Raw genomic sequence first — 57671 nt, forward strand, 5'->3', positions numbered from 1 at the left:
TTCGGCGGCGTCACTCACCTGCGTTTCGACGACACCAACCCGGCCAAGGAAGACCAGGAATACATCGACGCGATCGAAAGCGACGTCAAATGGCTGGGCTTCGAATGGTCCGGCGAAGTGCGCTACGCCTCGCAATACTTCGACCAGTTGCACGACTGGGCCGTCGAGCTGATCAAGGCCGGCAAGGCCTACGTCGACGACCTGACGCCCGAGCAAGCCAAGGAATACCGCGGCAGCCTGACCGAGCCTGGCAAGAACAGCCCGTTCCGCGACCGTTCGGTGGAAGAGAACCTGGACTGGTTCGCCCGCATGCGCGCCGGTGAGTTCCCGGACGGTGCCCGTGTGCTGCGCGCCAAGATCGACATGGCCTCGCCGAACATGAACCTGCGCGACCCGATCATGTACCGCATCCGCCACGCCCATCACCATCAGACCGGTGACAAGTGGTGCATCTACCCGAACTACGACTTCACCCACGGTCAGTCGGACGCCATCGAAGGCATCACCCACTCGATCTGCACCCTGGAGTTCGAAAGCCATCGTCCGCTGTACGAGTGGTTTCTCGACGCACTGCCAGTGCCGGCGCACCCGCGTCAGTACGAGTTCAGCCGTCTGAACCTCAACTACACCATCACCAGCAAGCGCAAGCTCAAGCAACTGGTTGACGAGAAACACGTCAACGGCTGGGACGATCCGCGCATGTCCACGCTGTCGGGCTTCCGCCGTCGTGGCTACACCCCGGCCTCGATCCGCAATTTCTGCGAGATGATCGGCACCAACCGTTCCGACGGCGTGGTCGATTTCGGCATGCTCGAGTTCAGCATCCGTCAGGACCTGGACGCGAACGCTCCGCGCGCCATGTGCGTGCTGCGTCCGTTGAAAGTCGTGATCACCAACTACCCGGAAGATCAGGTCGAGAACCTCGAACTGCCGCGTCATCCGCAGAAAGAAGAACTCGGCGTGCGCCAGCTGCCGTTCGCCCGTCAAATCTACATCGACCGCGATGACTTCATGGAAGAGCCGCCAAAAGGCTACAAGCGCCTGGAGCCGAACGGCGAAGTGCGTCTGCGCGGCAGCTACGTGATCCGTGCCGACGAAGCGATCAAGGACGCCGACGGCAACATCGTCGAGCTGCGTTGCTCGTACGATCCGGACACCCTGGGCAAGAACCCTGAAGGCCGCAAGGTCAAGGGCGTGATCCACTGGGTGCCGGCCGCTGCCAGCATCGAGTGCGAAGTGCGTCTGTACGATCGCCTGTTCCGTTCTCCGAACCCGGAGAAGGCCGAAGACAGCGCGAGTTTCCTGGACAACATCAACCCTGACTCACTGCAAGTGCTGACCGGTTGTCGTGCCGAGCCTTCGCTGGGCAATGCACAGCCGGAAGACCGTTTCCAGTTCGAGCGCGAAGGCTACTTCGTCGCGGATATCAAGGACTCGAAACCAGGTCAGCCGGTATTCAACCGTACCGTGACCCTGCGCGATTCGTGGGGCCAGTGATCAAGTCTTAAGGAAACACCGTGCTTACGATCTACAACACGCTCACCAAGAGCAAAGAAGTCTTCAAGCCGCTGGATGGCAACAAGGTGCGCATGTATGTCTGCGGGATGACCGTGTACGACTACTGCCACCTGGGCCACGGCCGCAGCATGGTCGCGTTCGACCTGGTGACCCGCTGGTTGCGGTTCAGCGGTTATGACCTGACCTACGTGCGCAACATCACCGACATCGACGACAAGATCATCAACCGGGCCAACGAGAACGGCGAGTCGTTCGAAGCGTTGACCGAGCGCATGATCGCCGCGATGCACGAAGACGAAGCGCGCCTGAACATCAAGAAGCCGGACATGGAGCCGCGCGCCACGGATCACATCCCTGGCATGCACGCGATGATCCAGACCCTGATCGACAAGGGTTACGCCTACGCCCCGGGCAATGGCGACGTGTACTACCGCGTCGGCAAGTTCATGGGCTACGGCAAGCTCTCGCGCAAGAAGATCGAAGACCTGCGCATCGGTGCGCGGATCGAGGTCGACGAAGCGAAGGAAGATCCGCTGGACTTCGTGCTGTGGAAAGGCGTCAAACCGGGCGAGCCGAGCTGGGAATCGCCGTGGGGCGCAGGGCGTCCGGGCTGGCACATCGAGTGCTCGGTGATGTCCACCTGCTGCCTGGGTGAGACGTTCGACATTCATGGCGGCGGCAGCGATCTCGAGTTCCCGCACCACGAAAACGAAATCGCCCAGAGCGAAGCGGCCACCGGCAAGACCTACGCCAACGCGTGGATGCATTGCGGCATGATCCGGATCAATGGCGAGAAGATGTCCAAGTCCTTGAACAACTTCTTCACCATTCGCGACGTGCTCGACAAGTACCACCCGGAAGTCGTGCGTTACCTGCTGGTGTCGAGCCACTACCGCAGCGCGATCAACTATTCGGAAGACAACCTCAAGGACGCCAAGGGCGCACTGGAGCGTTTCTACCACGCGTTGAAAGGCTTGCCGAACGTGGCGCCGGCGGGTGGCGAAGCGTTCGTCGAGCGTTTCACCCAGGTGATGAACGACGACTTCGGCACGCCGGAAGCCTGTGCGGTGCTGTTCGAGATGGTGCGTGAGATCAACCGTCTGCGCGAGAGCGATCTCGATGCAGCGGCCGGTCTGGCGGCGCGCCTGAAAGAACTGGCCAGCGTGCTGGGTGTGTTGCAGCTCGAAGCCGATGACTTCCTGCAGGCCGGCGCCGAAGGGCGTGTCGATGCAGCCGAAGTCGAGGCGCTGATCGCTGCGCGTCTGGCGGCACGTGCCGGCAAGGACTGGACCGAATCCGACCGCATCCGCGACCAGCTCACCGCCATGGGCGTGGTGCTGGAAGACGGCAAGGGCGGCACGACCTGGCGTCTGGCTGACTGATTGCTGCGCCTGCTACAAACAAAACCCGCCTTGTGCGGGTTTTTGTTTTTCTGCTGCTTACTCTGGGTTGATCGTTCCCACGCTCCGCGTGGGAATGCAGCCCGGGACGCTCCGCGTCCCATGCCGAAGCGGACGCGGAGCGTCCATTGAGGCATTCCCACGCGGACGGTTCGACGCCTCGACGTGGGAACGATCCAGACAATGTGCGATTGCTTTTGGTATTCGCATAGGTCTTGATAGCGCACGCGGCAGGATGCTCATCAGCGGCGAATCCGGAAGGGAGGAATCATGGCTAATCACTATCGCGAGTTGGTATCGACACCCGGCGCCACCGGGCTGATCCTCGCGAGCTCCATTGCCCGACTGCCCCAGGCAATGATCGGCATCGGCATCATCACCATGCTGGTGCAGCAGACCGGCGTTTACTGGCTGGCCGGCGCAGTCGCCGGTACGTTTACCCTGGCCAATGCGCTGCTCGGCCCGCGCATCTCGAAACAGGTTGATCAGTATGGCCAGAGTCGCGTGCTGCCCGTCGTCACGGTGTTCAGCATCGTCATGTTGCTGGCGCTGATTGTGGCCGTGCACCTGAGGGCGCCCGCTGCGTTGTTTTTTGTACTGGCGGCACTGGCGGGGACAATGCCGAGCATGCCGTCGATGATCCGCGCACGCTGGACGCAGCTGTTTCGTGGCAAGCCGCAGCTGCACACCGCTTTCTCGCTGGACACAGTCCTCACCGAACTGGCCTACATCATCGGCCCACCCCTGGCGATCGGTTTGAGCGTGAGTTTCTTCGCGGAAGCCGGGCCGCTGGTGGCGGTAGGGCTGCTGGCCGTCGGCGTGACGGCGTTTCTCATGCAGCGTCAGACCGAACCGAAAGTGGTGGCCAGCAACCGGAAAAACAGTGGTTCAACCCTGCTGATTCCCGGCGTTCGCACCATTGTCCTGGCGCTGCTGGCGATGGGGGCCATTGGCGGGTCGATCGATGTCGCCGTTGTGGCCTTCGCCAACGCCCAGGGCTGGCCATCGGCTGCCACCTTCATTCTCGCCGCCTATGCGTTCGGCTCGCTGGTGGCGGGCCTGACCTTCGGCGCGTTGCGGGTTTCGCTGGCGATTGAAAAACAGTTCTTTATCGGGATATTGGTCACGGCAGTCACTGGCGTATTGCCGGTGTTCTCACCGGACGTTTATGTCCTGTCCGCGATGTTGTTTATCGCCGGCATCTCGTTTGCGCCGACCATGGTTGTAGTCATGAAGCTGGGGACGATCATCATCCCGGCAGCGAGGATGACCGAAGGCCTGACATGGATGACCACCGGAATCAGCATCGGCGTGGCGCTCGGCGGCATGCTGGCGGGGCTGGTGATTGATGCCTGGGGCGCACGGGCAGGGTTCGGCGTTGCGATAGCCGCAGGTCTGATGATGATGGTTGTGGTGTTGATGGGCCTGCGGACGTTGGCGGCCGCATCGGCTGCACCTGTTGAGCCAGCCTTTTCACCCTCACCCTAGCCCTCTCCCCCAGGAGAGGGGACTGATTGGGGGATGTTCGAGAGGTACACCGACTTGAACGATTGGCGTCGAATCCATAATCGACTGGTTGTTTCAGGTCGATGTAAAACGCAAGACACCTCGGTCGGCTCCCTCTCCTGGGGGGAGAGGGCTGGGGTGAGGGGGAAGGGGGTTACTCAACCTTCGATCTGCCGCAATCGCTTGTACAGCGTATTGCGGCTCACCCCCAACCGCCGCGCCAGATGGGAAATATTGCCCCCGGCCAGCTGCAACTCCCGGTTCAACGCCTCGGCATCGTTCAGGTCGATGCCCAACGGTTCGGCCACTTCCACCGGCTCCATCTCCAGATCGACAAAAAAATCGTCCGGCAAATGCTCGGGCCGAATCGGTTGCTCCTCGGCCATCGCCAGCGCCACCTGCATCACGCTGCTGACCTGACGCAGATTGCCCGGCCACGGGTGTCGTTCAAACAAGTCCAGCACCTCGCGACTCAATCCCGCCCACTGCGATGGCTCGCGATGCTGTTCCCACAACCGCTTGAACAGCGCCTGCTTGTCACTGCGCTCGCGTAACGGAGGCAATTCCAGAGTCAAACCGCCAATGCGGTAGTACAGATCCTCGCGAAAACGACCCAGTTGCACCTGTTCCCTGAGCGAACGGTTGGTGGCGGAGATGATCCGCAGATCCACCGGAAACAGCTCGCTGCTGCCCACCGGTTGCACGCAGCGCTCCTGCAACACGCGCAACAGGCGAGCCTGAGTCGGTAGCGGCATGTCGCCGATTTCGTCGAGGAACAGCGTGCCCTTGTCGGCCTTGCGGATCAGTCCGATGCTGCCTTTCTGGTTGGCGCCGGTAAACGCGCCTTTCTCGTAGCCGAACAGCTCGGACTCCACCAGTTCGGCGGGGATCGCCGCGCAGTTGACGGCAATGAACGCCTGTTTGCTGCGGGAGCTGGCCTGGTGCAGGGCCTTGACGAAGACTTCCTTGCCGACCCCGGTTTCCCCGTGAATCAGCAGCGGGATGTCCTTTTCCAGCAGGCGTTCGGCCTGGCGCACGGCTTTTTCCACGCGGCTGTCGCCGAAGTGCAATGTGCTCAGGCTGATGGCCGTCGGTACGGCGACTTTCGGTTCAGCGGTTCTGGTTTCAGCAAAGACCCGGGCTTGAATCGGCGCCTGTTTAGGCCGTTTCAACAAACACTGAAAACGATTGCGCCCGGAGGTCTGCAAGGCAAACGGCAAACCGTCCGGCTGATTGATCAACTCCAGCAACGACACCTTGAACAGGCTTTCAACGCTGACCCGCGACAAGCGCACACCCAGCAGATTGTCGGCCCGACGGTTGGCCGATAGCACCTGACCGCTCTCATCAAAGATCAGCAGCCCGGCCCACTGGCTGTCGAGGTTGTTCAACCCGGTGTTGAAGGTCAGTTGAAAGTGCTGGCCATGGAACAGGTTGAGGATCAGCCGGTTCTCCACGGTCTGGCTCATCATCTTGACCATGCCGAGGGTGTGCGACGGTGGCAGATAGCTGTCGCTGGACACATCGAGCACGGCGATGACCTTGCGCTCTGCATCGAAAATCGGCGCGGCGGAACCGGTCATGAAGCGATTGGCCTTGAGAAAGTGTTCATCGTGTTCAATGTGCACCGCCTGCTCGCAGGCCAGCGCCGTGCCGATGGCGTTGGTGCCGCTGGCGCGCTCGACCCAACTGGCGCCGGCCTGAAAACCGCGCGCCAGATTCGGCTCGATAAAGCGCTGGGTGCCCCAGGACGTCAGCACCTGGCCCTGATTGTCGGCCAGCATGATCAGGCAGTTGGAGTTGCTCAGGATGTTCTCGTAATACGGCAGCACTTCCTGGTGAGTGGTCTGCACCAGTGAATGATGGCGGTCGAGCAACTGCGCAATGCTGGCAGCGGGCAACTGATCGAAGGCCGGTGCGCTTTGATGATTGAGACCGAAGGCGCGGCAACGGGACCAGGAGTCCTGGACAATGGCGTCATGGGAAAGCGGCGGGGCAGGTGCGGCCATGATTGGCAGTCTCTGAAGGGTGCTTTGTTGTTTTTGTTATGGCTCGTTCGACGAGCAAAAAGCATCCATAGAGTGTTGTTCACTATTGTTCATTGTCAATCGCCTGACTGTTCAATTGTTCAGTCGCAACTGTTCACTTGTGTTCAGCTACGAACCACGGTTTGCGTGGTCTCCAGCGAATTTTGCGGTAAATCAACAGCTTGCCGTTTCTGGCACGAATGTCGCTCTACAGGACAGGTCGCTTGACTCCAATAATAAAAAGGCCGAGCCATGTCACTCACCCTGGAGCACGTCAGCCGCACCGTCGAGGGCCAGACCTGGATCGACGATGCGAGCCTGAAATTCGAACCTGGATCCTTCAACGTTTTGCTCGGGCGCACGCTGTCCGGTAAAACCAGTCTGATGCGCCTGATGGCCGGTCTGGACAAGCCCGACAGCGGCCGCATCCTGATGAACGGCGTCGACGTCACCCAGCGCCCGGTACGTCTGCGCAACGTGTCGATGGTCTATCAGCAGTTCATCAATTACCCGACCATGACGGTGTTCGAGAACATCGCGTCGCCGCTGCGCCAGGCCGGGATCTCCAACGAGCAGATTCAGAGCAAGGTGCAGGAAACCGCGAAGATGCTGCGCATCGAGAAGTTTCTGAAGCGCTATCCGCTGGAGCTGTCCGGCGGTCAGCAACAGCGCACGGCCATGGCCCGGGCACTGGTCAAGGATGCCGAACTGATTCTGTTCGACGAGCCGCTGGTCAACCTCGACTACAAACTGCGCGAAGAGCTGCGCCAGGAAATGCGCGAGCTGTTCAAGGCGCGCCACACCATCGCCATCTACGCCACCACCGAGCCCAACGAAGCGCTGGCGCTGGGCGGCACCACCACCATTCTTCATGAAGGCCGGGTGATCCAGAGCGGCCCCTCGACCGAGGTCTATCACCAGCCACAAACGGTGCTGGCCGCTGAATTGTTCTCCGAACCGCCGATCAACCTGATGCCGGGGCGCATCGCCGGCAACGAAGTGAGTTTCGCCAACTTCGTGCACTTTCCGTTGAACGTCGACCTGCGGCCGGTGGGCGAGGGCGAGTTCCGCTTTGGCGTGCGCCCGAGCCACATCTCGCTGGTGCCGAGCAACGACGACGACCTGGAACTGGCGGTGACCGTCGAGGTGGCGGAAATCAGCGGTTCGGAAACCTTCCTCCACGTGCGCAACGAGCATTTTCTGCTGGTGCTGCATTTGCCGGGGGTTCACGAATACGACGTCGATGCGCCGATCCGCATCTATATCCCGACTCATAAACTGTTTGTGTTCGATGCGCAGGGCCGTCTGGTGCAGGCACCGGGCCGGCGCGTCGCGAGGGTTGCCTGATGGCCGAAATCCGTTTGCAGCACCTCGCCCACAGCTACAGCAAAACCCCGAGCGGGCCCGAGGATTACGCGATCCGCGAGATGGACCACATCTGGGAGCAGGGCGGCGCCTATGCCTTGCTCGGTCCGTCGGGTTGCGGCAAGTCGACCTTGCTCAACATCATTTCCGGTCTGCTCAGCCCGTCCCAGGGTCATGTGCTGTTCGACGGCAAAGCGGTCAACGACCTGACCCCGGAAAAGCGCAACATCGCGCAGGTTTTCCAGTTCCCGGTGGTCTACGACACCATGACCGTGTTCGACAACCTGGCCTTTCCCTTGCGCAATCAGGGCCTGGCCGAAGCGAAAGTACACAGCAAGGTGCAGGAAATCGCCGAAGTCCTCGACCTGCAGAACCTGTTGAGCAAAAAGGCGCGCAACCTTACTGCCGACGAAAAACAGAAAGTTTCCATGGGCCGTGGCCTGGTGCGCGATGACGTGTCGGCGATCCTGTTCGATGAACCGCTGACGGTGATCGACCCGCACCTGAAATGGAAACTGCGGCGCAAGCTCAAGCAGATCCACGAGCAATTCAACATCACCATGGTCTACGTCACCCACGATCAACTGGAGGCGTCGACCTTCGCCGACAAGATCGCGGTGATGTATGGCGGTCAGATTGTCCAGTTCGGCACGCCACGGGAATTGTTCGAGCGGCCGAGCCACACCTTTGTCGGCTACTTCATCGGCAGCCCGGGGATGAACCTGATCGAAGTGCAGCCGCAACCGGGCGGGGTCGGTTTCAATTCGACTCATCTGCCGCTCTCCGACGGCTTACAGCGCCATATCGAACACGGTCAGTGGAAAAATCTGAAGGTCGGCATCCGTCCCGAGTTCGTTCACGTGTGGGACGAGCCGTTCGATGACGCGATGCAGGCGCGGGTCGTACACGTCGAAGACCTCGGCACCTACAAGATCATGACTCTGGATCTGGACGGCGCGCCGCTGAAAGTGCGTCTGGCCGAGGACAAACCGGTGCCGCAGGGCACGGCCTACATCAGTTTTCCGGCGCAGTGGCTGATGGTGTATGCCGACGAGTTTCTGCTGGATGCCACCGACAGCGAGGTACAGCCATGAACAAGGTGCAGAACAACAAGGCCTGGTGGCTGGTGTTGCCGGTGTTCCTGCTGGTGGCGTTCAGTGCGGTGATCCCGATGATGACCGTGGTCAACTATTCGGTGCAGGACATCTTCGACCAGTCCAGCCGCTACTTCGTCGGTGCCGACTGGTACAAGCAGGTGCTGCTCGATCCGCGTCTGCACGACTCGTTGCTGCGCCAGTTCATCTACTCGGCGTGTGTGTTGCTGATCGAAATCCCCCTCGGCATCGCCATTGCGCTGACCATGCCGACCAAGGGCCGTTGGTCGTCGGTGGTGCTGATCGTGCTGGCGATTCCGCTGCTGATTCCATGGAACGTGGTCGGCACCATCTGGCAGATTTTCGGCCGCGCCGACATCGGCCTGCTCGGTTCAAGCCTCAACGCCATGGGCATCAGCTACAACTACGCGGCCAACACCATGGACGCCTGGGTCACCGTGCTGGTGATGGACGTCTGGCACTGGACTTCGCTGGTGGCGCTGTTGTGTTTCTCCGGGCTGCGGGCGATTCCCGACGTGTACTACCAGGCCGCACGCATCGACCGGGCCTCGGCCTGGGCCGTGTTCCGCCATATTCAGTTGCCCAAGTTGAAGAGCGTGCTGCTGATCGCGGTGATGCTGCGCTTCATGGACAGCTTCATGATCTACACGGAGCCGTTCGTGCTCACCGGCGGCGGGCCGGGTAACTCGACGACCTTCCTGAGTCAGACCCTGACCCAGATGGCCGTAGGCCAATTCGACCTGGGGCCGGCGGCGGCATTCTCGCTGGTGTACTTCCTGATCATCCTGCTGGTGTCCTGGCTGTTCTACACCGCCATGACCCACAACGATGCCAACCGCTGAGGCCCGGCCATGAGCAAAAGAAAGCTGATCCCCCTGCTGCTCTACATCCTGTTCCTGCTGGTGCCGATCTACTGGCTGCTGAACATGTCGTTCAAGAGCAACACCGAAATCCTCGGCGGACTGACCCTTTTCCCACAGGATTTCACGCTGGCGAACTACAAGGTGATCTTCACCGATCCGAGCTGGTACACCGGCTATATCAATTCGCTGTACTACGTCAGTCTGAACACGATCATTTCTCTGACCGTGGCACTGCCGGCGGCCTACGCGTTTTCGCGCTATCGCTTTCTTGGCGACAAACACCTGTTCTTCTGGCTGCTGACCAACCGCATGGCGCCACCGGCGGTATTTCTACTGCCGTTCTTCCAGTTGTATTCGTCGATTGGTCTGTTCGACACCCATATCGCCGTGGCGCTGGCGCACTGCCTGTTCAACGTGCCGCTGGCGGTGTGGATTCTTGAAGGATTCATGTCCGGGGTGCCGAAGGAAATCGACGAAACCGCCTACATCGACGGCTACAGTTTTCCCAAGTTCTTCGTGAAGATCTTCATCCCGCTGATCGGCTCCGGCATCGGTGTGACGGCGTTTTTCTGCTTCATGTTTTCCTGGGTCGAACTGCTGCTGGCGCGCACGCTGACCTCGGTGAACGCCAAACCGATCGCGGCGGTGATGACGCGCACGGTGTCGGCGTCCGGCATTGACTGGGGCGTACTGGCGGCGGCGGGGGTGTTGACTATCCTCCCCGGCATGCTGGTGATCTGGTTCGTTCGCAACCACGTGGCCAAGGGCTTTGCCCTGGGCCGGGTCTGAGGAACTGATGATGGAATGGATGAGCTGGACCGTCCCGACGGCGGCGTTTTTCATCGTGATTGGTTTGATCCTGGTGGGCATGACCACCTGGGAACTGCGCTCGCCGAGCATCTTGCGGCGAGGGTTTCTGCCGATTGCCACCACCCGTGGCGATCGCTTGTTCATCGGTCTTCTCGGCAGCGCCTACCTGCATCTGCTGGTAATCGGCGTGACCGACTGGAGCATCTGGGTAGCGTCCGCGTTGTCCCTGGTGTGGCTGTTGGCTGTGATGCGTTGGGGCTAGTCGAATCGCTCGGCAATCTTGCTCCGAAAACCTAACAGGAGGTCTCTATGTTCGATAAGAAAAATAAGCTGCGACATAGCATTTCATTGGCAGCCATGCTGGCACTCAGCGGTTTGAGCGCGTCCGCCTGGGCCGACGCCTACGAAGATGCCGCAAAAAAATGGATCGGCAGCGAATTCAAGCCGTCGACCCTGACGGCCGAGCAGCAACTCGAAGAACTGAAGTGGTTCATCAAGGCGGCCGAGCCGTTTCGCGGGATGGACATCAAGGTCGTCTCGGAAACCCTGACCACCCACGAATATGAATCCAAGGTGCTGGCCAAGGCCTTCAGCGAAATCACCGGCATCAAGCTGACCCACGACCTGCTGCAGGAAGGCGACGTTGTGGAAAAAATGCAGACCGTGATGCAGTCGGACAAGAACATCTACGACGGCTGGGTCAACGACTCGGACCTGATCGGTACGCACTTTCGCTACGGCAAGACCGAATCGATCACCGACCTGATGGCCAACGAAGGCAAGAACTTCACCTCGCCGACCCTCGACATCAAGGACTTCATCGGCATCTCCTTCACCACCGCGCCGGACGGCAAGATCTATCAGTTGCCCGACCAGCAGTTCGCCAACCTTTACTGGTTCCGCGCCGACTGGTTCGAGCGTGCCGACCTGAAAGCCAAGTTCAAGGAAAAGTACGGCTATGAACTGGGCGTCCCGGTGAACTGGTCGGCCTATGAAGACATCGCCAAGTTCTTCAGCGAAGACGTCAAGGAAATCGACGGCAAACGCATTTACGGGCACATGGACTACGGCAAGAAAGACCCGTCGCTGGGCTGGCGCTTCACCGATGCCTGGTTCTCCATGGCCGGTGGCGGCGACAAGGGCATTCCCAACGGCTTGCCGGTGGACGAGTGGGGGATTCGTGTCGAGGATTGCCACCCGGTCGGTTCCAGCGTGACCCGCGGCGGCGACACCAACGGCCCGGCAGCGGTGTTCGCCACCACCAAATACGTCGACTGGCTGAAGAAGTACGCGCCACCGGAAGCGGCGGGCATGACCTTCTCCGAGTCCGGCCCGGTGCCGTCCCAGGGCAACATCGCCCAGCAGATCTTCTGGTACACGGCCTTCACCGCCGACATGACCAAACCGGGCCTGCCGGTGGTCAACGCCGACGGCACGCCGAAATGGCGTATGGCACCGTCACCACGCGGGCCGTACTGGGAAGAAGGGATGAAGCTCGGTTATCAGGACGTGGGCTCCTGGACCTTCATGAAGTCCACGCCTGAGAAACAGAAACTCGCGGCCTGGCTGTACGCGCAGTTCGTGACCTCGAAAACCGTTTCGTTGAAGAAAACCATCGTCGGCCTGACGCCGATTCGTGAGTCGGACATCAACTCGCAAGCGATGACCGATCTGGCACCGAAACTCGGTGGTCTGGTCGAGTTCTACCGCAGCCCGGCCCGTGTGCAGTGGACCCCGACCGGCACCAACGTGCCGGACTACCCACGCCTGGCGCAACTGTGGTGGAGCCACATCGCTGAGGCCGCCAGCGGCGAGAAGACCCCGCAACAGGCCCTCGACGGTCTGGCCAAGGATCAGGACGCGATCATGACCCGTCTGGAACGGTCCAAGGCCCAAGCGGTGTGCGCACCGAAAATGAACCCCGAGCGCGACGCGCAATACTGGTTCGACCAACCGGGCGCACCAAAACCGAAACTGGCCAACGAGAAACCGAAAGGCGAAACCGTGAGCTACAACGAACTGCTCAAGTCGTGGGAGGCGGCACGCAAGTAAGCGCTTTTGCGGGACGGAACGGCACCTTCGGGTGCCGTTTTTTTTAGCCTTCGATTTCACGTTTCACCGCCCGACGCACTGCTTTGAGGATCGCATTTTCAAAGGCGTTGTGCCCGGCATGCAGCAGTCGGCAGTGGATGTTCATGCGTTGCCTGAGCCAGCGCACGCTGGCCATGCCATGGGTGTCGCGGATGCCCTGGATCAGCAGGGTGTTGTCGTCGAGGGTCAGGTATTCGTCCTTTGGTGTGAAGAAATAGTTTTGCAGGTGGTAATGCAGTTCGAGGCGGATCGCGAGCACCGCTTCCTGATCGACGAAGCGCTCCAGTGTGTCGGGGCAAATCGTCTGCCCTGTGCGACGTAGAACAGCGTTCAACCATTCGATGGCGGCGCGGTTTTGCTGCGATGGACAGCCTTCGCCGAGGATCCGGTAGATGTCCCTGGCCCGTTGGCCGGGCGACATTTGAGGTGATTGCGCCAACCCGTCATTGAGCGCCTGATCGTAGGCCCGGACATTGTCGGCAAACGGCACGAATACCGAGACCAGCGTGGTTTTCAGCAGGTGCTGCGGATAGCGCTGTTGGTACTGGATCGCCAGCCAGCTACCCCATGACACCCCCAGCACGCTGATTTTTTCGAAGCCGAAATGCTGGCGCAGGGCATCGATGTCTTCGACACACTGCCCGGTAGTGTTATCCCGAAGTTCGCCGTAGGGCGTCGAGCGTCCGCAACCTCGTTGATCAAACAGGATGATGTCGAACCGGCCCGTGTCGAAGAACTGCAAATGGTGGCGGCTGATACGCCCGCCGGGACCACCATGGATAAAAAACACCGGTTCGTGTCCCGGAACACCATGCCGTTCCCAATAGAGTTGATGGCCGTCGCCGGTCGGGTAATAACCTCGGCTGTGCAGGGAAAAACTCATGGCGCCGGAACCGTCAGACGATAGAACTGGAACAGTTCGACCTGCCCGGGCCGTGCCGCGACGCTGGATTCAAGTTTCAGGTTGTGGATGGAAGCCAGCCAGGAGACAGGTATCAACACCGGTGTGTGACCGAAAACAAGGATCGTGCCGCCGGGCTTGACGCAGCGGATCAGCGATTCGAATGCGGCCTGGGCATCCCGTCGGGTCAAGACTTCGGCGTTGAGGAACCGCAGGACCAAGACATCGCAGCGAATCCCGGAATCGAAAGCTTCACTCGCCTCCAGCACGTCGAATTCGATGGATGTTCCGCTGTGCCAGCGCCTGGCGTGTTCGATCATCGAGGCCGAACGGTCACTGCCCAGGCACAGACAGTCGGGCAGGGCGCGGGCGAGGTGGGCGATGAACGCGCCGGTCGAACAGGCCGGGTCGTAAATCAGCGCGCCTTTTTCAGTGATGGCCTGGAGCAGCCCGGCGCAGTATTCGCGCAAGTGGTGTTCGTCAGTGTTCAGCTGTTCGGCCAGTGATTCGTTGCATTGCCAGAAGTCTGCCGGGCAGACCGCTTCCCGGCCCGCCTCATCCAGCAGCGGAAAGGGAAACAGGACCTCGCTGTCAGCCTGATGCAAGGCGTGCTCGAAGAACTGCGCTTTGTCTGCGGGGGAGACCGTCCGATAGCCGATCGACAACCCGTCATCACCCCACAATGAGTGGAGGTGCGGGCCAAACAACATGTCGGGTTTGAGCGCACTGCCGGCCTGCCACCGGAAATGCCGGTCACGCTGCAGGAGCTTGCGGCCGACCCAGAGCTCATCGTTCACCCGCAGGAAAAAAACGTGGTGCAGTCCGCTGCCTCGTGGTTCGAGGAAGTGGCCAACCGTGCCGTTCTCGTTGAGGTAAAGGCGCATCGAACGGGCCAGTGTCAGTTCCCGGGTGCGATCGAGTCGGTTCATACGGCTGGCCTCTCCAGCGTACGGCCTCGGGCTTGCGGAATGACGACGTTCCCGCTGGAGACCACGAAGAAGCGTTCCAGTCCGGGGATCACCACGTTGAGCAGGGTGGTGCCGAGCTCGGTTCGCTGCAGGATGGCGGCCCCCAGCGTACGGCCATGAATCCGCAGGTCTTGAGTCAGCAAGTACAGTTGGTTTTCCACCGACAGGTATTTAGCGGAATCCGGCAGTCTGATTTCGTGTTGAACGCAGCGATGCAGGAGCGTCTGCGGATCGAACTGCGCACAGCGCAGCAGGCGCGGGAAGGGCTGCAGATTGCGCAGCGCGTTGTTCAGCGTCTGTCGGTATTCGGGTTCGGCGGCGCTGAGTTGCAATTGCACCAGTTCAGTGAGCGCCCGCCACGCCGCGTGGCGCGGGTCGAGGGAGCTGCCACTGCCGAATACCTGTGGGTGAGCGCCCGGCTTCGTGGTGAGGGCCAGAAAAGTCCGGGTCGTGAACTCGGTGCTGATATCCACCAGCACGATTTCGCCGTCGATCTCCTGTTCGGCATCGGCCCACAGACGACCGAGTTCGTCGCTTTCAGTGAGACGCGCCACCCGCCGCAGTGGTGGATGATTTTCGTAGTAAAAATGGTTGAGCAAAAACAACGACACGGCGTCGCGCTCGATGCATTCGTTGGCGGCGTGCAGCATCGCTTCGTTGTAAGTGGCGCCAATCGCGGTGCCGCTGTTGCTGGCGTAGCGCTGCACGGCGCGGTAGTCCGCCATATCCGGTGACGAGGGCAAACGTGAACCGTTCGGCGAGGTCAGCGCCACCGGATAGGAAAAACGGTCATGCCACGGCGGACAGACATAGGTCCGGCAGGTGATGCGCACGTTTTGCTGGCAAGTGAGCCTGTGCAGAAGCGAGTCATCGGCAAACACCGGCGTGTCTTTGAAATAGCCTTCCGTCTCGTGGTGAACATCGTAGGTACAGAGCTCATCCGTCCAATAGTGCTCGAGCGCTTCATAGAGCGCGCCCAGGTGCGCCTGATTCGCATAGCCCTTGCCGGAGCCACGGGCATGACGGTTGTCGCTGCCATGCAGACTGGCCTGAACGGCAACCACTTTGCTGCCGAGGGTGCGGGTGTGTGGTGTGAGGCCCAGGCGTGAAAGTTCGGTGTGGATACGCCGTTCTGCCTGAGCGGCCGTGAGCTCACGCTCGGCCAACGTTGTCTTGTCCATGATTCCCTTCCTGGAAAGCCCGCGAGGGCGCAGGGCCCCCGCGGGTTCTGTCACTCGGCGTTGAGTTCCGCCTGTTCTTCCTCGGTCAGTTGCAGCGCTTCGATCTGCTCTGGCGAGGGTGCTTCCTGCTCTTCCAGTTCATCGATAGGGTTTGCGTTCAAGCTGCCCATGTAGCCCATGATGTTGCTCCTTGGTTGTTGTTTGGGAGTGCTGTTGCAAGCACGAACCGAATCTAAAAGGGCGGTGAGGGCGGGGTCAAAAATGTCCGGACGTTTCCAGCCGCGGGTTTCAGCGGTGTCGAAATACGTACTGATAAAACGTGAATTGACGCCGGGCGGATGTGTTTCTGGGGGCAGCACTGCGTGGCAACGGGCGAACCATGCGAAAGGAGTCAGCGGTTTGAGGCGTTCTGTCGTGTGCCGCTGTCGGACGTTTCAGCGCGGGGACGACGCAAATTCGTACTGAAGGATTTACGGAGATGGATGCAGCACTTGTGCGGTGATTTTTCCCATGAGGTTTGAGAAAACACCGCACAAATCGGCTTGACGGTTCAGTGCCGTTCCCGGTGCATCACAGGAAACACCAGACTGAACACCGTCATCGCCCCCGGACGGCTTTGAACCTGCGCGGAGCCCTGATGCAAGGTCATGATCGAATGCACGATGGCCAGCCCCAGCCCGGTACTGCCCTGTGAACGGGTGCGACTGCTGTCGACCCGGTAAAAACGGTCGAACAGATACGGCAGGTGCTGCGCTTCGATGCCTGTGCCGGGATTGCTCACCCGCAGCGACACCTCGTTCGGCGCCTTTTCGATGAACAGCGAAACGGTCTTGCCGGACGGGCAGTGGCGCAGGGCATTGGACAGCAGATTGGAAATCGCTCGCTGAATCATCAGCCGGTCGCCCGATACCTGAGCGCTGCCGATGACCTTCAGATCGATCTGTTTGTCCTGTGCCGTCAGAGAAAACAGATCGGCCACTTTGAACGCCTCTTCCTCCAGCGCAATCGGCTCGAACGAGGTGTGTGCCGCAGGCTGGCTCGCCTGGGCCAGGAACAGCATGTCCGAAACAATCCGCGCGACCCGCTCCAGCTCTTCGGTGCAGGACACCAGAACGTTGGTGTATTCCTCGACCGAGCGCTCTCGCGACAGCGTCACTTGGGCCTTGCCCATCAGGTTGTTGATCGGCGTGCGCAGTTCGTGGGCCAGGTCATCGGAGAACTGCGACAACTGCTGCACGCCGCTGTCCAGTCGATCGAGCATGACGTTGATGCCCTGCGCCAGTTCGCTGAGTTCCTGGGGCATGTTCAGCACCGACAACCGGTGATCGAGATCCTGCGTCGTCACTCGTGCCGCCACTTTGCGAAACTCCCGAAGCGGGGCCAGCCCTCGCTGCACGGCGCCCCATGCGGTCAGGCCGATGAACACCAGCAGCAACGGCAAGGCCATCAGCGTCGAGCGCAGGTAGGCGCTGAGCAGAGCCTGATCGTGGGCGTTATCCATCGACAGCAGCACCGGTACGTTGCTGCCGTCCTTGAGGCGAATCAGCTTGGAGACGGTGAGAAACTTCGCGCCTTCAGCATCGGCGCTGTCGGTGTGGGTCAACTGATCGGTGGTCGCCCGAACTGCCTTCAGTTCAATCCGTGGATCGGTCAGGCCCGAGCCGGACTTGAGCAGCGGGGTGCGCAGGTTGTTCAGGTCGTAAATGGTCAGGGTCAGGTTGTCATGCCCCATGACCTGATCGAGCAGAATGTGTGGCTTGGCGCTGATCTCACCGGTGTCGGCGTACAGCGTCAAGCTGTGCTCGACCTGTTCCATCTTCTTTTCCAGGCTGTCGCGCGATAGCGCGTTCAGCTCATGGGTCAGGGCGAAATACGCGAGGATGGCCAGGAACACCACCAGCAATGCACCCAGAATGCTGACCGTCAGACCCAGCCGCAGCGACAGGCTGGCCGGCTTCATTCCCGGGCCTCCAGCACATAGCCGACGCCGCGCAGGGTGTGGATCAGTTTGCTGTCGAACGGGTCGTCGATTTTCGCCCGCAGGCGGCGGATCGAAACTTCGACCACGTTGGTGTCGCAGTCGAAATTCATGTCCCACACCAGCGAGATGATCTGGGTGCGGGTCAGCACTTCGCCGGACTGGCGCATCAGCAGATGCAGCAGGGCGAACTCCTTGGTGGTCAGGTCGATGCGCTGCGAGCCACGAAAGGCCCGGTGACGACCCGGATCAAGTTCCAGATCGGCGACCTTGAGCACCTGCGGCACCGGAATGTTTTCACTGCGCCGCATCAACGTGCGTACCCGCGCCAGCAGTTCCGGGAACTCGAACGGCTTGACCAGATAATCGTCGGCGCCCAGATCCAGACCGCGGATCTTGTCCGCCAGCCGCCCGCGTGCGGTGAGCATCATCACCCGGGTGGAGTGGGTGCGACGCAGTTGTTCCAGCACGCTCCAGCCATCGAGTTCCGGCAGGTTCACATCGAGAATGATCAGGTCATAAACCTGTTGTTGCGCCAGGTGCAAACCGTCAGCGCCATTAACGGCGTGGTCAACGATATAACCACTTTCGGTCAGGCCCTGATGCAAGTATTCGGCAGCTTTAAGCTCGTCCTCGACGACAAGGATTCGCATGATGTTTCACCACTTTTAATGAATGGGTATTTAAGTAAGTGAGTCTGGAAGTTGCAGTTTTTGCAGGGGCTTCCTGACGGACTTTGAAACTGAGTGGCGGGCACGGTAAAGGCTGTAGTGGCTACAGAGTCAACGCCTGAGCGCTTTAAATCGGCCGTCCGCGACAGCCTGTCGCAGTGGAATGGCGCATTTTTCACGACTTTCATTTCGGCAAGTGCTGTCCGGCAGATAACTAACGTGCATTTGTTTCTATCTATTGCAATAAAGCCATTCGAACTTCGAATCCTAGAGCAAAACAACTTCGATAAACCGTGGATAACGGATTTGTAATGTTCACGTCACCTTGTCGATAAGTTCAAAACCCTACCGTGGCGCCATCAACGATTCTTGATTGAAGGAAGCCTTCCATTGCCCGGTTTAATTGAACTGACGGCGCGATCACGCCTGAAAAAAACCGCCAGCGGCCTTTTGTTGCTGGCTTGTACCAGCCTAGCCAGTGCATCGACCCTGACGCTGGATCAGGCGCTGCAAACCGCCTTCGCCGGCAACCCGGATCTCGCCGCCGCGCAGTGGGAAATCGGCATTGCCGAAGGCGACCGCAAACAGGCCGGGCTGATCCCGAATCCCGAAGTGTCGTGGGAGGCCGAAGACACCCGGCGCGAATCGCGCACCACCACGGTGATGCTCAGCCAGCCGATCGAGCTGGGCGGCAAGCGTGGCGCGCGGATTGAAGTAGCGAGTCGTGCGCAGGATGCCGCCGGCATCGAGCTGGAGCGCAAGCGCAACGCACTGCGCGCCGACGTGCTTCAAGCGTTCAACGGTGCGCAAACCGCGCAGCAACGTTTGCAACTGGCCCGGCAGTCGCTGCAGCTCGCCGAGCACGGTTTGCGTGTGGCACAGGGGCGGATCGAGGCGGGCAAGTCGTCGCCGGTCGAAGGCACGCGGGCGCAAGTGCAGCTTTCGGAAGTGCGCCTGGAATTGAGCCGCGCCGAGCGCGATCAGGCCAATGCGTACCAGCAGTTGGCACAGGTCATGGGCGCACCGTTGCCGACGTCGACTACGGTGCAGACCGCGACTCAAAGCCTGCCCAGCGTACCGCTGCCCACCCGTTTGCTTGAACGCTTGAATGAGACGGCGGAGCTGCGCCTGGCCAGGTTGCAGATCGACCAGCGCGAGGCGTCGCTGGGGCTGGAAAAGTCCCAGCGGATTCCCGATCTCACCGTCAGCATCGGCAGCCAGTACAGCGAAACCGAGCGCGAGCGGGTCAACGTGGTGGGGCTGTCGATGCCGATTCCGCTGTTCAACCGCAATCAGGGCAACGTGCTGGCGGCGGCGCGGCGTACTGATCAGGCGCGGGACCTGCGCAACGCCACCGAGCTGCGTTTGCGCACGGAAATCCAGACCACGCTGGCGCAATGGCAGACCGCCAACGGCGAAATCCAGGCATTCGACCGGACCATTCTGCCCGCCGCGCAAAGTGCGGTGGACAGCGCCACTCGCGGTTTCGAAATGGGCAAGTTCGGCTTCCTCGACGTGCTCGACGCCCAGCGCACATTGATCGCCGCTCGCAGCCAATACATCCAGGCGGTGAGCGAGGCGACCGACGCCCGGGTCCGCATCGAACGCATCTTCGGCGACCTCAGCGCCAACCCTTGAATTTCAACTTTCTGATCACTGCGCGATGGTTTGGCGCAGAGGAGTTTCCATGGATAAAAAACTGATTGTGGTCGCTGCGGCGACGTTGGCGCTGGGCATTGGCATCGGCTCGATGTGGAGCGGCAATGCGTCCATCGATGCGCATGCCGACGAAGCGGCGGAACACGCCGATCACGCCGAAGAAGGCGCCGCTGCTGACGGCGAGCATGCCGAAGAAGGGCACATAGAATTGACGGCCGAGCAGATCGCGGCGGCGGGGATTCAACTGGCCGCCGCCCAGACGCATAGCTTCAGCCTCGGCCTGTCGTTCCCCGGTGAAGTGCGTTTTGACGAAGACCGCACCGCGCATGTGGTGCCGCGCGTGCCGGGCGTGGTCGAGTCGGTGTCGGTCAATCTCGGGCAGTCGGTGAAAAAGGGCCAGTTGCTGGCGGTGATCGCCAGTCAGCAGATTTCCGATCAGCGCAGCGAGCAGGCAGCCGCGCAACGCCGCTTGGCCCTGGCCCGCACGACGTTCGAGCGCGAGAAGAAACTGTGGCAGGACAAGATCTCCGCCGAACAGGATTTCCTCCAGGCACGTCAGGCCCTGGAGGAAGCCGAAATTGCCGTGAGCAATGCCCGGCAAAAGATCAGCGTGCTCAGTGGCAGTGTGGTCGCCACCGGTGGCAATCGCTATGAACTGCGGGCGCCGTTCGACGGTGTGGTAGTGGAAAAGCACCTGACGCCGGGCGAGGTGGTCGATGAAACCACGGCGGCGTTCACGCTCTCGGATTTGTCGCGGGTGTGGGTCACCTTCGGCGTGTCACCGAAGGATTTGAACAAGGTGCAAGTGGGCAAACCCGTCACCGTCAGCGCGGCGGAGTTGAACGCCGAAGTCAGCGGCACCGTGGCTTACGTCGGCAGCCTGCTCGGCGAACAGACCCGCACCGCGACCGTGCGCGTTACCCTGGAAAACCCGCAAGGTTCGTGGCGACCCGGCCTGTTTGTCACCGCGCTGGTCGCCACCGACAGCCGTCAGGCCAAAGTCGCCGTACCGGAAACCGCAGTCCAGACCGTCGAGGACAAACCCACGGTCTTCGTCCGCACAGAAGATGGCTTCAAGGCCCAAGCGGTAGAGCTGGGCAGTCGCGCGGCGGGGCAAGTGGAAGTCACCGCCGGACTGGAGCCTGGCGTGCAAGTCGCGAGCGCCGGCAGCTTCGTCCTCAAATCGGAGCTGGGCAAAGCCTCGGCCGAGCACAGTCATTAATCGCGGAAGACTCCCATGTTCGAACGCCTGATCCAGTTTGCCATCGAGCAGCGCATCATCGTGTTGCTCGCCGTTCTGCTCATGGCCGGCCTCGGTATCGCCAGTTATCAGAAACTGCCGATCGACGCCGTGCCCGACATCACCAACGTCCAGGTACAGATCAACACCGGCGCGGCCGGGTTCTCGCCGCTGGAAACCGAGCAGCGCATCACCTTTCCGATTGAAACCGCGATGGCTGGCTTGCCGGCGCTGGAGCAGACCCGGTCGCTGTCGCGCTCGGGGTTGTCCCAAGTCACGGTGATCTTCAAGGACGGCACTGATCTGTTCTTTGCCCGGCAATTGGTCAACGAACGGTTGCAGTCGGCCAAAGAGCAATTGCCCGAGGGCGTGGAAGCGGTGATGGGGCCGATTTCCACCGGGCTCGGCGAGATTTTTCTGTGGACGGTCGATGCGAAAGAAGGCGCCCTGAAGGACGACGGCACGCCCTACACGCCGACCGACTTGCGGGTGATCCAGGACTGGATCATCAAGCCGCAACTGCGCAACGTTCCCGGCGTGGCCGAGATCAACACCATTGGCGGTTTTGCCAAGGAGTACCAGATCGCCCCCGATCCGAAAAAACTCGCGGCCTACAAACTGACCCTCACCGATCTGGTGACGGCGCTGGAGCGCAACAACGCCAACGTCGGCGCCGGCTACATCGAGCGCAGTGGCGAGCAATTGTTGATTCGCGCGCCGGGGCAAGTGGCGAGCACCGAGGACATCGCCAACATCGTCATGGCCAACGTCGACGGCACGCCGATCCGGATCAAGAACGTCGCCACCGTGGACATCGGCCGCGAACTGCGCAGCGGCGCCGCCACGGAAAATGGCCGCGAAGTGGTGCTCGGCACGGTGTTCATGTTGATCGGTGAAAACAGCCGCACGGTTTCTCAGGCCGTCGCCGCGAAGCTCGAACAGATCAACAAGTCGTTGCCCGCCGGCGTGATCGCGGTGCCGGTGTACGACCGCACGCATCTGGTCGACAAGGCCATCGCCACGGTGAAGAAGAACCTCGTCGAGGGCGCGATTCTGGTGATCGCTATCCTGTTTCTGTTCCTCGGCAACATCCGCGCTGCGCTGATCACGGCGATGGTTATTCCGCTGTCGATGCTGTTCACCTTCACCGGCATGTTCAGCAACAAGGTCAGCGCCAACCTGATGAGCCTCGGCGCGCTGGACTTCGGGATCATTGTCGACGGCGCGGTGGTAATCGTTGAAAACACTCTGCGCCGGCTGGCCCATGCGCAGCAGCATCACGGGCGTCTGCTGACGCGATCCGAGCGTTTCCATGAAGTATTCGCGGCGGCGAAAGAGGCGCGGCGCCCGCTGATTTTTGGCCAGTTGATCATCATGGTCGTGTACCTGCCGATCTTCGCTCTGAGCGGTGTGGAAGGAAAAATGTTCCACCCGATGGCGTTCACTGTGGTCATCGCGTTGCTCGGCGCCATGCTGTTGTCCGTGACCTTTGTGCCGGCGGCGATTGCGCTGTTCGTGACCGGCAAGGTCAAGGAAGAAGAGGGCGTGATGATGCGTGGTGCACGTCGCGTGTATGCACCGGCGCTGGCCTGGGTGATGTCGCATCGTGCTGTTGCCGTGGGTGCGGCGCTGGGCGTGATCGTCCTCAGTGGCGTGGTCACCAGCCGCATGGGCAGCGAGTTTGTGCCGAGTCTCAGCGAAGGCGATTTTGCCTTGCAGGCGTTGCGCGTGCCGGGCACCAGCCTGACGCAATCGGTGGACATGCAGCAGCGGCTGGAAACGTTGATCCTGAATAAAGTGCCGGAAGTCGAGCGCGTCTTCGCCCGCACCGGCACTGCGGAAATCGCCTCCGACCCGATGCCGCCGAACATCTCCGACAGCTACGTGATGCTCAAGCCCAAAGAGCAATGGCCGGACCTGGGCAAGTCCCGCGAAACTCTGATGGCCGAACTGCAACAGGCCGCGGCGACGCTGCCGGGCAGCAACTATGAACTGTCGCAGCCGATCCAGTTGCGCTTCAACGAGCTGATCTCCGGCGTGCGTAGCGACGTGGCGGTCAAGGTGTTCGGTGATGACATGGACGTGCTCAACGCCACGGCGGCGAAGATTGCCGCCGCGATGCAGAAGGTCGACGGTGCTTCCGAGGTCAAGGTCGAGCAAACCACCGGTCTGCCGGTACTGACCATCAACATCGACCGCGACAAGGCCGCGCGTTACGGGCTCAACGTCGGTGATGTGCAGGACACCATCGCGGTGGCCGTCGGCGGGCAGAAGGCCGGGACGTTGTATGAAGGTGACCGTCGGTTCGACATGGTGGTGCGCTTGTCCGACGCCATGCGCAAGGACGTCGACGGGTTGTCGGCGCTGCTGATTCCGGTGCCGGCGGCTGGCGGTGAGGCGGCCAGTCAGATCGGCTTCATTGCGCTGAAGGACGTTGCCAGCCTCGATCTGGTGCTGGGGCCGAATCAGGTCAGCCGCGAGAACGGCAAGCGCCTGGTGATCGTCAGCGCCAACGTGCGTGGGCGTGACATCGGTTCTTTCGTCGCCGAGGCGGGCGAAGTGATCGAGCGCGACGTGCAGGTGCCGGCGGGTTACTGGACCACCTGGGGCGGTCAGTTCGAGCAACTGCAATCGGCGGCCAAGCGCTTGCAGATCGTGGTGCCAGTGGCGTTGCTGCTGGTGTTCGGGTTGCTGTTCATGATGTTCAACAACCTCAAGGACGGCTTGCTGGTGTTCACCGGGATTCCGTTTGCGCTGACCGGCGGGGTCATGGCGTTGTGGCTTCGGGACATTCCGCTGTCGATCTCGGCGGGCGTCGGGTTTATCGCGCTGTCCGGTGTGGCGGTGCTCAACGGGCTGGTGATGATCGCGTTCATTCGCAACTTGCGGGAGGAAGGCCGGTCGTTGTCCGAAGCGATCCATGAAGGCGCGCTGACGCGATTGCGCCCGGTGTTGATGACGGCGCTGGTGGCGTCTTTAGGCTTCATTCCGATGGCTCTTGCGACCGGCACCGGGGCCGAGGTGCAGCGACCGCTGGCGACGGTGGTGATTGGCGGGATCCTGTCCTCGACCATTCTCACGCTGCTGATCCTGCCAGCGCTGTATCAGCTGGCGCATCGTCGGGACGAGGAAGCGCTTACGGCTGCCTAGTCACTTTTTACCTCAACAACAGGCCCGCCATTGCGGGCCTTTCTACATGACGGATATGTAATTTCGGCGCCACCGTCACGAAAGGTTCGGATTGTTACCTTGATCCCGTCAGTGACTTGAATGAGGAATCAATGATGAAACTTGCACAGATTGGCGCGTTTGCCGTGGCTCTGATGATGTCTTCGCTGGTGTTGGCCGAAGGTGGCGGGGATCGCACCTTCGACCGAATGATGACCGCCAACGACCGTTCCATGGAGCTATATGTCGCCAGGGAAAAGGCCCGCGACCCGGTTGTCGTCAATGAGAAGAAAGACGACACCACCAAGGACCTTTAAAAACGCCGCGCTGGAACAAGCCTGTCGTCCGAATTCCGATGCCGGGCTTTTTTGGAGGAATTGAACATGAAGTGGATCAAGTGGATGACCTTCGCCGGCGCCATGGCGATGTCTGTGAATGTGCTGGCCGAAGGCGGTGGTGATCGAACCTTCGAGCGAGCGTTCAGCGCCAACGCCAAGGCCATGGAGCAATACGCGGCCGAACGGGGCAAGGCGGCGCCCGTGGTGAAGGATTACGAATACGGAATGAAGCTTGATGTGGTGAAAATCGTCAGCGTTGTGAAGCCCCAGCCCGCTTGCGCCGTCGTCCCCACTGCGATGACCTATGAGGATTCGAACGGGCAGCTCAATACGCTCAAGTACCGCGTGGCGGGTGCTTGCCGGAACAGCGGCAGCTGATGCTGCGCACTTTCACGGTGTGCACCCGGCCATTGTGGTCATGCGCGGAAGACCCTGGCGTCTGCCGCGCTTTTGCGTTTGCGGGTTATTTGACTGGCAATGGCTCAGCAGTCGCGCCGGCAGTTACCGCAGGCGCTTCATGGCTCAGTTTGCGGCGGGCAATCTCTGCTCCACGCTGGCGCAGGGGCGTTTCGATAAAGCGGTAATTGAGCTCGCTCAGCACTACCAGCAGAACCAGAGACGTCGCTAACAGCTCAAGGGTAAAACGCCCGTCCAGAGGCACGCCCTGACTGGCGGCCACACGGGTCCAGATCTCTGTACTCAGGTGATTGGTGAAGACGTGAATCACGTAGAGTCCATAGGATCGCGAGCCGGCCCACTGCATGAAACCGCGCATGAAGGCCGGGCAGTAGATGTAACCCTTCTCGTAACTCGCCAGCCAGACAATCAGCACCGCGACGAGCGCGACCATGCCGACGGCAATCGGCATGGCTATCAGTTGTATGGCGACAGCACCCAGCATGTAGAGCAGAAACAGCGTGCAAAACATGGATCTGGTCGAACTCTGCCCCAGCTCACGCGGTTCGATCTGCCGATAGAGGCGGGTTCGGGTAAACAGGCACAGGAGAATTCCCCAGAGCATTGCGTCCAGGCGGAAGTACGTGAGGATGCTCATGGGGTGGCCGAAAGGATTTCGATCCACACCAAACTGCAAGGCAATGAGCGCGAACAGGACGATGACGCGCCAGCGTGGCGACGTTATGAACAGCAGAAAAAACGGAAAGACGAAGTAGAACTGCTCCTCCAGCGCCAGGCTCCAGTATTGGGGGCTGGAACCCAGCAGTGATTGGTAATGAGCGATGTTGCCAGTGAATGTTGCTACGGCAGTGAAACTGCGCAGATTGTCGTACCACGAGCCGAAGGCGTTCGACTGGTTGAACACAATGGAAAACAACAGCGGGAGGAGAATCCAGAGCCACGCAGTGGGCAACAGCCGGTAGGCGCGCCGTAGCCAGAAACAAGCGGCGGCCAGCCCCGGCTGGCCTTGCGCGCGGTGTTTGTCGAAATAGTCCAGATAGGCCTTGCTCACCACGAAACCGGAAATGCAGAAGAACAGATCGACCCCGGTCCAGGGCATGAAGACAGAAAAGATCCTCAGCAGCGTATCGGCGTGAAACGGCAGCATCATGTTGACGTGGCTCAAGAGGGTCATGGCGACGGCCGCGCCTCTCAAGTATTCGATTTCCAGGTTTTTACGCGCGCTCATCGATCCCTCGTTGTTCTTGTTTTTCAGCGCTGGCGAAGATGGCAGGTGACCGCTTGTCCGGTCAAGAAATCGATCTGTTATTTGCGGAACAAAAAAAAGCGCCCCGAAGGACGCCAAAGGATTCACCTCTTACCAAAGGAGCAAGGAGCTTCTAAAGGTGAATGCGCATTGCTCGTAAAACTCAGAGAATCGCCAGCGGGTATTCGACGATCACCCGTACCTCATCCAGGTCCGACTCAAATGCCGTGGCCCTGGTCGTGGCCTGGCGCAGGCGCAGCGACAGGTCTTTCATCGAACCGCTCTGCACCACGTATTTGACTTCGATGTCACGCTCCCAGCGCTTCTGGTCGGTCAGTGGATTGCCGTCGGCATCGCGGCGCATGTACACGGCGTTGGCGTTGGAGTAATCGGCGTCGGTGCCGCGTGCATAACGGGTCATGAACGACAGGCCGGGCACGCCGTAGGGGGTCATGTCGAGGTCGTAGCGCACCATCCACGAGCGTTCTTTCGGCGAGTTGAAGTCGCTGTACTGGATCGAGTTGTCGAGGAAGATCGAGTCGGACTGGCGCAAGTAGTCGAAGTCGTCGTTGCCGTTGTTGCGCTGGTGGGAAAGGGCGACGGAATGCGCGCCGAGTTTCACGCCGACGCGGCCGCTCCAGATGTTGTTGTCGAACTCGCCGAGCAATTGTTTGCCCTCGTCGACCGCATTGTAGTAATTCAGGCCGCCGAACAGCGACAGGTCATCCGACAGCGGATACGTCCAGGCGGTGCCGGCGTAGTACTGGTTCCAGGCATCTTTGAGGCGGCTGGAGTACAGGCTGAAACTCAGGTTTTTGTTCAGCGCGTAATCGCCGCCGCCGTAAGCGATCCACGGCGAGTTGACCGGGCCGGCATAGAAGGTCGCGAAGTTCTCGCGCAGGTCGCTGGACACCGGTTGACTCATCGCATGCAACCGGCCGCCCTGGATCGACAGGTCTTCGACGCTGTTGTTGGTCGCGGTCACACCGCGAAAGCTTTCCGGCAGCAATCGCGAATCACCTGCCGCGACCACCGGGTTGGCCGGGAACACATCACCGACTTTCACCACCGTATCGAAGGCCCGCACTTTGGCGGCGCCGCCGACCTTGGTGTATTCGTCCCGTGCTTCACCGTCGCTGTTGACCGGCAACACATCGAACGAACTGCGGCCACCGTTGCGGCCGTCGCCGGTGTCGAGCTTCAGGCCGATCATCGCAAATGCATCCACCCCGACCCCGACGGTGCCCTGGGTGAAACCGGATTCGAACTTGCCGATGATGCCGTGGGCCCAGGCTTCGGAGTATCCATTGCCGGTAGGGCTGGACTGACCGTTGCGGTGATCACGGTTGAAGTAAAGGTTACGGTTGAGCACCGTCAGGCTGCTGCCTTCGATAAACCCTTCGGGTTTTTCTTCTGCAAACACCGAGGACGGCCCGGCGCCGACGACCACTACCAGAGCGGCCATCGATATTTTTGTGTTGTTAACCATCAATCACTCCTTGGGTTCGGCAGAACGGGAACGAGCTTCGGCGTGGGTTTTATTGTTCGACGGACAAGGGGCCCGCCGGCATGGTCGCCGGGTGACATCGTTGCAGGCTGCAGATAACGCGGAGGTGATTGGGGAATTACAATTTTGTCAGGTGGGGCGGGCGAAACTCACACACAGGGTGGGTCTGATCGTTCCATGTATGCAAATGTTCGTTTCTACCGTTCGAAGCTATCCAGCACGTCTTCTGGCAGAGAGGTATCGATGTCATTGGGAAGTGTGAGTTGGCCCTTCATGGTTCCGATCCGTTGGGCGCGCGTTTTTTTCAAGGTGACTTTGTCTTTGCGTTTTTCGGCTAACGCCTTTAGGCCGTCCATCAACTCTGAAAAAATATCTCGCTTCATGGTTTCTGGATCTCCACTTGATGGGTGACTTTCGAATTTAACGGCATAGGCCAACTGCGTGATGTCAGCCGTTGCTCATCGTTTTGAAGGCAAATTCCTAAAAAGGGGAGGGCGTTGAAAATCAAAATCCCACAAAAACAAAAACGGCACCCGAAGGTGCCGTTTCTGTTTCTAGCCAACTATCGCTGAGCGATCAGCCCGCCAGGCCCGATTGCTGAACCAGGGTCAGCAGCGGTTGTGGGTAGACGCCGAGGAAGAACGCAACCACAGCGATCGCCAGCAGCATCACGCCGCCTGCTTTCTGTTCCCAGTGCAGTTGGGCGTCGTGGCGGCGCAGGTTCGGTTCGATCAGGTACAGGGTGACCATCACGCGCAGGTAGTAGAACACGCCGATGGCGCTGCCCAGAACCAGGGAACCTACCAGCCACCATTGGTGCGACTCGACACCGGTAGCGATGATGTAGAACTTGCCGATGAAGCCAGCAGTCAGCGGGATACCGGCCAGGGACAGCATCATCACGGTCAGTACGGCGGTCAGGTACGGACGGCGCCAGAACAGGCCGCGGTATTCGTACAGGGCGTCTGCGTCACGGCCGTTGTACGGCGAGGACATCAGGGTGATCACGCCGAAGGCGCCGAGGCTGGTGATCACGTAGGTGACCAGGTACACGCCGATGGCTTCCACCGCCAGACCTTTGCTCGCCACCAGTGCGATCAGCAGGTAGCCGAAGTGCGCGATGGAGGAGTAACCGAGCAGACGCTTGAGGTTGCTCTGGGTCAGGGCCAGCAGGTTACCGAACAGGATCGAAGCGATGGCGATGATGGTCAGCACGTTGCTCAGTACGCCACTGCTTGCGGCAGGGGAGATCTGGAACAGACGAACCATGACCGCGAACACAGCCACTTTCGACGCGGTGGCGAGGAACGCGGCCACCGGTGCCGGAGCACCTTCGTACACGTCCGGCGTCCACAAGTGGAACGGTACCAGCGACAGCTTGAACGCCAGACCGATCAGCATCATGCCCAGGCCCAGTTGTGCCAGCGAGCTTGGCAAGCCGGTCGCGGCCAGGGCCTGACCGATACCGACGAAGCTCAGCGAACCCGAGTCTGCGTACAGCAGCGCCATACCGAACAGCAGGAACGCGGAACCGGCGGCCGACAGCACCATGTACTTGATGCCGGCTTCCAGCGAACGCTTGTTGAAGAAGGCGTAGGCCACCAGACCGTAGACCGGCACCGAGAGCAGTTCCAAACCGATGAACAAGCCGGCCAGGTGCTGCGCGCTGACCAGAACCAAGCCACCGGCGGCGGCCATCAGGATCAGCAGGTACAGTTCTTCACGGTTGCCCGGGTAACCCGAACCGCCATCGCCGAGGTAGGCGTGGGCGAGGGTGACGCAAGCGAGGGTGGCGACCAGGATCAGCGCCATGTACAGGCAGGCAAAGGTGTCGATCTGCAGCAATGGGGTCACGGCCAGAGGCGCGACTTTCAGGGCCGGCAGGATCGACAGCAAGGCCAGGTTCAGACCTGCCACCGAAATCAGGAAGGTCTGCGAGTGGTTGCGGCGCCAGGCGATTGCCAGCATCACCACGATAATGGTGAGGCTGGTGATCAACAGTGGCGCAAGCGCAATAAAGTGTTGAATCGTGAATTCCATAGCGCTCTTACCGGGCCGAAGCGAGTTGAGTGAAGGCGGTGCCGAGCCACTGCTGCACGCCATGCATCGTGGCGGCAGAAGTGTCGAGGAACGGTTGCGGGTAGACGCCGAGGTAAATCAGCAGTACCGCAAGGCCCAGCACCATGATCAGTTCGCGACCGTCCATGCCGTGCAGGATCGAATCCGATTTGGACGGACCGAAGTAAGCGCGGTGGATCATGATCAGCGAGTAGACCGAACCGAACACCAGACCGGAGGTGGCAATCGCGGTGATCCATGGAGCACTGGCGAACGTACCGATCAGGATCAGGAACTCGCCGACGAAGTTACCGGTACCCGGCAGACCCAGAGAGGCGGCTGCGAAGAACAGGCTGATCGCCGGCAGGTAAGCGATACGCGACCACAGACCGCCCATCTCACGCATGTCACGAGTATGCAGACGCTCGTACAGCTGACCGCTGAGGATAAACAGTGCCGCCGCCGACAGACCGTGCGCCAACATCTGGATCACGGCACCTTGCAGCGCCAGTTGGCTGCCGGAGTAGATGCCGATCAGTACGAAGCCCATGTGGGAAACGGACGAGAAGGCGATCAGACGCTTGATGTCAGTTTGCGCGAAAGCGAGGAACGCACCGTAGAAGATCCCGATCAGACCGAGGGTCATGGCGATCGGCGCGAACTCGGCCGAGGCGTTCGGGAACAGCGGCAGGGCGAAACGCAGCAGACCGTAGGCCGCGGTTTTCAGCAAGATACCGGCGAGGTCGACGGAACCTGCAGTCGGTGCCTGGGCGTGAGCGTCAGGCAGCCAGGAGTGGAACGGAACCACGGGCAGCTTGACCGCGAAGGCGATGAAGAAGCCGAGCATCAGAATGTACTCGGTGGTCATCGACATCTTGGTCTTCAACAGATCGGCGTAGTTGAAGGTGATCACGCCGGTGCTGTTGTAGTTGACCAGGACCAGACCGAGGATCGCCACCAGCATGATCAGGCCGGAAGCCTGAGTGAAGATGAAGAACTTGGTCGCGGCGTAGATACGGGTTTTCTTGCCGTCCGAAGAACTGTGACCCCAGAGCGCGATGAGGAAGTACATCGGCACCAGCATCATTTCCCAGAAGAAGAAGAACATGAACAGGTCGAGGGCCAGGAACACGCCGACAACGCCGCCCAGGATCCACATCAGGTTCAGGTGGAAGAAGCCAACGTGACGTTGAATCTCTTTCCACGAGCAGAGTACCGACAGGATACCCAGCAGACCGGTCAGCAGGATCATCAGCAGCGACAGGCCGTCGAGGGCCAGGTGCACGTTGATGCCGAAGCGCTGGATCCAGACGTGCTTGAACTCAAGCGCCCAGGTCGGATCGGCGCCAGGCGCCGGAGCAAATGAATAGTCACCGTGGGCCCACAGCCAGAGGCCGAGGGCGAGTTCCAGGGTCATGGTCAACAGCGCAATCCAGCGGGGGAGGGTGGCGCCGAAGCGCTCACCCAGCCAGCACAGCAGGCCGCCGATGAAGGGGATCAGGATTAGCCAAGGCAGAATCATGACGGGCTCGTTTCCTTTCGCAAATTCGCAAGGTTCATATCAGACCGCTACCAGCACGACAGCGCCGATGACCAACACGGCACCAGCAGCCATCGAAGCAGCGTACCAACGCAGTTGACCGGTTTCGGTACGGCTCAGGGCGGTGTGACCACCCTTGGCCATGCGCGGGATCAGACCGATGGTCTGGTCGAGCGGGTCTTTGCGCAGCATGTGGCTGATCGCAAGGTACGGCTTCACGAACAGTTTGTCGTAGATCCAGTCGAAGCCCCAGGCAGCGAACCACCAGGCCGAAAGGAGACGGCCGATGCCGCTGTTGGCAATCGCGGTCACGAAGCGACGCTTGCCGAGGAACAGCAGGGCCGCCAGCAGGATACCGGCCAGGGCGATGGCGCCCGAAGCGATTTCCAGACTGTGCTTGGCTTCGCCACCGGCATGGCCAACGCTCTCGGGCAGTACGCCGTGCAGCGGTGGAACGATCATGGCGCCGACGAAGGTCGACAGCACGATCAGCACCGACAGCGGCAGCCAGTGAGCGATGCCGTGACCGGCGTGGGCTTCGGTCTTGGCTTCACCATGGAACGCGATGAAGATCAGGCGGAAGGTGTAAAGCGACGTCATGAATGCGCCGACCAGACCTGCGTAAAGCAGACCGTGGTTGCCGCTGGCGAACGCTTCCCAGAGGATTTCGTCCTTGGAGTAGAAACCTGCAGTCACCAGTGGCAGGGCGGCCAGAGCGGCACCACCGACGATGAAGCTGGCGTAGGCCAGCGGCAGTTTCTTCCACAGGCCGCCCATCTTGAAGATGTTCTGCTCGTGGTGGCAGGCAACGATCACCGCACCGGAAGCAAGGAACAGCAGGGCCTTGAAGAAGGCGTGGGTCATCAGGTGGAAGATCGCGCCTTCCCAGGCGCCAACGCCCAGCGCCAGGAACATGTAGCCGATCTGGCTCATGGTCGAGTAGGCGAGGATACGTTTGATGTCGGTTTGTACCAGCGCGGCAAAACCGGCCAGTACCAGGGTCACACCACCCACGATGCCGACCAGGTGCAGGATGTCCGGCGCCAGGGCGAACAGACCGTGGGTACGGGCGATCAGGTAGACACCGGCAGTCACCATGGTTGCGGCGTGGATCAGTGCCGAAACCGGGGTAGGGCCGGCCATCGCGTCCGCAAGCCAGGTCTGCAGCGGCAGTTGAGCCGATTTACCGACCGCACCACCCAGCAGCATCAGGGTCGCCAGCACGATCCAGAAATCGCCGACCTTGAAGTGCTCAGGCGCCTTCACCAGCAGTTCCTGGACGTTCAGCGTGCCCAGTTGCTGGAACAGGATGAACAGGCCGATCGCCATGAACACGTCGCCGATACGGGTGACGATGAAGGCTTTGAGTGCGGCGTTACCGTTGTTGCGGTTGCTGTAGTAGAAGCCGATCAACAGGTACGAGCACAGGCCCACGCCTTCCCAACCGAAGTAGATGAACAGCAGGTTATCGCCCAGGATCAGGAACAGCATGCTGGCGATGAACAGGTTGGTGTACGAGAAGAAGCGCGAGTAACCGTCTTCGCCACGCATGTACCACGATGCAAACAGGTGGATCAGGAAGCCGACACCAACGACCACACCGAGCATGGTCACGGACAGACCATCCAGGTACAGCGCGAAGTCAGGCTGGAAACCTTCCACCGACATCCAGCGCCACAGCACCTGGGTGTAGACGCCACCTTCCGGTGGCGCGACGTTGAATTGCCAGATCACGTAGGCCGCGACGATGGCAGACAGGCCGATGGAGCCGACACCGATCAGCGCCGACAGGTTTTCCGAGAAGCGGCCGCGCGAGAACGACAGCAACAGGAACCCGATCAGAGGGAATACGAAAGTCAGAAAGAGTAGGTTCATCCGCGCATCTCACTGGCAGCGTCGATATCGAGCGTGTGGAAGCGGCGATACAGTTGCAGCAGGATCGCCAGGCCAATACTGGCTTCGGCGGCTGCAAGGCTGATCACCAGGATGAACATGATCTGTCCATCCGGTTGCGCCCAGCGGGCGCCCGCAACGATGAAGGCCAGTGCAGAGGCGTTCATCATCACTTCCAGACTCATCAACACGAACAAAATGTTGCGGCGGACCATCAGGCCGACCAGACCAAGGCAGAACAGGATGCCGGCGACGGCCAATCCATGTTCGAGAGGGATAGCAGGCATGTCTTACTCCTTCGCCTCGTTACGGCCCAAATGGAACGCCGTGACGGCTGCAGCGAGCAGCAGCATCGAGGCGAGTTCGACCACCAGCAGATACGGACCGAACAGGCTGATGCCCACGGCTTTTGCATCGACGGTGGTGTGGCCGATGGCCTGACCGCTCTGGTGAGCGAACAGCACATACAGCAGTTCGGCCAGCAGCAGGGCGGCGAGAATGACCGGCCCCGCCCAGATCCCGGGCTTGAGCCAGGTGCGTTCCTGCTGAACCGAGGCGGGACCGAGGTTCAGCATCATCACCACGAACACGAACAGCACCATGATGGCGCCAGCGTAGGCGATCACTTCCAGCACGCCGGCGAACGGAGCGCCGAGTGCGAAGAAGGTCATGGCCACGGCGATCAACGAAATGATCAGGTAGAGCAGGGCGTGCACAGGATTGGTGTTGGTGACCACACGCAATGTGGACACAACAGCGATACCCGATGCGAAATAGAAAGCGAATTCCATCGTTCTTCCTTAAGGCAGCAAGCTCTTCACGTTGATCGGCTCGGCTTCGTTTTGTGCGGCGCCTTTCGGCTTGCCCGCAACGGCCATACCTGCAACACGATAGAAGTTGTAATCAGGGTTTTTGCCGGGGCCGGAGATCAGCAGATCTTCTTTCTCGTACACCAGGTCCTGACGTTTGAACTCGGCCATCTCGAAATCCGGGGTCAGCTGGATCGCGGTGGTCGGGCAGGCTTCCTCGCAGAGACCGCAGAAAATGCAGCGCGAGAAGTTGATACGGAAGAAGTCCGGGTACCAGCGACCGTCTTCGGTTTCAGCTTTCTGCAGCGAGATGCAACCCACCGGGCAAGCCACGGCGCACAGGTTGCAGGCTACGCAGCGTTCTTCGCCATCGGGGTCACGGGTCAGGACGATGCGACCACGGTAGCGTGGTGGCAGGTAGACCGGCTCTTCCGGGTATTGCAGGGTGTCGCGCTTGCGAAAGCCATGGCCGAAGACCATGACCAGGCTGCGCAACTGGGTACCGGTACCCTTAACGATGTCGCCAATATATTTGAACATGGGTCAAATCCTCACTGAACCGCAACCGCAGGCGTGTTCCACAACACGATTGCAGCGGTCACCAGCAAATTGATCAGGGTCAGTGGCAGGCAGAATTTCCAGCTGAAATCCATCACCTGGTCATAACGCGGACGCGGGATGGAAGCGCGCAGCAGGATGAACAGCATGATGAAGAACGCGGTCTTCAGTGCGAACCAGACGAAGGACAGTTGCGGCAGGATGCCGAACGGACCGTGCCAGCCACCGAAGAACAGGGTGACCAGCAGCGCCGAGATCAGGATGATGCCGATGTATTCACCGACGAAGAACATGCCCCATTTCATACCGGCGTATTCAATGTGGTAACCGTCGGCCAGTTCCTGTTCCGCTTCCGGCTGGTCGAACGGGTGACGGTGAGTCACGGCCACGCCAGCGATGAAGAAGGTACAGAAGCCGAAGAACTGCGGAATGATGAACCACAGGTTCTGCGCCTGGTACTCGACGATGTCGCGCATGTTGAACGAGCCGACCTGCACCACGATGCCCATCAGGGCCAGGCCCATGAACACTTCGTAGGACACGGTCTGCGCCGAGGCACGCAAGCTGCCGAGAAGGGCGAACTTGTTGTTACTCGACCAGCCGGCGAACAGCACCGCGTAGACCGACAGACCGGCCATGGCGAAGAAGAACAGTAGGCCGATGTTCAGATCCGCCACGCCCCAGGTCGGGGTGATCGGGATGATCGCGAAAGCGATCAGCAGGGCGGACATGGCCACCACCGGTGCCAGGGTGAAAATCACCTTGTCGGCAAACGGCGGGGTCCAGTCTTCCTTGAAGAACATCTTCAGCATGTCGGCCGCGATCTGGAACATGCCGAACGGACCCACGCGGTTCGGACCGTAACGGTCCTGCCACCAGCCCAGCAGGCGACGCTCGACAAAGCTGAGCAACGCGCCTGCGACCACCACGGCCAGCAGGATCACGATGGCCTTGATGACCGTCAGGATCACATCGATCACTTCAGGGGTGAACCAGGTCATTGCGCTGCCTCCTGCAGACCATCAACGGTTTGGCCGAAAATCGCCGGCGGAATGCCTGCCAGACCAGCCGGCAGTGCAACCAGGCCAGCGCCCAGCTCTTCATTGATGCGCAGCGGCAGACGCAGGGTCTGGCCGGCAACATTGAGGCTCAGCAATGCGCCGTCGTTGACGCCCAGACGGTCCGCTTCGGACTTGGCCAGTGCTACGTAGGCGGCCGGGATGCGTTCCTGGACCGGAGCGGCTTTCGACGAGTTCTCGTCGCTGCCGAACAGGTGGTAGAACGGCACGGCTTGCCAGGTGCCCTGGGCCGGGTTGAACGCGCGCGGAACACTGGCGAACCAGTTCAGCGAATCACCGGTGCTCTCGATCAGGCGGGTGCCCGGATCGCCAGCGCGCAGGTGACCACCGACTTCGTCCTGGAACTTGTTCCAGGCTTGCGGCGAGTTCCAGCCCGGCGACCAGGCGAACGGCACTTGCTGACGCGGTTCGGCGGAGCCCGAGTAACCTTCCATCGAGAAGGCGAACGCGGTGTCCTTGTCTTGCGGGGTGCGTGGTTCGTGAACGCTGATGTCGGCGCGCATCGCGGTGCGACCGGAGTAACGCAGCGGCTCACGCGCCAGTTTCAGACCCTTGATGCGGAACGAGGCGGACGGAGCGGCGTCGACGATGCGCGCCAGTTGCGGCGTGCTCGAAGCAACGGCAGCGGTCACGTGGTCGAGTTGCGTCCAGTCGATCGGCTGGTTCAGCAGGGTGGCGCGCAGGGCGTGCAGCCAGCGCCAGCCTTCGTGGACCAGAATGCTCGCGTCCATGTATTGCGGGTCGAAAACCTGGAAGAAGCGCTGGGCGCGACCTTCCTGGCTGACCAGCGTACCGTCGCCTTCAGCGAAGCTGGCGGCTGGCAGAACCAGATGCGCGCGATCGCTGGTGGCGGTCTTCTGATGGTCGGCAACGATCACTACTTTCGCAGCGTTCAGTGCCGCATCGACCTTGGCCTTGGCGGTGCGGGTGTACAGATCGTTTTCCAGCACGACGATGGCGTCGGCCTTGCCGTCGATGACCGCTTGCAGCGCGGCATCAACCGATTCGCCACCGAGCATGGCCAGGCCGAGGCTGTTGGCTTCCGGCACGATCAGGCTGATCGAACCGTTCTTCTCGCGCAGCTTCAGGGCCTTGGCGATGTTCGCAGCGGCTTCGATCAAGGCTTTGGAGCCCAGCGAAGTACCGGCGATGATCAGTGGACGCTTGGCCGCGAGCAGTGCGTCGGCGATGCGCTTGGCCAGTTCCAGGGCTTCGGCGTCCAGACCTTCAACGGCAGGGGCGCTGGCGTCCAGGGCGTGAGCCACGGCGAAACCGATGCGGGCCAGATCGTCCGGAGCGGCGTGTACGCATTCTTCGGCGATGTCGTCGAGCTTGGTTTCAGCCAGGCTGGCGATGAACAGCGGGTTCAGCTCGTGCTGACCGATGTTCTTCACGGCGGCGTCGAGCCAAGGCTGGACGCGCATGGCTTCGGCCATGTCTTCGGCCTTGCCTTTTACCGACTGACGCAGGGCCAGGGCCATGCGGGCAGCGGTCTGGGTCAGGTCTTCACCGAGGATGAACACGGCGTCGTGGTCTTCGATGTCGCGCATGTTCGGCACTGGCAGCGGGCTGTCTTTCAGCACTTGCAGGACCAGACGGATGCGTTCCAGCTCGGAGGCTTCGATACCGGAGTAGAAGTGCTCGGCGCCGACCAGTTCACGCAACGCGTAGTTGCTTTCCAGGCTGGCACGCGGCGAACCGATACCGACGATGTTGCGACCGCGCAGCAGGTCAGCGGCTTTGTCCAGCGCAGCATCCAGGCCAAGCTTGGTGCCGTCGGCCAGCAGCGGCTGACGTGGACGGTCGGTGCGGTTGACGTAGCCATAACCGAAACGGCCACGGTCGCACAGGAAGTACTGGTTCACCGAACCGTTGTAACGGTTTTCGATGCGACGCAGTTCGCCGTAACGCTCGCCCGGGGAGATGTTGCAACCGCTCGAGCAGCCATGGCAGATGCTCGGCGAGAACTGCATGTCCCACTTGCGGTTGTAGCGCTCGGAGTGAGTCTTGTCGGTGAACACACCGGTCGGGCAGACCTCGGTGAGGTTGCCGGAGAACTCGCTTTCGAGGGTGCCGTCTTCAACGCGACCGAAGTACACGTTGTCGTGGGCGCCAAATACACCGAGGTCGGTGCCGCCGGCGTAATCCTTATAGAAACGCACGCAGCGGTAGCAGGCGATGCAGCGGTTCATTTCGTGGGAAATGAACGGGCCCAGTTGCTGGTTCTGGTGGGTACGTTTGGTGAAGCGATAACGGCGCTCGTTGTGGCCGGTCATCACGGTCATGTCTTGCAGGTGGCAGTGACCGCCTTCCTCGCACACAGGGCAGTCGTGCGGGTGGTTGGTCATCAGCCATTCAACAACACTGGCGCGAAACGCCTTGGATTCTTCATCGTCGATGGAGATCCAAGTGTTGTCGGTGGCAGGGGTCATGCAGGACATGACGATGCGACCACGGGTGTCGTTCTCGTCGGTGTACTGCTTGACCGCGCACTGGCGGCAGGCCCCGACGCTACCAAGCGCGGGGTGCCAGCAGAAATAAGGGATGTCGAGGCCCAGCGACAGACATGCCTGTAACAGGTTGTCTGCCCCGTCGACTTCGAGCGCTTTGCCGTCTACGTGGATAGTGGCCATGGTTCAAAGGTCTTCGTTGGCCCGGTGTCAGCGGGCGTGGCTAATGGAATCTTGTTATCCGTCCGAATCCAGTCAGCCCCGAAAGGCGTCATCGGACGAAAGGCGAAGGGCACGGACCCTTCGCCTTTTCTAAGCGTTTACGCGCCGACTACGATCGGCTTCGCCAGAGGCGGGACGGTGGCGCTTGCAGGCGCGATACCGGCTTCGAACTCTGGACGGAAGTATTTGATGGCACTGCCCAACGGCTCCACGGCACCCGGTGCGTGAGCACAGAAGGTCTTGCCCGGGCCGAGGAAGTTGACCAGACCCAGCAGGGTCTCGATGTCGCCTGGCTGGCCGCGACCTTGTTCGATCGCCATCAAGAGCTTGACGCTCCATGGCAAACCATCACGGCACGGGGTGCAGAAGCCGCAGGATTCGCGAGCGAAGAACTGCTCCATGTTGCGCAGCAGGGACACCATGTTGACGCTGTCGTCCACCGCCATGGCCAGGCCGGTACCCATACGGGTGCCCACTTTGGCGATGCCGCCGGCGTACATTTGTGCGTCGAGGTGTTCCGGCAACAGGAAACCGGTACCGGCGCCGCCTGGCTGCCAGGCTTTCAGCTTGAAGCCGTCGCGCATGCCGCCGGCGTAGTCTTCGAACAGTTCGCGACCGGTCACGCCGAATGGCAGTTCCCAAAGGCCAGGGTTCTTGACCTTGCCGGAGAAGCCCATGAGCTTGGTGCCCATGTCTTCGCTGCCGTCGCGGGCCAACGATTTGTACCAGTCCACGCCGTCGGCAATGATCGCCGGCACGTTGCACAGGGTTTCAACGTTGTTCACGCAGGTCGGCTTGCCCCACACGCCAACGGCGGCAGGGAAGGGTGGTTTGGAGCGCGGGTTGGCGCGGCGACCTTCGAGGGAGTTGATCAGTGCGGTTTCTTCACCGCAGATGTAACGCCCGGCGCCGGTGTGGACGAACAGCTCGAAATCGAAGCCGCTGCCCAGGATGTTCTTGCCCAGCAGGCCGGCAGCCTTGGCTTCTTCCACGGCACGGTTCAGGTGCTTGGCAGCGGTGGTGTACTCGCCACGCAGGAAGATGTAGCCACGGTAGGTTTTCAGCGCGCGGGCGCTGATCAGCATGCCTTCGATCAGCAGATGGGGCAGTTGCTCCATCAGCATGCGGTCTTTCCAGGTGTTCGGCTCCATTTCATCCGCGTTGCACAGCAGGTAGCGGATGTTGATGGATTCGTCTTTTGGCATCAGGCCCCACTTCACGCCAGTGGGGAAGCCTGCACCGCCGCGACCCTTGAGGCCGGCGTCTTTCACGGTCTGGACGATGGCGTCCTGATCCATGTCGGCGAAGGCCTTGCGCGCAGCGGCGTAACCGTTCTTGGCCTGGTACTCGTCGAGCCACACGGCTTCGCCGTCGTCACGCAGGCGCCAGGTCAGCGGGTGAGTCTCGGCCGAACGCTGGATGCGGTTGGCCGGGCCGAAAGAAGTCAGGGTCATACGTAGCCCTCGAGCAGTTTGGCGACGCCGGCAGGCTGGACATCGCCAAAGGTGTCGTCATCGATCATCAGCGCCGGTGCCTTGTCGCAGTTGCCGAGGCAGCAGACCGGCAGCAGAGTGAAGCGACCGTCGGCAGTGGTCTGACCCAGGCCGATACCCAGGTTGTTCTGGATTTCGCTGACCACCGACTCGTGGCCGCCGATGTAGCAGACCATGCTGTCGCAGACGCGAATGATGTGACGGCCGACCGGCTGACGGAAGATCTGGCTGTAGAACGTGGCCACGCCTTCAACGTCGCTGGCCGGGATGCCGAGGATCTCGCCGATGGCGTACAGGGCGCCGTCCGGCACCCAGCCGCGTTCCTTCTGAACGATCTTCAGGGCTTCGATCGACGCCGCGCGCGGGTCTTCGTAGTGATGCAGCTCGTGCTCGATGGCCGAGCGCTCGGTTTCACTCAAGGTGAAACGGTCTGTCTGGATAAGCGTGCTGTTCATGCTTAGCGGTCCACGTCGGCCATAACGAAATCGATACTACCCAGGTACGCAATCAGGTCCGCGACCATGCTGCCTTTGATCACCGAAGGGATCTGTTGCAGATGCGGGAAGCTCGGAGTACGGATCCGGGTACGGTAGCTCATGGTGCCGCCGTCGCTCGTCAGGTAATAACTGTTGATGCCCTTGGTCGCTTCGATCATCTGGAAGGATTCGTTGGCCGGCATGACCGGGCCCCACGAAACCTGCAGGAAGTGCGTGATCAGGGTTTCGATGTGCTGCAGCGTGCGCTCTTTCGGCGGCGGCGTGGTCAGCGGGTGATCCGCCTTGTACGGGCCTTCCGGCATGTTGCGCAGGCACTGGTCGATGATCTTGACGCTCTGGCGCATCTCTTCGACGCGAACCATGCAGCGGTCGTAGGCATCGCCGTTGGCGGCCAGCGGCACTTCGAACTCGAAGTTCTCGTAACCGGAGTACGGACGCGCCTTGCGCAGGTCGAAGTCGCAACCGGTGGAACGCAGGCCGGCACCGGTGACGCCCCATTCCAGGGCCTCTTTGGTGTTGTACTGGGCAACGCCGATAGTACGACCCTTGAGGATGCTGTTCTGCAGGGCGGCCTTGGTGTATTCGTCGAGGCGCTTTGGCAGCCATTCAACGAAGTCTTTCACCAGTTTTTCCCAGCCGCGCGGCAGGTCGTGGGCGACGCCACCGATGCGGTACCAGGCCGGGTGCAGGCGGAAACCGGTGATGGCTTCGATCACCGTGTACGCCTTCTGGCGGTCGGTGAAGGTGAAGAACACCGGAGTCATGGCGCCGACGTCCTGGATGTAGGTGCCCAGGAAGAGCAGGTGGCTGGTGATCCGGAAGAACTCGGCCATCATGATGCGGATGACGTCGACCTTCTCGGGTACCTTGATGCCGGCCAGCTTCTCGACCGAGAGCACGTACGGCAGGTTGTTCATCACGCCGCCGAGGTAGTCGATACGGTCGGTGTACGGAATGAAGCTGTGCCAGGACTGACGCTCGGCCATCTTCTCGGCGCCACGGTGGTGGTAACCGATGTCCGGAACGCAGTCGACGATCTCTTCACCGTCCAGTTGCAGGATGATGCGGAACGCACCGTGAGCCGAAGGGTGGTTCGGACCCAGGTTGAGGAACATGTAGTCCTCGTTCGGGCCGGAGCGCTTCATGCCCCAGTCTTCAGGACGGAAACGCGCGGCTTCTTCCTCAAGCTGTTGCTTGGCCAGGTTCAGGCTGAACGGATCGAATTCGGTGGCGCGCGCTGGGAAGTCCTTGCGCAGCGGGTGACCTTCCCAGGTCGGCGGCATCATGATGCGCGACAGGTGCGGGTGACCTTTAAAGTCGATGCCATACATGTCCCAGACTTCACGCTCGTACCAGTTGGCGTTCGGCCAGATGCTGGTGACGGTCGGCAAGCTGAGGTCGCTCTCGGACAAGGCGACCTTGATCATCACGTCACTATTACGTTCCAGCGACATGAGGTGATAGAACACGGTGAAATCGGCACCGCTCGGCAGCCCTTGACGCTTGGTGCGCAGACGCTCATCCACGCCGTGCAGGTCATAGAGCATGACGTACGGCTTGGGCAGGTTGCGCAGGAAGGTCAGGACTTCGACGAGTTTGGCGCGAGCCACCCACAGCACCGGCATGCCGGTGCGGGTCGGCTGAGCGGTGAACGCTTCGGCGCCAAAACGGTTGTTCAGTTCGACGACCACATCCTGGTCGTCTGCCTTATAAGGCGGGATGTACAGAGCACTGCCTGTAGTCATGGTTATTTTTTCGCTTTCGGTCAACGTAAAGAATGAAGCCAGCTTCTCGTTTCTTTGAAACAGACTGGATCAGACTTCGTCAGGGCTGCGCAGGTTGGTGACTGCGATTCGCTGTTCGCGGCGCTGTTCCTTCTGCGAAGGCATGTCGGCGCGATAAACGCCTTGATCGCCAACGACCCAGGAAAGTGGGCGACGCTCCTGGCCAATGGATTCCTGCAACAGCATCAAGCCTTGCAGAAATGCTTCTGGACGGGGCGGGCAGCCAGGTACGTAGACGTCAACGGGCAGGAACTTGTCCACCCCCTGAACCACGGAGTAGATGTCGTACATGCCGCCGGAGTTGGCGCACGAACCCATCGAGATCACCCACTTGGGCTCGAGCATCTGCTCGTACAGGCGCTGAATGATCGGCGCCATCTTGATGAAGCAGGTCCCGGCGATAACCATGAAGTCGGCCTGACGCGGTGATGCCCGGATAACTTCGGCGCCGAAGCGCGCGATGTCGTGGGGCGCCGTGAAGGCGGTGGTCATTTCCACGTAGCAGCACGACAGACCGAAGTTGTACGGCCACAGGGAGTTCTTACGTCCCCAGTTGACCGCGCCACTCAGCACGTCTTCCAGCTTGCCCATGAAAATGTTTTTGTGGACTTGATCTTCTAACGGATCGGAAACGGTTTCCCGCTGGCCGATCGGATACTGCTCGTTAGGAGCATCGGGGTCGATTCTGGTGAGATTGTATTGCATTGCCAAAGCCTCATTGTTTCAGCTTCGCCTGCCGCTTGCGACGAGCTTCCGGAGCCCAGTCAAGGGCGCCCACTCGGAACAGGTAGACAAGACCTGCCAACAGAATTGCTATGAAAACGAGAGCTTCGACGAATCCGGTCCAGCCGCTTTCGCGGACGGACACAGACCATGCAAAGAGAAAGAGGGCTTCGATATCGAAGATCACGAACAGCATCGCGACCAGATAGAATTTGGCTGAGAGCCGCAAGCGGGCGCCACCGGTAGGTAGCATGCCGGACTCGAACGGTTCGTTTTTGCTGCGGCCCCAGGCTTTTGACCCGAGGAGGCTGGAGACGCCGAGCATGAAGGCACACAGGCCGACTACACCCAGAAGGAAAATGGCAAAGCCCCAGTTGTGGGCCATGAGTCCTGTCGCTTCGGGCATGCTGGAAATCCTTAACAGAGAGCAAAGGTCTCTGAGCTTGATAAAGAAATAAGGCAGTGACGATATGTCGCAGCAATCAATCGCGCTGATTTTATGGCTAAACACCCGGCAAGTAAAATTCCTATAGCGAAATTATTTATTGGAATAAGGACATAGCGCACCTCGAAGGGCACGCAGCCCATGCGTAGCGGGCATTAGCCGGGATTTCACGAATTATGTTTTGTAGGAAATGTAACGAACATAGTTGCCGCTAAATGATAATTGATATCGTTTGGAGTGGTTTGGTAACTGTTTAACGGGTCAGTAGTTGGGAAGTTGTCTTATATGCGCGTTACTGCAAGTAGCGGCGGCGCCCGTTTTAGCCGATTTTTGCGATGCGGATACCGCTCTGGATCAATGTTTTGCCTGACAGGTTGTGCCAATTCCTGAGGCGCCCGGAAAACCGCAGGCAAAAAAAACGCCCCGAACCAGTCGGGGCGTCAGTTTTTCGGCAATGCGGTTAGCTTTCTATACGGTCCGCAAAGGCCGTTCGCTCAGGCGAAGTCGATCAGTGGAACTGTTCTTCTTCGGTCGAACCGGTCAGCGCGGTCACCGAGGACGTGCCGCCCTGGATCACGGTGGTCATGTCGTCGAAGTAGCCAGTGCCCACTTCCTGCTGGTGAGCCACGAAGGTGTAACCCTTGGCGGCGTCAGCGAATTCCTGCTCTTGCAGCTTCACGTAGGCGGTCATGTCGTTGCGGGCGTAGTCGTGCGCCAGGTTGAACATGCTGTGCCACATGTTGTGAATGCCGGCCAGGGTGATGAACTGGTGCTTGTAACCCATGGCGGACAGTTCGCGCTGGAACTTGGCGATGGTCGCGTCGTCCAGGTTTTTCTTCCAGTTGAAGGAAGGCGAGCAGTTGTACGACAGGATCTGGTCCGGATATTCCTTTTTGATCGCTTCAGCGAAACGACGGGCTTCGTCCAGGTCCGGCTTGGCGGTTTCGCACCAGATCAGGTCGGCGTACGGCGCGTAGGCCAGGCCGCGGGCGATTGCCTGGTCCAGGCCTGCACGAACCTTGTAGAAACCTTCCTGAGTACGGGTGCCAGTCACGAACGGCTGGTCGTACGGGTCGCAGTCGGACGTCAGCAGGTCGGCAGCGTTGGCGTCGGTACGGGCCAGGATGATGGTCGGTACACCGGCAACGTCGGCAGCCAGACGAGCAGCGGTCAGCTTCTGTACGGCTTCCTGGGTTGGAACCAGAACCTTGCCGCCCATGTGGCCGCATTTCTTCACGGAAGCCAGCTGGTCTTCGAAGTGAACGCCAGCGGCGCCTGCTTCGATCATGCTCTTCATCAGCTCGTAGGCGTTCAGCACGCCGCCGAAACCGGCTTCGGCGTCAGCCACGATTGGCGCGAAGTAGTCGATGTAGCCATCGTCGCCCGGGTTCTTGCCGGCTTTCCACTGGATCTGGTCGGCACGACGGAACGAGTTGTTGATGCGCTTGACCACGGTTGGAACCGAGTCCACCGGGTACAGCGACTGGTCCGGGTACATCGATTCGGCGGAGTTGTTATCCGCAGCGACTTGCCAGCCCGACAGGTAGATCGCCTGGATACCGGCTTTGACCTGCTGCACAGCTTGGCCGCCGGTCAGGGCGCCCATGCAGTTGACGAAATCTTTCTCTGGGCGGAAGGACGGCTTGGCACCCTGGGTGACCAGGTTCCACAGTTTTTCGGCGCCCATTTTTGCAAAGGTGTGCTCTGGTTGAACCGAGCCACGCAGACGGACGACGTCAGCAGCGGAGTAATTGCGAGTCACGCCTTTCCAGCGCGGGTTTTCAGCCCAGTCTTTTTCAAGGGCTGCAATTTGCTGTTCGCGTGTCAGTGCCATGGAGATAAACCTCGTCGCGTCTTTATGAAAAGTTGTTCTGCGGTGGAAAATTCCTTGCGCTCGCTGACCAGAAGCTTAGGTGGTCAGGTCGGGTTCGGCGGGGCAGGCGACGGGATGAACGATGGGCTCGAGGGGAAGTGAGCAGGTAAAGGCGAACTGGCGGGCGCATTCGGGCGTCGTGGGCCTTTATACGAACTACAGTGTAAAGCCGGGTTACCTAATTACGCTTCCGTCCCTCGGGACAACTTCGTTCCAGTCGGCAACCTCGTCAAACACACCTTGTGGGCGGTACAGACACGAAACGGCTCGCGGGGATGGTTGCGAGCATCGCTTCGAAGGCCCTTGCCAGGGCCTCTGATTAGCGGGAGCGAGGCCATCATGCCTTCGCTTTTTTGGCTCGTCAAACGTTTTGTAGTGCTTTTTTTCAAGCACTACATCTTTCGTCTAATACGACTAATCAGTCAGTTTTCGGTGCTTTAGTCCAACGTGTCGACTTTCACCCGCAACGTCATGTCATCCCGGCCTTGAGTCGAGTAGCTGCGGGCCAGGCCCTGTTTGTCGGCCTGAGTCTGGCGATTTACGCCAGCGAGGGTGATCCACTCGCCCAGACGCCCGGTGACAGTTGTGTCGGTGCTTTGCACGTTCACTACATCGGGACGTTCCTGGCTCATGCGGTCACGGTTGGTACTGATGGCCAGGTGAACGGTTTCGCCGGTGACGCTGGCGGTGACATAAAACCCTTGGGTGACGTTGCGATATTGAGTCTGGCTGCTGTAATCGCCGTAGGAGTTGGTCTGGCTGCTGGTGATCGGCACGCTTTGGCCAACCTGGATCAGCGCCGGTGCGCCTTCGCTGGCCTGGATCTGCTGAATGCCGCCGTCACGGCTGGCAGTGCTGCGACTGATGATGCGGGTTTGCGCGCCATTGACCGAATAGCCTTCATCGCCACGACCGTTGTTTTCGTTGGTGTCGACCGTGATCAGCAGGCGCTTGGGCGCGGTGTCGAGTTGCGAGAGCAGGTCCTTGAGTTCTTCGATCTTGCCGGGTTCAGCATTGACGATCAGTTGGTTGCCATAGGCGCTGACCTGGCCGTCCTTGCCGATGAAGTCTTGAGCCACCGGCAGCATGTCGGCGCTGGTGTGGTATTTGAGGGGTACGATTTCTGTGGCTGCCATCACCGAAAAACTGCAGCCGAGCAGCAGGGTGGTGAGCAGGGTGCGTAGGGACATGTCCGTTATCTCCGCTTTCGAAAGGCTTGATATTGCCAGTTTGTCGGCCCGGGGTGGGGCAAGTTGAATCCTAGACAGCAAAACGCCCCGGCATCGTCAGATGGCGGGGCGTTTTACGTGATCGTTCCCACGCTCCGCGTGGGAATGCAGCCAGTGACGCTCTGCGTCACATGCCGCAAGGGACGCGGAGCGTCCCGAGAGGCATTCCCACGCAGAGCGTGGGAACGATCGGCGCCTCGGTCTTAAGCTGAGTGACGAACCATATCGACATGCGGAATCCCGGCTTCGAGGAATTCCTCGCTGACCAGGTTGAAACCCAGGCGCTCATAGAACGCCGTGGCCTGTACCTGGGCGCTGAGCATCTGCTGCTTCAGGCCGCGTGCTTCCGCTTCGGCAATCACCGCTTGCATCAGCGCATCGCCGACCTTCAGGCCGCGCCAGTCCTTCAGCACCGAAACCCGGCCGACATGCCCGTCGGGCAAGAGGCGGGCGGTGCCGATCGGAAAGTCGCCTTCGAAAGCCAGGAAATGCACCGCCGTGGCGTCATCAGCGTCCCACTCAAGCTCGGGTGGAACCGATTGTTCGGCAATGAACACCGTTTCGCGAATGCGGCGGATCTCGGCGTTGTCCTTTTGCCAGTCTGCAACACGTACGCGAATCTTATTCATCGTCGGCGAACCCCAGGCTTCCCTGTTTGACCAGTTCGCACAGCAGGCCGCGACCGTCTTCGTCGCTCAGCCAGTCACCGAGATTGTCTGTGTGCAAGGCGTCGGCAGAGCAGATCAGCTTCAGCAGTTCGCGCAGCTTGCCCGGCAGGTAACGGCTCTGACCGCTGGCGAACAGCAGCAGATCGTCATCGACGTCCGACCACGCCAGACGCGCGCTCGGGTTGCGGATCAGGATGGCACCGTCTTCGAGCGCGCCGAGGAGGTCTTCTTCCTCGACTTCTTCCGGGCCGACCACCAGCTCTGGATAACGCGGCTCGGTCATGTACTGGCCGAACCAGGTCAGCAGCAGGCGTTCGTCGCTCATGTGTTCGGCGAGCAGCGCTTTCAGGCGGCCGAGTGCATCGTGCTGGATCTGATGTGGATCATCGCTGACCGGCTTGGCGTCGGCGTCGGTGTAGCGCTCTTCGTCAGTCAGGAACTGGCTGAGGAAGTCGGTGAAGTGGGTCAGCACTTCAGCGGCGCTCGGTGCGCGGAAGCCGACCGAGTAGGTCATGCAGTCATCGACGGCAACGCCGCAGTGAGCCAGGCGCGGCGGCAGGTAGAGCATGTCGCCCGGCTCCAGGACCCACTCTTCGGTCTCGTGGAATTCGGCGAGGATGCGCAGATCCGCGTGTTGCAGCAGCGGGCTTTCGGAGTCGCACATCTGGCCGATTTTCCAGTTGCGCTTGCCGTGGCCTTGCAGCAGGAACACGTCGTAGTTGTCGAAGTGCGGACCGACGCTGCCACCCGGAGCGGCGAAGCTGATCATCACGTCGTCGACGCGCCAGCTCGGCAGGAAGCGGAAGTTTTCCAGCAGCTCGCTGACTTCCGGCACGAACTGATCGACCGCCTGCACCAGCAGGGTCCACTCGCGCTCCGGCAGTTTGCTGAATTCGTCTTCGGCGAACGGGCCGCGACGCAGTTCCCAAGGGCGCTCGCCGTGCTCGATCACCAGGCGCGATTCGACTTCTTCTTCCAGGGCCAGGCCGGCGAGTTCGTCGGCGTCGATCGGGCTTTCGAAATCAGGAATCGCCTGACGGATCAGCAGTGGTTTTTTCTGCCAGTAGTCGCGCATGAATTCGCGCGCCGTAAGACCACCCAGAAGTTGAAGAGGAATATCGGGATTCATATGTAACCTATTGAAAAAAAGCATTTTTCAGACGGGAATAAAAACGCCCGGCGCGGCCGGGCGTCTCAAACGGGTCAAACAGTCGATCAGATGCGTTTGGCTTGCGCTACAGCGTTTCCGATGTAGTTGGCCGGCGTCAGTTGCTTGAGCTCGGCTTTCGCAGCGGCCGGCATGTCCAGGCCATCGATGAAAGTCTGCAGCGCTTCAGGGCTGATGCCCTTGCCGCGCGTCAGTTCTTTCAGCTTCTCGTACGGATTTTCGATGTTGTAGCGGCGCATCACGGTCTGGATCGGCTCGGCCAGGACTTCCCAGCAAGCGTCCAGATCGGCAGCGATCTTGTCAGCGTTCAGCTCGAGCTTGCTGATGCCTTTGAGGCTCGCTTCGTACGCGATCACGCTGTGGGCGAAGCCGACACCGAGGTTACGCAGCACGGTGGAGTCGGTCAGGTCGCGCTGCCAGCGGGAGATTGGCAGTTTGCTCGCCAGGTGCTGGAACAGCGCGTTGGCGATGCCCAGGTTGCCTTCGGAGTTTTCGAAGTCGATCGGGTTGACCTTGTGCGGCATGGTCGACGAACCGATTTCGCCGGCGATGGTGCGCTGCTTGAAGTAGCCCAGGGAGATGTAGCCCCAGATGTCACGGTCGAAGTCGATCAGGATGGTGTTGAAGCGCGCAATGGCGTCGAACAGCTCGGCGATGTAGTCGTGCGGCTCGATCTGCGTGGTGTACGGGTTGAAGCCCAGACCCAGCTCGTCTTCGATGAAGGCGCGGGCGTTGGCTTCCCAGTCGATCTGCGGGTAGGCCGACAGGTGAGCGTTGTAGTTGCCGACAGCGCCGTTGATCTTGCCCAGCAGCGGAACGGCAGCGACCTGAGCGATCTGGCGCTCCAAACGGTAAACCACGTTCGCCAGCTCTTTACCCAGAGTGGTCGGCGAAGCCGGCTGGCCGTGGGTGCGCGACAGCATCGGCACGTCGGCGAAGCGCAGGGCCAGTTCGCGGATGGCGTTGGCGGTCTGGCGCATCAGCGGCAGCATCACGTCGTCACGGCCTTCGCGCAGCATCAGGGCGTGGGACAGGTTGTTGATGTCCTCGCTGGTGCAGGCGAAGTGGATGAATTCGCTGACCTTGGCCAGCTCCGGCAGCTTGGCCGCCTGCTCCTTGAGCAGGTATTCGATCGCTTTGACGTCGTGGTTGGTGGTGCGCTCGATCTCTTTCACGCGCTCGGCGTGCTCCAGCGAGAAGTTCTCGGCCAGTTCATTCAGAACGGCGTTGGCTTCGGCGGAGAAGGCTGGCACTTCCGGGATGCCGGCGTGAGCGGCCAGGCGCTGGAGCCAGCGCACTTCAACCAGAACGCGGGCACGGATCAGACCGTACTCGCTGAAAATTGGGCGCAGGGCCTGGGTTTTGCCGGCGTAGCGGCCGTCAACAGGGGAAACCGCAGTGAGCGAAGAGAGCTGCATGGGGTGTTCTCGGACAGTCGGGCAACGAAATGGGGCGCGTATCATACATGAAAAAATCCGCCGGTCCGTCGCCAACTGACCGGCGTATTACGCGTTACAGACTACAAAGCTTTTATTGCGCGGCGATTTACTCGCTGCGCATCAACGGATACAGCTCTTTGAGCAATTTGCGCCGGCTGACGACCAGCTGCCAGCGGTGACCGCCGAGCTGACGCCACAGGCGTGCCGAACGAATGCCGGCGAGCAGCAGAGCACGGATCTTCGAGGCGTTGCTCGGCTGCTGCAGATTGCGCATGTCGCCATGCACCTGAATGCGCTGGCGCAGCGTGCTCAGTGTGTCCTGATACAGCGCACCGCAGGCCGCGATCACATTTTCGTGGGCCGGGCCGAAATGCTCGACCTGCGACTGGATCTGCGGCAAGCGCTTGCCGATCACGTCGAGCATGTCGTTGCGCTTGGCCAGTTGTCGCTCAAGGCCAAGCATCGACAGGGCGTAGCGCAGCGGTTCGCGTTGCAAGGTGCTTGGGTCGCGCTCGAGGGCGCCGATCAGCGCGCGGTAACCCTCGCGCAGGTTGATATCGTCGCCGCCGTAAACATCCAGGGTATCTTTCGGGTCGCGAACCAGCAGGCTGCCGAGCATGCAGCTCAGGCCAGCCTCGTTGGTCTGGCCGGTCTTGGCGATCCGGTCGACCAGCACGGCGGCGAGAAACACGCCGCCCAGAGCGGTCAATTGCTCCTGAGTCGGGCTCATGCCTGGCCGCTCCACGGCTCGGCGACTTCGATCACGCCGCCACCGAGGCAGACTTCACCGTCATAGAACACCACCGACTGGCCCGGCGTGACCGCGCGCTGCGGCTCGTCGAACACGGCGCGATAGCCGGTTTCGGTTTTCTCAAGGGTGCAGGCCTGATCGCTCTGGCGATAACGAACCTTGGCAGTCAGGCGCAGCGGCTGGCTTAGATCGATCGGGTTGACCCAATAGATTTCCGAAGCGAGCAGGGCGCTGGAGAACAGCCACGGATGGTTGTTGCCCTGACCGACGATCAGCTCGTTGGTGTCCAGATCCTTGCGCAGCACGTACCACGGCTCGTCGCCGGCGTCTTTCAGGCCGCCGATGCCCAGGCCCTGACGCTGGCCGATGGTGTGGTACATCAAGCCGTGGTGACGGCCGATGACTTCGCCTTCGGTGGTCTTGATCTCGCCCGGTTGTGCCGGCAGGTATTGCTTGAGGAAATCGCTGAAGCGACGCTCGCCGATGAAGCAGATCCCGGTGGAATCCTTCTTCTTGGCGGTCGCCAGCTCGTATTTCTCGGCAATCGCGCGGACTTCCGGTTTTTCCAGCTCGCCGACCGGGAACAGGGTCTTGGCGATCTGTTCGCCGCCGACGGCGTGCAGGAAGTAGCTCTGATCCTTGTTCGGATCCAGGCCCTTGAGCAGCTCGGTGCGGCCATCGATATCGCGGCGGCGCACGTAGTGGCCGGTGGCGATCAGGTCAGCGCCGAGCATCATGGCGTAGTCGAGGAACGCCTTGAACTTGATCTCGCGGTTGCACAGGATATCCGGGTTCGGCGTGCGGCCGGCCTTGTATTCGGCCAGGAAGTGCTCGAACACGTTGTCCCAGTACTCGGCGGCGAAGTTGGCGGTGTGCAGCTTGATACCGATCTTGTCGCACACGGCCTGGGCATCCGCCAGGTCGTCCATGGCGGTGCAGTATTCCGTTCCGTCGTCTTCTTCCCAGTTCTTCATGAACAGGCCTTCCACTTCATAGCCCTGCTCGATCAGCAGGAGAGCGGAAACGGAAGAGTCCACGCCGCCGGACATGCCGACAATGACGCGCTTCTTGGATGTGTCAGAAGGGGCTGGATCACGCATAGGGATTCAATGAGTGTCTTGAAAAAGGACGCGATTCTATCAGGCTCACGGCCTCAAGGCTAAAGGGAAGGGCGGATCAGTTCGAGGCCGAAGCGATTGCCGGCCAGATAATCATCGATGCAACGGATGATCAGCTCGCTGCGCCAGTTGTCTCGCTGGGCCAATAATTCGTCGCGGGTCAGCCACTTGGCGCCGACGATGCCGTCGTCCAGCTGATAATCCGGGTGGTGTTTCACGGCTTTGGCGCTGAAGCACACGCGCTGGTAAGTCACGCCGTTGCTCGGGGCGGTGTACAGATAAATGCCAATCACGGCGGTGGGTTCGACGTCCCAGCCGGTTTCTTCGAGGGTTTCGCGCACGGCGGCTTCGATCAGGGTTTCGTCCGGATCCAGATGGCCGGCCGGCTGATTGAGCACGTTGCGCCCGGCCTTGTGTTCCTCGACCATCAGGAAACGACCGTTGTCCTCGACGATGGTGGCGACGGTGATGTGGGGGAGCCATTGCATTGATTGAATCTCCTGGGCGAAAGGCAGAAACACAAACCCCGGCGCAAGGCCGGGGTTTGTGATGTTCCCTTTACAACCTTATACCAGCGCAGCGATGGCCGCGTTGAGGGTTGCGCTTGGGCGCATGGCCTTGCTGATCAGCTCGGCATTGGCGTGGTAGTAACCGCCGATGTCTACTGGCTTGCCTTGAACGGCGTTGAGCTCGGCGACGATGGTCGCTTCGTTCTCGGTCAGGGTCTTGGCCAGAGTTGCGAACTGCGCTTGCAGTGCAGCGTCTTCGGTCTGGGCGGCCAGGGCTTGTGCCCAGTACATTGCCAGGTAGAAGTGGCTGCCGCGGTTGTCGATGTTGCCGACTTTACGCGATGGCGACTTGTTGTTGTCGAGGAACTGGCCAGTGGCCTGGTCCAGGGTCTTGGACAGAACCAGCGCTTTCGGGTTGTTGTAGTTCACACCCAGGTGCTCGAGAGACGCGGCCAGGGCCAGGAATTCACCCAGCGAATCCCAGCGCAGGAAGTTCTCTTCGACCAGTTGCTGCACGTGCTTCGGAGCCGAACCGCCGGCGCCGGTTTCGAACAGGCCACCGCCGTTCATCAGCGGCACGATCGACAGCATCTTGGCGCTGGTGCCCAGTTCCATGATCGGGAACAGGTCGGTCAGGTAGTCACGCAGTACGTTGCCAGTCACCGAAATGGTGTCCTTGCCTTCGCGGGTGCGCTGCAGGGTGTATTTCATGGCATCGACCGGCGCCATGATCTGGATGTCCAGACCGGCGGTGTCGTGATCCTTCAGGTAAGCCTGAACCTTCTCGATCACCACGCCGTCGTGGGCGCGCATCGGGTCCAGCCAGAAAATGGCTGGCGTTGCGCTTGCACGAGCACGGTTGACGGCCAGTTTGACCCAGTCCTGGATCGGCGCGTCTTTGGTCTGGCACATGCGGAAGATGTCGCCGGCTTCAACAGCCTGTTCCATCAGCAGGATGCCTTTGCTGTCGGTTACGCGAACCACGCCGTCGGCCTTGATCTGGAAGGTCTTGTCGTGGGAACCGTACTCTTCAGCCTTTTTAGCCATCAGGCCAACGTTTGGCACGCTGCCCATGGTGGTCGGATCGAAAGCGCCGTTGGCTTTGCAATCTTCGATCACGGCCTGGTAGATGGTGGCGTAGCAGCGATCCGGGATCACAGCCTTGGTGTCGTGCAGCTGGCCGTCGGTGCCCCACATCTTGCCGGAGTCACGGATCATGGCCGGCATCGAGGCGTCGACGATGACGTCGCTCGGCACGTGCAGGTTGGTGATGCCTTTGTCGGAGTTGACCATCGCCAGCGAAGGACGAACGGCGTAGACCGCCTGCACGTCGGCTTCGATCTGGGCTTGTTGTTCGGCCGGCAGGGATTTGATGCGGGCGTACAGGTCGCCGATGCCGTTGTTCAGGTTGAAGCCGATCTCGGCCAGCACGTCGGCGTGCTTGGTCAGGGCGTCTTTGTAGAACTCGGCAACGATCTGGCCGAACATGATCGGGTCGGAGACCTTCATCATGGTGGCTTTCAGGTGAACCGACAGCAGCACGCCTTGTTGCTTGGCGCTGTCGATTTCAGCGGCGATGAACGCGCGCAGAGCCTTTTTGCTCATCACGGAGCAGTCGAGGATCTCGCCCGCCTGAACGGTGGTTTTTTCTTTCAGGACGGTGGTGGTGCCGTCTTGGGCGACCAGCTCGATTTTCACGGTGTCAGCGGCGTCGATCAGGGCCGCTTTTTCGCTGCCGTAGAAATCGCCGGTGCTCATGTGAGCGACGTGGGACTTGGAGTCCTTGGCCCAGGCGCCCATTTTGTGCGGGTGCTTGCGAGCGTAGTTCTTGACCGACAGCGGAGCGCGACGGTCGGAGTTGCCTTCACGCAGAACCGGGTTCACGGCGCTGCCCTTGACCTTGTCGTAGCGCGCCTTGGCGTCTTTGTCGGCGTCGCTGGTCACGGTTTCCGGGTAGTCCGGCAGGTTGTAGCCCTGGGCCTGCAGTTCTTTGATCGCGGCTTGCAGTTGCGGAACCGAGGCGCTGATGTTCGGCAGCTTGATGATGTTGGCTTCAGGCGTAACGGCCAGGTCGCCCAGTTCGGCGAGGTGGTCGGCTACGGCTTTGTCGCCCAGTTGCTCGGGGAAGCTGGCCAGAATACGTGCTGCAAGAGAGATATCGCGGGTTTCCACGGCGATATCGGCCGAGGCGGTGTAAGCCTCGATGATCGGCAGCAGGGAATAGGTGGCGAGGGCTGGAGCTTCGTCGGTGAAGGTATAGATGATCTTCGAGCGGGTGGGCATATTCGGATTAACTCTCTCTTCTTTGCTAAAGCGTGCGCAGAAACTCGAGGGGCGCCGGGTAAGCGCGTTCGTTCAAAGTCATCCATGAACCGAATGTCGAGAATCTTCGCGGTGATGTTGGGTGCATCAGTAGAGCGTCAAGCAGTCGGACTGCGGTAACAACCCGACCAATCAGGCGGAAAGTCTCGTGCTAGAGAGGCCAGCCGTCGTGACCCTTTGGTCAGCGGGCGGCATTATACATAGGTAGCTGGCAATCTGCCGATGGTTCATATGCAACGATTCTCGTCCATTGGTCTAAAGGTCGCAGGCCGGGGTGGGGCGTAGAGTCGCCGTGAATGCTTGAGATTGGCGCTTTTCCCTTTGCTTTCAGGCTTGTACGAACCGAGATGTGGTCGCGCCCGGAACAGAGGGTTTGCGTGTTGATTTAACTGGGTTACGCTCGAACCAAGCCAGATGTTCAATCCAAACAATGGAGTTCAGCATGGGTTACAAGAAGATTCAGGTTCCAGCCGTCGGCGACAAAATCACCGTCAACGCAGACCATTCTCTCAATGTCCCTGATAACCCGATCATTCCCTTCATCGAAGGTGACGGCATTGGCGTCGACGTCAGCCCTGTGATGATCAAAGTGGTTGATGCTGCCGTAGAGAAAGCCTACGGGGGCAAGCGCAAGATTTCCTGGATGGAGGTTTATGCTGGCGAAAAAGCAACTCAAGTCTATGACCAGGACACCTGGCTGCCCCAGGAAACCCTGGACGCGGTCAAGGATTACGTGGTTTCCATCAAGGGCCCGCTGACCACCCCGGTCGGTGGCGGCATCCGCTCCCTCAACGTTGCCCTGCGCCAACAGCTCGATCTCTATGTCTGCCTGCGCCCTGTGGTGTGGTTCGAAGGCGTGCCAAGCCCGGTGAAAAAGCCTGGCGACGTCGACATGGTGATCTTCCGCGAGAACTCCGAAGACATTTATGCCGGTATCGAATGGAAAGCCGGCTCCCCTGAGGCCACCAAGGTCATCAAGTTCCTGAAAGAAGAAATGGGCGTCACCAAGATCCGTTTCGACCAGGATTGCGGCATCGGCATCAAGCCGGTTTCGAAAGAAGGCACCAAGCGTCTGGTGCGCAAGGCCCTGCAATACGTGGTGGACAACGACCGCAAGTCGCTGACCATCGTGCACAAGGGCAACATCATGAAATTCACCGAAGGTGCCTTCAAGGACTGGGGCTACGAGGTGGCGAAGGAAGAATTCGGCGCCGAGCTGCTCGATGGCGGCCCATGGATGAAATTCAAGAACCCGAAAACCGGCCGCGAAGTCGTCGTCAAGGACGCCATCGCCGACGCCATGCTCCAGCAGATCCTGCTGCGTCCGGCCGAATACGATGTGATCGCCACCCTCAACCTCAACGGTGACTACCTGTCCGACGCGCTGGCGGCGGAAGTGGGTGGTATCGGTATCGCGCCGGGTGCCAACCTGTCCGACACCGTGGCCATGTTCGAGGCGACCCACGGTACCGCGCCGAAATATGCCGGCAAGGACCAGGTCAACCCGGGTTCGGTGATTCTGTCGGCGGAGATGATGCTGCGCCACCTGGGCTGGACCGAGGCGGCCGACCTGATCATCAAGGGCACCAATGGCGCCATCAAGGCCAAGACCGTGACCTACGACTTCGAACGTCTGATGGAAGGCGCCACGCTGGTGTCTTCTTCGGGCTTCGGTGAAGCGCTGATCAAGCACATGTAAGAACGGCAGCTGCAACGAAACCGCCCGGCTCGAGTGATCGAGCCGGGCGGTTTGTTTTCTGGCAGGTGTTCGGGTTGCTTCAGCTGGTCACTGATTGGTGATGAGCGGCTGCCGAGGCGGCATCTTTTGCGGCTTCGACATTCTTGATTTCTGTAGCGTGAAGGCCTTTGGGGCCTTGTACGATCACGAATTCGACGATTTGCCCGGCTTTGAGGGTTTTGTACCCGTCCATCTTGATGGCGGAAAAATGGGCAAAGAAATCGATATCCTTGCCGTCCTCGTCCTTCCCCTCGCGGGATTCGGTATTGATGAAGCCGAACCCCTTGGCATTGTTGAACCATTTCACCTTGCCGACAGCCATGCTCAAATCCCTCTGCAACAGTCTCCATCGCTGGAGTATCATCCAATTCATCCGCAGTCGAATCCGTTAAAAAGATTGACTCCGCGGATCTTTTTTCCCCACTGTGGGTTCTATTGGTTGTAACACCGTTTTCCCGATAGTCAAGGTGACCGGGCAGTCGGAGTTGAAAACGTGTCAAGCCGCCCCCACCACTGTATTTGCACAACTGACGAACCTTTCTTTCCATGCATGCAATCAGCCAGATTCGACTAACATTCAATCAGGATCGCCCGCTTCTCCAAAAGGATCTTCCACAGGAGCACGACGACGATTCGGCAGGCGTTGCTGTTCAGGAAGCAAAGCCTGCGTTACAGGCGCCGCCGATGTACAAGGTGGTTTTGTTTAATGATGACTACACACCGATGGATTTCGTCGTCGAAGTGCTCGAGGTGTTTTTTAACCTGAATCGCGAGCTGGCGACCAAGGTCATGCTGGCCGTCCACACAGAAGGGCGGGCAGTATGTGGAGTGTTTACCCGCGACATCGCCGAGACAAAGGCCATGCAGGTCAACCAGTACGCCAGGGAAAGCCAGCATCCGCTACTCTGTGAAATCGAGAAGGACGGTTAATCGCCGACCACTTGGGTATGAGGTGAAGCTATGTTAAACCGCGAGCTCGAAGTCACCCTCAATCTTGCCTTCAAGGAGGCACGTTCGAAACGTCATGAATTCATGACCGTCGAACACCTGCTGCTGGCCCTATTGGACAATGAGGCTGCCGCCACCGTATTGCGTGCCTGCGGCGCAAACCTCGACAAACTCAAGCACGACCTGCAGGAGTTCATCGACTCCACCACGCCACTGATCCCCGTCCATGACGAGGATCGCGAAACCCAGCCAACCCTGGGCTTCCAGCGTGTGCTGCAACGTGCTGTCTTTCATGTGCAGAGCTCGGGCAAACGCGAAGTGACCGGCGCCAACGTGCTGGTTGCAATCTTCAGTGAGCAAGAGAGTCAGGCGGTGTTCCTGCTGAAAC

Annotated in this window: 50 protein-coding genes (2 of these 50 cut by a window edge); 17 read left to right on the plus strand and 33 right to left on the minus strand. The window is 60.3% G+C overall.

Annotated features, from left to right (window positions below; translation table 11 throughout):
• The 3 genes from CAF74_RS07915 to CAF74_RS07925 form a co-directional block, all read left to right on the plus strand.
• Positions 1–1497, plus strand: partial view of a glutamine--tRNA ligase/YqeY domain fusion protein gene (locus CAF74_RS07915; RefSeq protein WP_085745961.1) — the 3' portion only. The gene continues 204 nt to the left of window position 1, outside the view; 1497 of the gene's 1701 nt are visible here — the last part of the coding sequence; its start codon lies off the left edge, out of view; its stop codon occupies positions 1495–1497.
• A gap of 20 nt (positions 1498–1517) precedes the next feature.
• Entirely contained in the window at positions 1518–2900 is a 1383-nt protein-coding gene (gene cysS / locus CAF74_RS07920) for a cysteine--tRNA ligase (RefSeq protein WP_085745962.1), read from the plus strand.
• A gap of 288 nt (positions 2901–3188) precedes the next feature.
• Entirely contained in the window at positions 3189–4406 is a 1218-nt protein-coding gene (locus CAF74_RS07925) for an MFS transporter (RefSeq protein WP_085745963.1), read from the plus strand.
• Positions 4407–4582: 176 nt separating this feature from the next.
• Here CAF74_RS07925 and CAF74_RS07930 read toward each other — a convergent pair whose 3' ends face one another.
• Entirely contained in the window at positions 4583–6433 is a 1851-nt protein-coding gene (locus CAF74_RS07930) for a sigma-54-dependent Fis family transcriptional regulator (protein ID WP_085745964.1), read from the minus strand.
• 270 nt (positions 6434–6703) lie between these two features.
• Between CAF74_RS07930 and CAF74_RS07935 the strand changes: the two genes are divergently transcribed.
• The 6 genes from CAF74_RS07935 to CAF74_RS07960 are packed head-to-tail and all read left to right on the plus strand — an operon-like array spanning position 6704 to position 12656.
• Complete coding sequence (locus CAF74_RS07935) at positions 6704–7798, plus strand: ABC transporter ATP-binding protein (RefSeq protein WP_007951489.1); 1095 nt, start codon at positions 6704–6706, stop codon at positions 7796–7798.
• Complete coding sequence (locus CAF74_RS07940) at positions 7798–8910, plus strand: ABC transporter ATP-binding protein (RefSeq protein ID WP_085745965.1); 1113 nt, start codon at positions 7798–7800, stop codon at positions 8908–8910. The genes CAF74_RS07935 and CAF74_RS07940 overlap by 1 nt, the downstream gene beginning before the upstream one ends.
• Positions 8907–9773 (plus strand): carbohydrate ABC transporter permease, encoded by an 867-nt coding sequence (locus tag CAF74_RS07945; RefSeq protein WP_007951487.1) that lies wholly within the window; start codon positions 8907–8909, stop codon positions 9771–9773. Before CAF74_RS07940 ends, CAF74_RS07945 begins: the two co-directional genes overlap by 4 nt.
• A 9-nt stretch (positions 9774–9782) precedes the next feature.
• Positions 9783–10583, plus strand: a complete 801-nt coding sequence (locus CAF74_RS07950) for a carbohydrate ABC transporter permease (RefSeq protein WP_007951486.1) — start codon at positions 9783–9785, stop codon at positions 10581–10583.
• Between the two features lie 10 nt (positions 10584–10593).
• Positions 10594–10866: a DUF2160 domain-containing protein gene (locus tag CAF74_RS07955; protein ID WP_039767461.1), complete on the plus strand. Its 273-nt coding sequence runs from the start codon at positions 10594–10596 to the stop codon at positions 10864–10866.
• A gap of 47 nt (positions 10867–10913) precedes the next feature.
• The gene (locus CAF74_RS07960) at positions 10914–12656 is read left to right on the plus strand and encodes an ABC transporter substrate-binding protein (protein ID WP_007951484.1); all 1743 of its coding nucleotides are present in this window, start codon (positions 10914–10916) and stop codon (positions 12654–12656) included.
• A gap of 43 nt (positions 12657–12699) precedes the next feature.
• Here CAF74_RS07960 and CAF74_RS07965 read toward each other — a convergent pair whose 3' ends face one another.
• The 6 genes from CAF74_RS07965 to CAF74_RS07985 form a co-directional block, all read right to left on the minus strand.
• Positions 12700–13578, minus strand: a complete 879-nt coding sequence (locus tag CAF74_RS07965) for an alpha/beta fold hydrolase (RefSeq protein ID WP_085745966.1) — start codon at positions 13576–13578, stop codon at positions 12700–12702.
• A complete protein-coding gene (locus CAF74_RS07970; RefSeq protein WP_085745967.1) occupies positions 13575–14525 on the minus strand; it encodes a trans-aconitate 2-methyltransferase in 951 nt (316 codons plus the stop codon). Before CAF74_RS07970 ends, CAF74_RS07965 begins: the two co-directional genes overlap by 4 nt.
• Positions 14522–15745: a YcaO-like family protein gene (locus CAF74_RS07975; RefSeq protein ID WP_085745968.1), complete on the minus strand. Its 1224-nt coding sequence runs from the start codon at positions 15743–15745 to the stop codon at positions 14522–14524. The genes CAF74_RS07970 and CAF74_RS07975 overlap by 4 nt, the downstream gene beginning before the upstream one ends.
• 50 nt (positions 15746–15795) lie before the next feature.
• Positions 15796–15924: a hypothetical protein gene (locus CAF74_RS29380; RefSeq protein ID WP_007951477.1), complete on the minus strand. Its 129-nt coding sequence runs from the start codon at positions 15922–15924 to the stop codon at positions 15796–15798.
• Between the two features lie 371 nt (positions 15925–16295).
• Entirely contained in the window at positions 16296–17705 is a 1410-nt protein-coding gene (locus CAF74_RS07980; RefSeq protein WP_085745969.1) for a heavy metal sensor histidine kinase, read from the minus strand.
• Entirely contained in the window at positions 17702–18376 is a 675-nt protein-coding gene (locus tag CAF74_RS07985; RefSeq protein ID WP_085745970.1) for a heavy metal response regulator transcription factor, read from the minus strand. The genes CAF74_RS07980 and CAF74_RS07985 overlap by 4 nt, the downstream gene beginning before the upstream one ends.
• Positions 18377–18784: 408 nt before the next feature.
• Between CAF74_RS07985 and CAF74_RS07990 the strand changes: the two genes are divergently transcribed.
• The 5 genes from CAF74_RS07990 (at position 18785) to CAF74_RS08010 (ending at position 25177) form a co-directional block, all read left to right on the plus strand.
• Positions 18785–20032, plus strand: a complete 1248-nt coding sequence (locus tag CAF74_RS07990; RefSeq protein ID WP_085745971.1) for a TolC family protein — start codon at positions 18785–18787, stop codon at positions 20030–20032.
• A 49-nt stretch (positions 20033–20081) separates the two neighbouring features.
• Complete coding sequence (locus tag CAF74_RS07995) at positions 20082–21275, plus strand: efflux RND transporter periplasmic adaptor subunit (protein ID WP_085745972.1); 1194 nt, start codon at positions 20082–20084, stop codon at positions 21273–21275.
• A gap of 15 nt (positions 21276–21290) precedes the next feature.
• Positions 21291–24443 (plus strand): efflux RND transporter permease subunit, encoded by a 3153-nt coding sequence (locus CAF74_RS08000; RefSeq protein ID WP_085745973.1) that lies wholly within the window; start codon positions 21291–21293, stop codon positions 24441–24443.
• 134 nt (positions 24444–24577) lie between these two features.
• A complete protein-coding gene (locus tag CAF74_RS08005) occupies positions 24578–24778 on the plus strand; it encodes a co-regulatory protein PtrA N-terminal domain-containing protein (RefSeq protein ID WP_102717003.1) in 201 nt (66 codons plus the stop codon).
• Positions 24779–24844: 66 nt separating this feature from the next.
• On the plus strand, positions 24845–25177 hold the full coding sequence (locus CAF74_RS08010) for a DUF2790 domain-containing protein (RefSeq protein ID WP_085745975.1): 333 nt from the start codon (positions 24845–24847) through the stop codon (positions 25175–25177).
• 85 nt (positions 25178–25262) lie between these two features.
• Here the strand turns inward: CAF74_RS08010 and CAF74_RS08015 are convergent, their stop codons facing one another.
• From CAF74_RS08015 to CAF74_RS08135, 25 genes are all read right to left on the minus strand, one after another.
• Entirely contained in the window at positions 25263–26444 is a 1182-nt protein-coding gene (locus CAF74_RS08015) for an acyltransferase (protein WP_085745976.1), read from the minus strand.
• Positions 26445–26625: 181 nt separating this feature from the next.
• Positions 26626–27951: an OprD family porin gene (locus CAF74_RS08020; protein WP_085745977.1), complete on the minus strand. Its 1326-nt coding sequence runs from the start codon at positions 27949–27951 to the stop codon at positions 26626–26628.
• Between the two features lie 215 nt (positions 27952–28166).
• Positions 28167–28352 (minus strand): hypothetical protein, encoded by a 186-nt coding sequence (locus CAF74_RS08025; RefSeq protein WP_085745978.1) that lies wholly within the window; start codon positions 28350–28352, stop codon positions 28167–28169.
• Between the two features lie 193 nt (positions 28353–28545).
• The gene (nuoN, locus tag CAF74_RS08030; protein ID WP_011334964.1) at positions 28546–30009 is read right to left on the minus strand and encodes an NADH-quinone oxidoreductase subunit NuoN; all 1464 of its coding nucleotides are present in this window, start codon (positions 30007–30009) and stop codon (positions 28546–28548) included.
• Positions 30010–30016: 7 nt separating this feature from the next.
• Positions 30017–31549, minus strand: a complete 1533-nt coding sequence (nuoM, locus tag CAF74_RS08035) for an NADH-quinone oxidoreductase subunit M (protein WP_011334963.1) — start codon at positions 31547–31549, stop codon at positions 30017–30019.
• Positions 31550–31588: 39 nt separating this feature from the next.
• Positions 31589–33442, minus strand: a complete 1854-nt coding sequence (gene nuoL, locus CAF74_RS08040) for an NADH-quinone oxidoreductase subunit L (RefSeq protein ID WP_085612666.1) — start codon at positions 33440–33442, stop codon at positions 31589–31591.
• Positions 33439–33747: an NADH-quinone oxidoreductase subunit NuoK gene (gene nuoK, locus CAF74_RS08045; protein WP_003180046.1), complete on the minus strand. Its 309-nt coding sequence runs from the start codon at positions 33745–33747 to the stop codon at positions 33439–33441. Before nuoK ends, nuoL begins: the two co-directional genes overlap by 4 nt.
• A gap of 3 nt (positions 33748–33750) precedes the next feature.
• Positions 33751–34251 carry an NADH-quinone oxidoreductase subunit J gene (gene nuoJ / locus CAF74_RS08050; RefSeq protein WP_007951462.1) on the minus strand — a complete coding sequence of 167 codons (501 nt, stop codon included), beginning with the start codon at positions 34249–34251 and terminating at the stop codon, positions 33751–33753.
• Positions 34252–34260: 9 nt separating this feature from the next.
• A complete protein-coding gene (nuoI, locus tag CAF74_RS08055) occupies positions 34261–34809 on the minus strand; it encodes an NADH-quinone oxidoreductase subunit NuoI (protein ID WP_007951461.1) in 549 nt (182 codons plus the stop codon).
• Between the two features lie 11 nt (positions 34810–34820).
• On the minus strand, positions 34821–35828 hold the full coding sequence (gene nuoH, locus CAF74_RS08060) for an NADH-quinone oxidoreductase subunit NuoH (RefSeq protein ID WP_007951460.1): 1008 nt from the start codon (positions 35826–35828) through the stop codon (positions 34821–34823).
• Complete coding sequence (gene nuoG / locus CAF74_RS08065) at positions 35825–38539, minus strand: NADH-quinone oxidoreductase subunit NuoG (RefSeq protein ID WP_085745979.1); 2715 nt, start codon at positions 38537–38539, stop codon at positions 35825–35827. Before nuoG ends, nuoH begins: the two co-directional genes overlap by 4 nt.
• 137 nt (positions 38540–38676) lie before the next feature.
• A complete protein-coding gene (gene nuoF, locus CAF74_RS08070) occupies positions 38677–40032 on the minus strand; it encodes an NADH-quinone oxidoreductase subunit NuoF (protein WP_085745980.1) in 1356 nt (451 codons plus the stop codon).
• Positions 40029–40526: an NADH-quinone oxidoreductase subunit NuoE gene (gene nuoE, locus CAF74_RS08075; protein ID WP_003223804.1), complete on the minus strand. Its 498-nt coding sequence runs from the start codon at positions 40524–40526 to the stop codon at positions 40029–40031. Before nuoE ends, nuoF begins: the two co-directional genes overlap by 4 nt.
• 2 nt (positions 40527–40528) lie before the next feature.
• Positions 40529–42313, minus strand: a complete 1785-nt coding sequence (gene nuoC, locus CAF74_RS08080) for an NADH-quinone oxidoreductase subunit C/D (RefSeq protein WP_085745981.1) — start codon at positions 42311–42313, stop codon at positions 40529–40531.
• A 69-nt stretch (positions 42314–42382) separates the two neighbouring features.
• A complete protein-coding gene (locus tag CAF74_RS08085) occupies positions 42383–43057 on the minus strand; it encodes an NADH-quinone oxidoreductase subunit B family protein (protein ID WP_007951456.1) in 675 nt (224 codons plus the stop codon).
• 10 nt (positions 43058–43067) lie between these two features.
• Positions 43068–43481 carry an NADH-quinone oxidoreductase subunit A gene (locus tag CAF74_RS08090; RefSeq protein WP_003223812.1) on the minus strand — a complete coding sequence of 138 codons (414 nt, stop codon included), beginning with the start codon at positions 43479–43481 and terminating at the stop codon, positions 43068–43070.
• A gap of 547 nt (positions 43482–44028) precedes the next feature.
• Positions 44029–45354: an isocitrate lyase gene (aceA, locus tag CAF74_RS08095; RefSeq protein ID WP_007951455.1), complete on the minus strand. Its 1326-nt coding sequence runs from the start codon at positions 45352–45354 to the stop codon at positions 44029–44031.
• Positions 45355–45830: 476 nt separating this feature from the next.
• A complete protein-coding gene (locus CAF74_RS08100) occupies positions 45831–46583 on the minus strand; it encodes a secretin N-terminal domain-containing protein (RefSeq protein WP_085745982.1) in 753 nt (250 codons plus the stop codon).
• A 242-nt stretch (positions 46584–46825) separates the two neighbouring features.
• A complete protein-coding gene (locus CAF74_RS08105) occupies positions 46826–47251 on the minus strand; it encodes a GNAT family N-acetyltransferase (RefSeq protein WP_007951452.1) in 426 nt (141 codons plus the stop codon).
• Positions 47244–48419, minus strand: a complete 1176-nt coding sequence (locus tag CAF74_RS08110) for a cupin domain-containing protein (protein ID WP_007951451.1) — start codon at positions 48417–48419, stop codon at positions 47244–47246. Before CAF74_RS08110 ends, CAF74_RS08105 begins: the two co-directional genes overlap by 8 nt.
• Positions 48420–48505: 86 nt before the next feature.
• The gene (purB, locus tag CAF74_RS08115) at positions 48506–49876 is read right to left on the minus strand and encodes an adenylosuccinate lyase (RefSeq protein ID WP_085745983.1); all 1371 of its coding nucleotides are present in this window, start codon (positions 49874–49876) and stop codon (positions 48506–48508) included.
• A gap of 127 nt (positions 49877–50003) precedes the next feature.
• Positions 50004–50627 carry a high frequency lysogenization protein HflD gene (gene hflD / locus CAF74_RS08120; protein ID WP_039767411.1) on the minus strand — a complete coding sequence of 208 codons (624 nt, stop codon included), beginning with the start codon at positions 50625–50627 and terminating at the stop codon, positions 50004–50006.
• On the minus strand, positions 50624–51748 hold the full coding sequence (gene mnmA, locus CAF74_RS08125; protein ID WP_085745984.1) for a tRNA 2-thiouridine(34) synthase MnmA: 1125 nt from the start codon (positions 51746–51748) through the stop codon (positions 50624–50626). Before mnmA ends, hflD begins: the two co-directional genes overlap by 4 nt.
• Positions 51749–51807: 59 nt before the next feature.
• Entirely contained in the window at positions 51808–52254 is a 447-nt protein-coding gene (locus CAF74_RS08130; RefSeq protein WP_085745985.1) for an NUDIX hydrolase, read from the minus strand.
• 78 nt (positions 52255–52332) lie between these two features.
• Positions 52333–54558 carry an NADP-dependent isocitrate dehydrogenase gene (locus CAF74_RS08135; RefSeq protein WP_085745986.1) on the minus strand — a complete coding sequence of 742 codons (2226 nt, stop codon included), beginning with the start codon at positions 54556–54558 and terminating at the stop codon, positions 52333–52335.
• Between the two features lie 481 nt (positions 54559–55039).
• Here CAF74_RS08135 and icd point away from each other — a divergent pair, with 481 nt between their 5' ends.
• Positions 55040–56296, plus strand: a complete 1257-nt coding sequence (gene icd / locus CAF74_RS08145; RefSeq protein ID WP_007951441.1) for an NADP-dependent isocitrate dehydrogenase — start codon at positions 55040–55042, stop codon at positions 56294–56296.
• Between the two features lie 79 nt (positions 56297–56375).
• Here icd and CAF74_RS08150 read toward each other — a convergent pair whose 3' ends face one another.
• Positions 56376–56657 carry a cold shock domain-containing protein gene (locus CAF74_RS08150; protein WP_085745987.1) on the minus strand — a complete coding sequence of 94 codons (282 nt, stop codon included), beginning with the start codon at positions 56655–56657 and terminating at the stop codon, positions 56376–56378.
• Between the two features lie 224 nt (positions 56658–56881).
• Between CAF74_RS08150 and clpS the strand changes: the two genes are divergently transcribed.
• Together clpS and clpA are read left to right on the plus strand one after the other, a co-directional pair.
• Positions 56882–57265: an ATP-dependent Clp protease adapter ClpS gene (gene clpS / locus CAF74_RS08155; protein WP_011334948.1), complete on the plus strand. Its 384-nt coding sequence runs from the start codon at positions 56882–56884 to the stop codon at positions 57263–57265.
• 30 nt (positions 57266–57295) lie between these two features.
• Positions 57296–57671 carry the 5' portion of an ATP-dependent Clp protease ATP-binding subunit ClpA gene (gene clpA / locus CAF74_RS08160; protein ID WP_007951436.1) on the plus strand. The gene runs 1895 nt beyond the window's last position, so only the first 376 of its 2271 coding nucleotides appear in the window; it begins with the start codon at positions 57296–57298; its stop codon lies beyond the right edge, outside the window.

Source organism: Pseudomonas sp. R45(2017) (assembly GCF_002112305.1).
GTDB classification, from domain to species: Bacteria; Pseudomonadota; Gammaproteobacteria; order Pseudomonadales; family Pseudomonadaceae; genus Aquipseudomonas; species Aquipseudomonas paraglycinae.

Bases quoted from the DNA above. Each gene is read 5' to 3' on its own strand.
- CAF74_RS07930 (WP_085745964.1), bottom strand. From the start codon at position 6,433: ATGGCCGCACCTGCCCCGCCGCTTTCCCATGACGCCATTGTCCAGGAC.
- CAF74_RS08100 (WP_085745982.1), bottom strand. From the start codon at position 46,583: ATGTCCCTACGCACCCTGCTCACCACCCTGCTGCTCGGCTGCAGTTTT.
- CAF74_RS07975 (WP_085745968.1), bottom strand. From the start codon at position 15,745: ATGGACAAGACAACGTTGGCCGAGCGTGAGCTCACGGCCGCTCAGGCA.
- CAF74_RS07945 (WP_007951487.1), top strand. From the start codon at position 8,907: ATGAACAAGGTGCAGAACAACAAGGCCTGGTGGCTGGTGTTGCCGGTG.
- CAF74_RS08010 (WP_085745975.1), top strand. From the start codon at position 24,845: ATGAAGTGGATCAAGTGGATGACCTTCGCCGGCGCCATGGCGATGTCT.
- nuoN (WP_011334964.1), bottom strand. From the start codon at position 30,009: ATGGAATTCACGATTCAACACTTTATTGCGCTTGCGCCACTGTTGATC.
- CAF74_RS29380 (WP_007951477.1), bottom strand. From the start codon at position 15,924: ATGGGCTACATGGGCAGCTTGAACGCAAACCCTATCGATGAACTGGAA.
- clpS (WP_011334948.1), top strand. From the start codon at position 56,882: ATGCATGCAATCAGCCAGATTCGACTAACATTCAATCAGGATCGCCCG.
- icd (WP_007951441.1), top strand. From the start codon at position 55,040: ATGGGTTACAAGAAGATTCAGGTTCCAGCCGTCGGCGACAAAATCACC.
- mnmA (WP_085745984.1), bottom strand. From the start codon at position 51,748: ATGCGTGATCCAGCCCCTTCTGACACATCCAAGAAGCGCGTCATTGTC.
- CAF74_RS08005 (WP_102717003.1), top strand. From the start codon at position 24,578: ATGAAACTTGCACAGATTGGCGCGTTTGCCGTGGCTCTGATGATGTCT.
- nuoK (WP_003180046.1), bottom strand. From the start codon at position 33,747: ATGCCTGCTATCCCTCTCGAACATGGATTGGCCGTCGCCGGCATCCTG.
- CAF74_RS08090 (WP_003223812.1), bottom strand. From the start codon at position 43,481: ATGCCCGAAGCGACAGGACTCATGGCCCACAACTGGGGCTTTGCCATT.
- aceA (WP_007951455.1), bottom strand. From the start codon at position 45,354: ATGGCACTGACACGCGAACAGCAAATTGCAGCCCTTGAAAAAGACTGG.
- CAF74_RS07955 (WP_039767461.1), top strand. From the start codon at position 10,594: ATGGAATGGATGAGCTGGACCGTCCCGACGGCGGCGTTTTTCATCGTG.
- CAF74_RS07970 (WP_085745967.1), bottom strand. From the start codon at position 14,525: ATGAACCGACTCGATCGCACCCGGGAACTGACACTGGCCCGTTCGATG.
- CAF74_RS08105 (WP_007951452.1), bottom strand. From the start codon at position 47,251: ATGAATAAGATTCGCGTACGTGTTGCAGACTGGCAAAAGGACAACGCC.
- nuoC (WP_085745981.1), bottom strand. From the start codon at position 42,313: ATGACTACAGGCAGTGCTCTGTACATCCCGCCTTATAAGGCAGACGAC.
- CAF74_RS07925 (WP_085745963.1), top strand. From the start codon at position 3,189: ATGGCTAATCACTATCGCGAGTTGGTATCGACACCCGGCGCCACCGGG.
- CAF74_RS07940 (WP_085745965.1), top strand. From the start codon at position 7,798: ATGGCCGAAATCCGTTTGCAGCACCTCGCCCACAGCTACAGCAAAACC.
- nuoI (WP_007951461.1), bottom strand. From the start codon at position 34,809: ATGTTCAAATATATTGGCGACATCGTTAAGGGTACCGGTACCCAGTTG.
- CAF74_RS08000 (WP_085745973.1), top strand. From the start codon at position 21,291: ATGTTCGAACGCCTGATCCAGTTTGCCATCGAGCAGCGCATCATCGTG.
- hflD (WP_039767411.1), bottom strand. From the start codon at position 50,627: ATGAGCCCGACTCAGGAGCAATTGACCGCTCTGGGCGGCGTGTTTCTC.
- nuoE (WP_003223804.1), bottom strand. From the start codon at position 40,526: ATGAACAGCACGCTTATCCAGACAGACCGTTTCACCTTGAGTGAAACC.
- CAF74_RS08025 (WP_085745978.1), bottom strand. From the start codon at position 28,352: ATGAAGCGAGATATTTTTTCAGAGTTGATGGACGGCCTAAAGGCGTTA.
- nuoM (WP_011334963.1), bottom strand. From the start codon at position 31,549: ATGATTCTGCCTTGGCTAATCCTGATCCCCTTCATCGGCGGCCTGCTG.
- CAF74_RS08150 (WP_085745987.1), bottom strand. From the start codon at position 56,657: ATGGCTGTCGGCAAGGTGAAATGGTTCAACAATGCCAAGGGGTTCGGC.
- CAF74_RS08085 (WP_007951456.1), bottom strand. From the start codon at position 43,057: ATGCAATACAATCTCACCAGAATCGACCCCGATGCTCCTAACGAGCAG.
- nuoL (WP_085612666.1), bottom strand. From the start codon at position 33,442: ATGAACCTACTCTTTCTGACTTTCGTATTCCCTCTGATCGGGTTCCTG.
- CAF74_RS08020 (WP_085745977.1), bottom strand. From the start codon at position 27,951: ATGGTTAACAACACAAAAATATCGATGGCCGCTCTGGTAGTGGTCGTC.
- CAF74_RS07995 (WP_085745972.1), top strand. From the start codon at position 20,082: ATGGATAAAAAACTGATTGTGGTCGCTGCGGCGACGTTGGCGCTGGGC.
- CAF74_RS07965 (WP_085745966.1), bottom strand. From the start codon at position 13,578: ATGAGTTTTTCCCTGCACAGCCGAGGTTATTACCCGACCGGCGACGGC.
- CAF74_RS07950 (WP_007951486.1), top strand. From the start codon at position 9,783: ATGAGCAAAAGAAAGCTGATCCCCCTGCTGCTCTACATCCTGTTCCTG.
- CAF74_RS08135 (WP_085745986.1), bottom strand. From the start codon at position 54,558: ATGCCCACCCGCTCGAAGATCATCTATACCTTCACCGACGAAGCTCCA.
- nuoH (WP_007951460.1), bottom strand. From the start codon at position 35,828: ATGACCTGGTTCACCCCTGAAGTGATCGATGTGATCCTGACGGTCATC.
- CAF74_RS07985 (WP_085745970.1), bottom strand. From the start codon at position 18,376: ATGCGAATCCTTGTCGTCGAGGACGAGCTTAAAGCTGCCGAATACTTG.
- CAF74_RS08015 (WP_085745976.1), bottom strand. From the start codon at position 26,444: ATGAGCGCGCGTAAAAACCTGGAAATCGAATACTTGAGAGGCGCGGCC.
- nuoF (WP_085745980.1), bottom strand. From the start codon at position 40,032: ATGACCCTGACTTCTTTCGGCCCGGCCAACCGCATCCAGCGTTCGGCC.
- CAF74_RS07980 (WP_085745969.1), bottom strand. From the start codon at position 17,705: ATGAAGCCGGCCAGCCTGTCGCTGCGGCTGGGTCTGACGGTCAGCATT.
- CAF74_RS08130 (WP_085745985.1), bottom strand. From the start codon at position 52,254: ATGCAATGGCTCCCCCACATCACCGTCGCCACCATCGTCGAGGACAAC.
- purB (WP_085745983.1), bottom strand. From the start codon at position 49,876: ATGCAGCTCTCTTCGCTCACTGCGGTTTCCCCTGTTGACGGCCGCTAC.
- CAF74_RS07935 (WP_007951489.1), top strand. From the start codon at position 6,704: ATGTCACTCACCCTGGAGCACGTCAGCCGCACCGTCGAGGGCCAGACC.
- CAF74_RS07960 (WP_007951484.1), top strand. From the start codon at position 10,914: ATGTTCGATAAGAAAAATAAGCTGCGACATAGCATTTCATTGGCAGCC.
- CAF74_RS08110 (WP_007951451.1), bottom strand. From the start codon at position 48,419: ATGAATCCCGATATTCCTCTTCAACTTCTGGGTGGTCTTACGGCGCGC.
- nuoJ (WP_007951462.1), bottom strand. From the start codon at position 34,251: ATGGAATTCGCTTTCTATTTCGCATCGGGTATCGCTGTTGTGTCCACA.
- nuoG (WP_085745979.1), bottom strand. From the start codon at position 38,539: ATGGCCACTATCCACGTAGACGGCAAAGCGCTCGAAGTCGACGGGGCA.